Source organism: Vibrio agarilyticus, assembly GCF_012641465.1.
Taxonomy (GTDB): Bacteria; Pseudomonadota; Gammaproteobacteria; order Enterobacterales; family Vibrionaceae; genus Vibrio; species Vibrio agarilyticus.
Genome location: NZ_JABAIK010000001.1, coordinates 1 through 57671, shown reverse-complemented (window position 1 = coordinate 57671; position 57671 = coordinate 1). Strand labels below are relative to the sequence as shown.

Below are 57671 nucleotides of genomic sequence, written 5' to 3'. Positions count from 1 at the left end.
TATACCCGTCGCACTTGAAGTTGCCGCGTTGTTGGCTGACTCTCACAAACCTCATCACATAGTTAGTTTGGGTATAGGCCCAATGCAAAAAGCCTCATAGACATGAGGCTTTTATCGTTGAATACAAATAGTTTGTCAGAGACACTGCCATAATGCTCCGCTCCAAACGAAGGAAGCATCAAATAAAGAGCCTGACAAAGCTTATACAATATCAAAGCTCGCTAGTTCGGCCGAGAGAGGTTATTTTACTGCTTGGCTTTCAATGGGTACCACAGAGCTAGCGTGCGATCCCTTAGGTCCGCGTTCAATTTCATAAGAAACTTGTTGCCCTGCTTTCAATGTGCGATAACCGTCCATTTGAATCGTGGAGTAGTGTGCAAAAATGTCACCATCTTCCTCGTCTGAACAGATAAATCCAAACCCTTTGGCATTGTTAAACCATTTAACTGTACCTGTAGCCATGCTATACATCCCTCATGCATTGAGTTAACGTTTGACTCCGTTAACGTTACTGATGTTGTTACCCAACCTGTCGTTAGTAACAAGTTCCCATTCTGCTTCAATACTATTTGGTCGCAATGTTGTTGCCGAGGTGCATAGAAATTGAGCGTTACTCACGAAGTAGTAATGAGTTACAAGCCACTTCGTCGATGCTCCCTCTGTACACCAATTGTCAAAAGACAATGCAGGCTCACATCACAACCTCTAGCTATTTTGAGTTTAGCCGAACATTTGAAACTTGTTTGGTGAGAAAGTGATTTGGTTAAAATTATGTAGAATTAACCAGAATCAACTGGTTACAAAATCACCATCCACATATCCACTGTAGTCAAGGAATAGTTTCAGTCAATAGTTTACGTGAATAAATGTTAATAAAATGATGCTGGGTTTGTTATGCAAGGCGTTTCGAGAACGCACCGAAAGGGTCAATTTATCTATCTGATATTAGTTTTATACTCTAATGTTCTATTAATTCTAGAAAAAGCATAAGGTTAGGCTTGGAGGCTCGATTATTTTAGTTGCAGCGCCGAGAGAGCTGGATTAGGCTTTTAAAGAGGAAATTGATCGGTTTGTGGGGTGCGTCTACCCGCGAACTTATGCTTGTGGTAAATTGACTTCTTGATGCGCTTTTATCAATGTAACTTCGATGTAACATTTTTGATGTAATGCCTTTCGATACCTTGGCAATCGCGTTCAACTCCGTCCATAGATAGCTATCAAACACCATGAGTAAAAACTTCGAATGGGTGACTCCAGACTCAGATTTACTGGAGAAAGAGAAAACCAAGGTTCAGCCTCCAAAAAAGTATCACGTTGTGCTGAATAACGATGACTATACGCCAATGGATTTCGTCATCGATGTGCTAGAGCGCTTTTTCTCTCATGATCTCGAGAAAGCGACTCAGATTATGCTTAAAGTTCACTATGAGGGGCGCGCAATTTGTGGCACATACAGCGCCGAGATCGCTGAGACCAAAGTAGCTCAGGTGACGATGTACTCTAAAGAAAACGAGCACCCACTACTTTGTACTATGGAGCAAGCATGAGTTTGCTTGCTCGAGCAACCACGTTGTTCTTACGGGAGGTACATTATGCTAAATAAAGAATTAGAAACGAGCCTCAACGGGGCATTTTCTCGAGCGCGAGACCGTCGTCATGAGTTTATGACGGTTGAGCACCTCCTGTTAGCGTTACTTGAAAATGACGCTGCAAAAGAGGCTCTCTTGGCCTGTAAAGCGGATTTAGACGCACTTAAAAACGAGCTCGATATTTTTATCGATCAAACCACGCCATTGATTCCTGAAAGTGATGAAACACGTGAAACGCAACCAACACTCAGTTTTCAGCGGGTGCTTCAGCGAGCGGTTTTTCATGTTCAATCTTCAGGCCGTAGTGAGGTTACTGGCGCAAATGTGCTCGTAGCTATTTTTAGCGAGCAAGAATCTCACGCCGCCTATCTGCTCAAAAAGAACGACATATCACGTCTTGATATTGTCAATTTCATTTCTCACGGCATAACAAAAGCCTCTGGTAGCAGTAACGATGAGCCTGCATCAGATTCATTCAATGCTGAATCGAGTGAAGAGAGTAGTGGTGAAGAGCGCCTAGAAAGTTTTGCTACCAACCTTAATATCGTGGCACGTGATGGCAATATTGACCCACTCATTGGCCGCGATAAAGAGCTTGAACGTACGATTCAAGTGCTATGTCGCCGTCGTAAAAACAATCCGCTACTAGTCGGTGAGGCCGGCGTTGGTAAAACCGCGATTGCCGAAGGTTTAGCGTGGCGAATTGTTGAAGGTCAGGTACCGGATGTGATTAAAGACAGTGTGATTTATTCGCTTGATATCGGTTCGCTTTTGGCAGGAACTAAATACCGTGGTGATTTTGAAAAACGCTTTAAAACCATTCTCAAGCAGCTAGAGCGAGAAGAGGAGGCGATCCTTTTTATCGATGAAATTCACACGATTATCGGCGCAGGCGCGGCATCGGGTGGTCAGGTTGATGCGGCAAACTTAATTAAGCCGTTATTGAGTAGTGGTAAGTTGCGTTGCATTGGGTCTACTACGTATCAGGAATACGCCAATATTTTTGAGAAAGAACGTGCTCTCTCTCGCCGCTTCCAGAAGATTGATGTGGTCGAACCGTCACTTGATGACACCACAAAAATTTTAATTGGATTGAAACCTAAGTACGAGGCGCATCATGATGTTCGTTATACGAACAAAGCGCTGCGAGCTGCGGTTGAGTTATCAGCGAAATACATTAACGAACGTCATTTGCCCGATAAAGCGATCGATGTGATTGATGAAGCAGGCGCGCGCAGTCGTTTAGCACCTGCAAGTCGCCGGAAAAAGACAGTAGGTGTGGCCGACATCGAAGCTATGGTTGCGAAAATGGCGCGGATTCCAGAAAAGTCGGTATCTTCGTCAGATAAAGATATTTTGCGTCATCTTGACGACAAGATGAAGATGATGGTCTTTGGTCAAAATAACGCCATCGACGCACTGTGTGAAGCAATCAAGCTCACTCGTGCTGGCCTTGGGGCGGACAACAAACCGGTTGGTTCATTCTTGTTTGCAGGCCCTACTGGGGTTGGTAAAACCGAAGTCACGGTTCAGCTTGCTAAGCTGCTGGGTATTGAATTATTGCGGTTTGATATGTCTGAATATGGTGAGCGTCATTCTGTGAGTCGCTTGATTGGCGCGCCTCCTGGTTACGTGGGGTACGATCAAGGCGGTTTATTGACGGATGCCGTGATTAAACATCCGCATTCGGTTGTGCTTTTAGATGAAATCGAAAAAGCGCATTCAGATATATTCAATCTGTTATTGCAAGTGATGGATAACGGGACATTGACGGATAACAACGGCCGTAAAGCGGATTTTCGTAACGTGATATTAGTGATGACCACGAATGCGGGCGTGACTGAAACCGAGAAGAAATCCATCGGCCTCATTCAGCAAGATCACACTCATGATGCCATGGGCGAGATCAAGCGCGTCTTTACTCCAGAGTTTCGTAATCGCTTAGACAACATTATTTGGTTTAATAGTCTTGATGAAGCGGTGATTCAGCAAGTGGTAGATAAGTTTATTGTCGAGCTTCAGGCTCAGCTTGATGCGCGCGGTGTGTCGCTTGAAGTGTCGGAAGATGCGCGCCACTGGCTTGCTGACAAGGGGTACGACAAGGCGATGGGCGCTCGTCCAATGGGGCGCGTGATTCAAGAGCAACTTAAGAAGCCACTTGCTAATGAGCTCCTGTTTGGCTCGCTGATCGACGGAGGTACAGTTAAAGTAACTCTTGAAAACAGTGCGTTGCAGTTTGAGTATTTAAGTGAGAAAGAGGCGGCTGTTCATTGATATACCCAAACAACTTCAAGTAGGACGGGTATAGAGACTCGCGTACGGCATAAATAGAGGCCATGCGCGAGACTTGCTCTTTTGCCTTTCATCAGAAAACAAAAAACGGAGCTAATGCTCCGTTTTTTGTTGCAATCGAAAATCAAAGATTAACGAGCGCGGAAGACGATGCGGCCTTTAGTTAGGTCGTATGGAGTCATCTCTACAGTTACTTTGTCACCAGTAAGGATACGGATGTAGTTTTTACGCATCTTACCTGAAATGTGAGCTGTCACGACGTGACCATTTTCTAGCTCAACACGGAACATCGTGTTTGGTAGAGTATCAAGAACAGTGCCTTGCATCTCAATTACGTCTTCTTTAGCCATTTAATCCTCTTTAGAAATTTGGCAATTTTCTTCGATATAGCCATCGAGAAAATGGGAAACTATAAGTTGGTGCGTATTCTACCCTTGCCAACGATGATTTACTAGCCTTTGATGACGTTGAAACCGTACTTTGTAATTCATTGCTGGACAGTTATCGACCTGATATCCGAGGTAAAGCCACTGTTTGTTGTGAGTTTTCGCAAATTCCAGTTGAAAGAGTACCGCAAGCGTACCCAAAGACAGTGGATGGTCGGGCTTAAAGAAAGTGTAAAACGCACTGAGGCTTTCTGCCATCTCATCTGTAACCGCAACCGCAATTAATTCATCGTCCTGATAGAGGTGGATAAATTGAGTGGTTAGCCAACTATTTTGAGAAAACTGCGCAAATTCTTTTTTGTTGGCAGGGTACATTGCGCCATCTTTATGCCGAGCGTTGATGTACCGACGATAAAGATCAAACCAATTTTCATCCATTTGTGGCTTAGCGACCCAATGGATGTCATGCGCTTGTTTCAATAGTCTTTTTTGGCTACGGCTGATTTGAAACGCGTTGATCGGGATTCGCAACGCTTCACAAGCGGAGCAGTTGTCACACTGGGGTTTGTATATGGTATCGCCACTCCGGCGAAACCCATTTGCCATTAATGTTTCGTAGCCAGAATCGTTATAGAAGTGCGTATCGAGGGCAACAGCAACCCGCTCCTGTGCGTCGTTGAGATAGCTGCAAGGAAAGTTGTCTGTTAAGCCGATACGAATCGAAAAAATATCGTCACTCATAAGCGCGCTAATCGTTCTATTTGTATGGGTTGTGGCGTCATTGTGTTAACAGCCAGTGGCCGATTTTTAAGTGTGTTAAGTTGAGCTAAAAAATCATCTCGCTCAAGCGTTATCGCACCCAGGGAGGCAAGGTGAGGATTCATTACCTGGCAATCAATGAGTTTTCCACCCTGCTTGGCAAAATGATCGCAAAAATACCATAACGCGATTTTAGAGGCATTGCTTGCTAGTGAAAACATCGATTCGCCGCAAAAAAGCTGACCACTGAGTATGCCATAAAGCCCACCGATCAATTGATTACCATCCCACACTTCTACCGAGTGACAAGCGCCTAATGGTATGAGTTGTTTGTATGCATGACGCATCTCGGAATTTAGCCAGGTTTCTTCAGCAGAGCGTGTTGCTGCGCAGAGGTCGATAACCTTAGGCGTGGCAAAATTTAGCGTGACTTGGTAGCGTGCGCGGCGCTGAAATTTGCGCAAGCTGCGCGACGGCGCAAATTGATCCGGATAAAAGACTGCCCTTGGCGAAGGGCTCCACCACAAAATCGGTTCATTCGGGCCATACCAAGGAAAAATGCCGTTGGCATAGGCGTTGAGTAGGCGATGTGGTGTTAAATCTCCGCCATAGGCCAAAAGCCCATTTGGCTCTGCTAACGCAGCGGATGTCGGTGGGAAATCGACAGAGCCTGAAGCGAGTTCGTTTAAGATGATCGTCATACAAGTGGTGGGTTATCAGTAAACAGAGCAAATGTAGCAAACGTGGAGATTAAAGTCATTTTCATGGGCTCGCGTATCTTCAACTGGTTTGAGTATAGGCATGAATTAATTCAATAATTTGCACTGGTTTTATCACAACAATTTGGGTAGTCTGAGCTTACGATGAATTAAGAACCACATCAGGCACAGCGGAAAGTGCCATGTGCAAGGATCAATAGTTTAAATGGAAAGTCTTACTCTACAACCGATCAAGAAAATCAATGGTGAAGTGAATTTGCCAGGTTCAAAAAGTGTGTCGAACCGAGCGTTATTATTGGCCGCACTCGCAAGAGGCACCACATGTTTGACCAACTTACTTGATAGCGATGACATTCGCCATATGCTGAATGCGTTGACGAGTTTAGGAGTGCAATACCAATTATCTGCAGATAAAACGCAATGCGTTATCCATGGCGTCGGCGGTGCGTTTGAAACGAAAAATGTGACGGAACTGTTTCTCGGTAACGCAGGCACGGCAATGCGTCCTTTGGCAGCGGCTCTATGCCTTGGCACAGGAGAGTATGTGTTAACGGGCGAGCCACGAATGAAGGAACGTCCGATAGGTCATCTTGTCGATGCGTTAAAACAAGCAGGCGCTAAGATAGATTATCTTGAAGCTGAGGGTTACCCACCACTTCGTATTTTAGGTACTGGCTTGAATGGTGGCACGGTTACCATTGATGGTTCGATTTCGAGTCAATTTTTGACTGCATTTTTGATGGCAGCACCACTTGCAAAACAAGACGTTGTTATTCAAATAGAAGGTGATCTTGTTTCAAAGCCATACATTGATATTACGCTGCATATCATGGCGCAATTTGGTGTTGAAGTTGAAAACCAAAATTATCAAAAATTCGTAGTTCGCGCCGGTCAAATGTATCAATCTCCGGGTGAGTTTCTTGTAGAAGGCGATGCTTCATCTGCGTCATATTTTCTCGCGGCAGCGGCAATTAAGGGCGGCTGCGTGAAAGTGACTGGTATTGGCAAAAACAGTATTCAAGGTGACATTCATTTTGCTGACGCATTAGAGAAAATGGGGGCAAAAATTGAGTGGGGTGATGATTACATAAAAGCGTGTGGTGCGCCGCTGCACGGTATCGATATGGATTATAATCACATTCCTGATGCGGCAATGACGATTGCTACCACAGCCCTTTTTGCACAGGGGCCTACGGCAATTCGCAATGTGTATAATTGGCGTGTGAAAGAAACCGACCGACTCACCGCGATGGCAACGGAGCTACGCAAAGTCGGCGCAGTGGTGGAAGAAGGGGAAGATTATTTGATTGTTCACCCTGTGGCAGCACTGCAACACGCCGCGATTGATACTTACGATGACCACCGAATGGCAATGTGTTTTTCATTAGTGGCGCTAAGTGATACATCCGTCACCATCAATGATCCTAAGTGTACCTCAAAGACGTTCCCTGACTTTTTTGACAAATTAGCGAGTGTCAGCCAATACGCATAGCTCTTGCGCGATAAGTTTGGTTAATAATGTGGGTTGCTCCAATAGCAACCCACATTTTTACGCATTCAATGTACCCAAGTCATTCTCACTGAATCATGTATCTTGAGGTTACTCGGGAATAAGTGTGAACTTAGGCGAAAGTTGATGAGCAAGGTATTTAAACATGTTAAATGCCGCTGTTGAGTTGATGGTCGGCAATCCGCGTTCATCAAGAAAATACTCGCCTTTAAAAATCAGTACGCCATCACGTTCTTCTACCTCAGTTGCGCGCATACCCTCAAGATAAGCGTCGTGCTCTTGAATCAGTTGGTTGGCAATCATGAGTAGGTCGTTTTTGGCGATCACGGTTTTGTCGCTCATAGTGTTTTCACTTTGGTTCAAAATTAGAAGACGCGGCATTATATACTCAAATAAAGTCTCTGGGCATAGATCGACGATGTGATGAGGTTTGTGAGTGCGAGCCAACATCACGTGAAAAAGGGATATCAGTCTGATTTCGTGATGAGACGGTAATTTGCGCTGTCCTATAGCAATACATCTGCTACAGTTCAGGGAAACATTATGCCGATGAATGTGAAATATTCTTGTAACTCATAAGGTTAACTTGTGAGGTTTTCCCTACTTTACTATATCGTGTTTTGAGTCTCGTAAATCGCCGATTTGTCGAGCAAACGCAGGGTAAAACAAAAAAACCAGTTGACCTTCTTTTCATCTCGCACAATAGTAAAAAAAGAAATAATGTAACCGTATGTCGTTCTGGCTAGTCATTTGTGAGCTAACGCATACACATCGATAGGACGTTAGAGTCAATTATGGGTAAATCGCTCGTTATAGTGGAGTCTCCAGCTAAGGCGAAAACGATCAATAAGTATCTTGGTAAAGATTTTGTCGTTAAATCGAGTGTGGGTCATGTGCGTGACCTACCAACGGCTGGCCAAAGTACAGGTCAGAAAGCAGCTGCAGTATCGACGAAAGGCATGAGCGCCGACGAAAAGGCGCGTATTAAGAAAGAAAAAGATAAAAAAGCGCTGATCAAAAAAATGGGGATTAACCCTTATGCAGATTGGGAAGCGAATTATCAGATTCTGCCTGGTAAAGAAAAGGTCGTTAGCGAACTGCAAAAGTTAGCAAAAGATGCAGATTACGTTTATCTCGCAACCGATTTGGACCGCGAAGGGGAAGCTATTGCGTGGCATCTTCGTGAGATCATCGGTGGAGATGAGAAGCGCTATAAACGAGTGGTTTTCAATGAAATCACTAAGAATGCGATTCAGCAAGCTTTTGAGCACCCAGGCGATCTGAACATGGATGGTGTAAATGCTCAGCAAGCGCGTCGTTTCATGGATCGTGTGGTTGGATTTATGGTGTCGCCACTACTGTGGAAGAAAGTGGCACGCGGGTTGTCTGCTGGTCGAGTCCAATCGGTCGCGGTAAAGCTTCTTGTTGAGCGTGAACGTGAAATTAATGCGTTTACCCCAGAAGAGTTTTGGGACTTGCATGCAAACACGCTGACATCGAATGACGTTGGCTTCAAGTTGCAAGTGGCGCAAAAAGCGGGCGAAGCGTTTAAACCCGTTAATGAAGCTGAGACACAGGCGGCAGTCGCGGTGCTGCAAAAAGCGCGTTTTGAAGTCTGTAAGCGAGAAGATCGCCCGACAAAGAGTAAACCATCGGCGCCGTATATTACGTCAACGCTTCAACAAGCGGCCAGTACTCGTTTAGGCTATGGCGTTAAGAAAACCATGATGCTTGCCCAGCGTTTGTATGAAGCGGGTTATATTACCTATATGCGTACTGACTCGACAAACCTTAGCACTGAAGCGGTTGATGCGGCACGCGGCTACATCGCCGAGCAGTTTGGTGATGCTTATCTACCATCAGCACCTTTGGTCTATGGTAGCAAGCAGGGCGCTCAGGAAGCGCACGAAGCGATTCGACCTTCTGATGTTAATGTTAAGACCGATGATCTTCAGGGCGTGGATAACGACGCTCACAAGCTGTATTCATTGATCTGGAATCAATTTGTTGCGTGTCAGATGACGCCAGCGGAGTATGACTCGACGACTGTCAGCGTGAAGGCGGAAGACTTCACTCTAAAAGCGAAAGGTCGCATTCTAAAATTTGATGGTTGGACACGAGTCCAACGTCCGCTGGGTAAGAATGAAGATACGATTTTGCCCGCTGTCCAGTTGGGCGATGTGCTAACGCTTGAGTCTTTGGATCCAAAACAGCACTTTACTAAGCCACCTGCGCGCTACACAGAGGCTGCTCTTGTTAAAGAATTAGAGAAACGTGGGATTGGTCGCCCGTCAACGTATGCGTCGATTATTTCGACAATTCAAGATCGTGGCTATGTTAAAGTTGATCAGCGCCGTTTTTATGCAGAAAAAATGGGTGAGATCGTGACTGACCGATTGGATGACAGTTTCAACGATCTGATGAATTATGACTTCACGGCAAGAATGGAAGAGAAACTCGATCAGATTGCTGAAGGCAAAGTTCAGTGGAAAGACGTGTTAGACCATTTCTTCACGGATTTTACCCATGATCTTGATAAAGCGGATCTTGATGAAGACGAAGGTGGCATGAAGCTTAACCACATTGTCATGACTGACATCAAGTGTCCAACATGCGGAAGACCTATGGGGATCCGCACTGCATCAACGGGTGTATTCCTTGGTTGTTCGGGCTACGCGTTGCCGCCAAAAGAGCGTTGTAAAACCACAATTAACTTAGGCGATGAAGAGGGCGTTGTTAACGTACTTGAAGAAGATGTGGAAACGGCGGCACTGCGTGCCAAGAAACGCTGCCCTATCTGTGAAACAGCGATGGATGCCTATCTTATCGACGATAAGCGCAAATTGCATGTGTGTGGCAACAATCCAAACTGTGAAGGTTATATTGTAGAACACGGCGAGTTTAAGGTGCGTGGATACGATGGCCCCGTCGTTGAGTGTGATAAATGCGGATCCGATATGGTGCTTAAAAATGGCCGTTTTGGTAAGTATATGGGTTGCACGAACGAAAACTGTAAAAATACGCGGAAGATCCTAAAAAATGGGGAAGTCGCGCCACCGAAAGAAGAGCCGGTTCATTTCCCAGAGTTACCATGCTCAAATTCGGATGCGTATTTTGTATTGCGCGATGGTGCATCTGGTTTGTTTATGGCGGCAAGTAATTTCCCGAAATCTCGTGAAACGAGGGCGCCATTGGTGTCTGAGCTTGCCGAATATGTGGAGCGTTTGCCGGAGAAGTTTAAGTATCTTGCCACCGCACCGTTGGCTGACCCAGACGGTCGTCCTGCCGTGGTGCGTTTCAGTCGAAAATCAAAAGAGAATTACGTTCGCACTGAAGATGATGGGAAACCAACAGGATGGACAGCACTTTATAATGAAGGTCGGTGGGAGATAACCGACAAGCGTAAAAACGCTACCGCTTAACATTAAGAAAAAGCAGCGCAATGCTGCTTTTTCTATTTTCTCCTTCAACTCTGCGTTTTGGCCATCTTCGAATGGCCATTTTATTTTTAGCAGATTCATTGAGGTTACTTGGGTATAACTCAATAAAATGGTTGAATCCATACCGTAACCCCACGCATTTCAATAAGCAACTTGTTTCATTTTTGTTGCATCAAAAAGCTAAGTGTGACACAGCTAACGTCTTGTTAAAGTAACCCCTGTATTGGCCTCAGTTTACCTCGAAGAAAATTGTATTTTGTCGGATTTCGGATAACGTATAAAAAGAAATACAAGAATAATAAAAACAAGCGTTTGAACAAAATATCGCCATAGAGCGTTATTTTTACCATTTTTTAATGATTACAAACCCTAAATGCATGTCCAAATAAAGAATGCAACAAGGATGTGTATTTCATTCCAAGCAATTTTGATATGGAGAACAACGAATGCCTGGTGTTTTAGGAATGATACTTGCTGGTGGTGAAGGTTCTAGATTAAGACCGTTAACGGAATCACGCAGTAAACCCTCAGTGCCATTTGGCGGTAGCTACCGACTGATTGATTTTGCATTAAATAACTTCGTTAATGCAGATTTAATGCGAGTGTATGTTTTAACGCAGTTTAAATCTCAATCTTTGTTTCATCATCTCAAAAAGGGGTGGAACATTAATGGGATAACGGATCGTTTTATTGATCCGATCCCAGCGCAGATGCGCACTGGAAAACGGTGGTATGAAGGGACTGCAGACGCAATTTATCAAAACCTGCGTTTTATGGAACTTGCTGAACCTGACCAAGTTTGTATTTTTGGGTCTGATCATATTTATAAAATGGATTTGCGACAAATGCTTGATTTTCATCGTGAGAAGAAAGCGTCACTCACAGTGTCAGCGTTGCGTATGCCACTTGATCAAGCGTCAGAGTTTGGGGTTATTGAGGTCGATGATGAAGGTCGTATGATAGGCTTCAGTGAAAAACCGAAAAATCCCAAAGCCATTCCTGGCGATCCAGATCACGCTCTTATTTCGATGGGCAATTATGTTTTTGAAGCGCAAACACTCTTTTCAGAGCTGGTTGAAGACGCAGAAAAAGAAGACTCTTCGCACGATTTTGGCAAAGATATTATCCCCAATATGTTTCCACGGGGCGATGTGTTTGTTTACGATTTCAGCACCAATCGCATTACTGGTGAGAAAGAAGAAGTCTACTGGCGTGATGTGGGTACGATAGACGCTTACTGGCAAGCACACATGGATTTGTTAGCTAAAGATGCGCCTTTTTCGCTTTATAACCGTAAGTGGCCACTGCATACCTATTATCCACCACTGCCGCCAGCCACATTCAGTGATTCCGATAATGGCCGTGTTCAGATTATCGACAGTTTGGTTTGTAATGGAAGCTATGTTCGTGGCTCACGTATTGAGAAATCCGTTTTAGGGTTTCGAAGTAATATTGCGTCGGCTTGTGATATTAGTGAGTCTATTTTATTGGGCGATGTCAAAATTGGTGAGGGGTGTGTATTACGCCGCGTTATCATCGACAAAGATGCTGACATTGCTCCGGGCACACAAATTGGCGTGAATTTGCAAAAAGATAAACAGCTGTTTCACGTTTCTGATGAAGGGATTGTTGTGATCCCTAAAGGGGCTAAAGTTGGCTACTAACCCATTGTCCATCTTATTTGTTGCATCTGAGGTGGACGGTTTGATTAAAAGCGGTGGTTTGGCAGATGTTGCCAAGGCACTGCCTCAGGCCCTGCATAGTGCAGGGCAAGACATTCGAATTGCAATTCCTGGCTATTCAGGCATTGAGCATCTCAGCGATGCGCCCATTTTGCTTGAATCTCAATTAGAGTCATGGCCTCACACGCCTTATCGTGTGCGTCAATGTGCTGTGGGCGATGTGTCTGTATATGCCATTGAAAATGAATCCTATTTTGCGCGACCAGCGATGTATGCGGAAAATAATCAAGCGTACAGTGATAATGGCGAACGTTTCGCCTTTTTCAGTGCTGCAGCGCTTGACATGCTACCAAAACTTGGGTTTCAGCCGAACATTGTTCATGCGAATGATTGGCATACTGGTCTGGTTCCTTTTTTGCTCAAGTATCGTTATCAGCGTAATGATTTTTATCGTTTTATGCGCAGTATTATATCGGTGCACAACGCGGTATTTAAAGGTGTCTTTAGCTACGAAGACGTGCGCTGTTTGCCGGAATTTCATTCACACGATATATGGCCTGCAGCAATTAGTCACTCACATATCGCAATGCTCAAAGCCGGTGTGATGTGCGCAGACAAAATAAACGCAGTCAGCCCGTCATATGCTGAGGAGCTGAAGACGGAGCTAGGCAGCCATGGCATGGCGTGGGAATTCCAAACGCGCGCAAACGATCTAGTTGGTATTCTTAATGGTTGTGATTATCAGGCTTGGAACCCCGAAACAGATACCTATCTCCCTGTAAATTATAACGCCGAACGGGAAAGTTTGAGTGCCGGGAAGCGAGGCTGTAAGCAGGCGCTGCAGGAACAGATTGGTTTGCCAATACTTGATGTGCCTATGTTGGGTATGGTTTGTCGTCTTACGCAGCAAAAAGGGATTTATTATTTGCTGCCAATACTCAAGGACCTACTAAAGCATCAAGTGCAGCTTGTGATTGTTGGGACTGGAGAGCCTATTCTGGCGGAAAACTTGCGAGAAATGGCAGGGCGATATTCGGATAAATTGGTCTTTATCGAAGCCTATAACAATCAATTGGCGCATTTGGTTGAAGCTGCATCGGACTTTTTCTTAATGCCTTCTGAGTTTGAGCCTTGCGGTTTGAACCAAATCTATAGCATGGCCTATGGTACATTACCGATTGTGCGTTCCGTTGGCGGCTTGAAAGACAGCGTAATCGATTACGATGATGATGCCCATTCAGCGACCGGATTTGCGTTTTCAGAACCAACGTCTCAAGCGCTGCTTTTGGTTATTCAGCGAGCACTATTGCTATATTGCCAATCGCCTAATGAATTTGTGCGTATTCAGCAAAATGCGATGGCACAAGATTTTTGTTGGACGGATGCTGCTCAGCAATATATCGCATTATATCACCAAGCGCTTGAAGGATAAGACCGTAAGATAAACCCCAGAACAATTTGAAGATACAGTTTGGTGGCAAACGAGCACAGCCTCAGAATACTTGGTGAACATAGATGAACTGGGTTATGAGATTTGTGAGCGAGACGGCCTACAGCGTTGTAGTCTCAAATTGCCAGGGTATAAAGATAAAACCTGCTTTCACAGTATTGTTTCTTGTGCAAAGCAGGTTTTTTTCATTCTTAAATTACACTCTTGCCGCGCAGATGAGCTGTGGTAGTATCACGGGCCAATGAACCTTCCTTTGCAGGTGTAATCTCTCCGTTATGGGTCAGACTTTACTATTTCATAAAGCGTATTTTCACTCTAGTAGCTCAGAGTGGGTAGTGTTTGTGCATGGCGCTGGAGGAAGCTCTTCAATTTGGTTTAAACAGCTCAAAGCATACCGGCGCCATTTTAATGTGCTGTTGGTTGATTTGCGTGGCCATGGCCGCTCAAACCAGCTTTTTCGTGAAATTATGACTCAGCGCTATACGTTTGAAGCGGTCACTCAAGATATTTTACGTGTTCTCGATCATATGAAAATCCAAATGGCGCATTTTGTCGGCATGTCGTTGGGCACTATCATCGTGCGCACACTGGCTGAGCTTGCGCGTGAGCGGGTGACTTCAATGGTTTTAGGTGGCGCTGTTACTCGTTTGAACAGTCGCTCTCGCTGTTTAGTGACTCTTGGTAATCTATCCAAGCACATTATCCCTTATATGTGGCTTTACCGATTGTTTGCTTACATCGTGATGCCGCAAAAAAGCCAAACAGAATCGCGGCATCTTTTTGTTCGAGAAGCGAAAAAGCTGTGTCAAAATGAATTTAAACGCTGGTTCAAGCTTGCTGCGGATGTCAATCCATTGATGCGGTATTTCAAAGAGCGTGAGCTTGAAATTCCCACTTTGTATTTGATGGGAGACCGGGATTACATGTTCATTAAACCAGTAAAAGAGATGGTGGCAAAACATCGTCACAGCCAACTGCATGAAATCAAAAATTGTGGCCACGTCTGTAATGTTGAACAACCAGACGTGTTCAACCAGCAATCCATTGACTTCATTTTGTCGCGCTCAGCCTATCGTTGAGCCGCAGTGCCAGCAAAGGGCGAATTGGCGCTCGTTCTCCTCACCGCAAGAGGCGCATCGCCAATTTTTTTGTTGTTCCGAACTTTCGCTCGCCCACTGAGCCAGCAGATTATGCGCCTTTATCGCCTGCTCTGGCTTTAGCAGCCAAACGTAGGGGGCGCTAACATCGCCAAAAGGTAATTCACCTTGTAGGCTAAAAATACCCTCTCCACGCACTTCACAATCAATCTGTTCCGCTTTTAACCAGTCACATAATATATGCGCTTCTGGTGGCGTGCTAGCGATGTACAATTTCATTGTAAGGCCTTATTTTGACTCGGGGGCTGAAGTGTTATTCAACGTTTGAGTGCCCTGGGGACGAAGCTTATTCATTACCCATTTTAGCACGAGAGGAAAGAGCCCAAGCAGCGCAAAAGAGGCGAGTACCGCTGGTGAGACAATCCCTGCCAAACTGTCAATGTGGGCGAGCTGCGTACCAGCATTGAGATATACCGCAGTGCCTGGGAGCATTCCAAGTTGACTGGTGACATAGAATCGCATTGCGCTCATTGGCGTCAGCCCCATTAATAAATTAATGAGAAAAAATGGAAAAACGGGAATGAGACGAAGTGATAGTAAATAGAAGCTGCCTTCACGTTCGACGCCTTGGTTGATGGTGTGTAATTTATCTTGAAATCGACGTTGTACCCAATCGCGTAAAACATACCGACTGCTTAAAAAAGCGCAAGTTGCGCCTATTGTACTGGCAAACGAAACGAGTACTAAACTGGTCCAAAATCCAAATAACGCTGCTCCGAGCAAAGTGACGACGGCAGCGCCGGGAATTGAGAATGCTGTGATTGCGATATAAAGAAGAAAGTAGGCAAATGCCGCGAGCGCGAAATGATTATTGATGTAACTCGAAAGTGCTTGTTGCTGAGCTTTCGCAAATTCAAGGGTAAAAAGATGGCCAAACTGAATAATCAGAATTCCCATCAATGCAATAAAAAGCAGACCGAAAAGGGCTTTTTTATTCATCATATTGGCGTCCTTCCTCATGTTTTAACTAGAATACTTGAGTATAGAGACCTGCAAAAGACGTAAAATCTTTCACTCTTTATTGCCGTCAGCGAATCAAATGCGAAAACGTCATCATACAGAGCACTATATGATGACGTTTTTGTTGTAAGCGGTCTGTGAATAAGACACTAAAGCGAATGGTTAGAGATCGCGCATTAACTCCTGTTTACGCTCACTGGTAATAACGCTCCAATGTTTGCCACTTATTGCGCCTTCAAGTGCCCACAATAGCTCGAGGCTCACTGTGCTCGCATGAGTGTCGCGAACCGCTTTATAAGCATGTAAAGCACCACTGCGCTCAAGCTCCGCAACAGAGTCGATACCGGCCTTTTTAAGCATGCGCTCCGTGCCTAAGCGAAGGTTTGGTAAATCTTTCAAACGAGTTGGTTTGGCGGTTGCTTGAATTTCTTTCTCCACATTCGCAAAATGCAGTGCTTGAGTTGCCAGTTCCAACAAAGTAGACGGCTCTTGCTCCACAGAATCAGCAACGGCGAAATATTTGGTAACGACTGGAAATCCGCGTTTGCGATAGACGTAAGGTTCAAAACCTTTTGCTTGATAGAGTGCGGCAGTGTCTTTTGCTGCGCGAAGGTGAAGCTTGTTGTTGACAACCAGAGCGAACATGGTTTCATCGGCGAAAAGGCCAAATCCGCCAAACATAGAACGCGATTTGATCGAGCCTAACGGCTCAAAAAGCGTCATTGAGTCTTTAAGAATTGGTTTATCCATAGATGTGATCTCGGTGTAATTAACAATTACGTCACCAAATTCAGGTCCGAGAAATTAGCAAGCAGTAAGTCGTAAAAAAGAAGAGGATCTTACTTTGCCATCGGCAACCCCGCTACCTGTTTTTCGTTAAGAAAACTGAAGGCCGGAAGCTTTGCGTCCCACTCTTTCGAATGGTTTGCCCTGTGCGTGACCTTTCAATAATACACCGTAACTAGAAGCAAGATCACGGTTTAACTGTGCTAATGTGATCTTTATTCCATGATTTGTTTTTTGTAAATAACAAAATTCAGAATTAATTTTTGATCTTAGAGAGTTATGTGGAGAACGATAAAAATCATACTTCTGAGTCATTGATTTTTTGTATTTAGTTGATTTGTTTTTTGAATGAGGATGTTACATATATACTTTTTTTCTTACGCTGTAGAGTTGTTGGCTGGCACTCACAAACCTCATCACACAATTCACTAAGTGCGCGGAGGTTATGTTCGTTTGCCGCCTACCTGTAACTCTAAGTTGTTTGGAGATAAATCAGCTTAATAATTCATAAGGATTTCGATTAAGCTGCGTGTTTTGAGTTGTAAAAAAGCGCCTTTGCGAAGTGACAAAGGCGCTATGATGGTAAAATTAGCCTAGCTTCAGAGCTTAACTACTGCTTAATTCATTTTTTTGACGGTATCGCGAACCACAATCTCGGGATGCATTTCAAAGACACGCTTCTCATGCTCTTTGTCTTTGATGCGTTCAAGTAAGATTTCGAACGCGTTTTTACCTACACGACGTTTTGGTTGGTGAATTGTCGTGAGAGGTGGTGAGAAATATTCAGCAAGTTCAATGTTGTCATAGCCGATAACTGAAATTTCATCGGGAATCCGAATGCCATTTTGCTGCAGGCGGCTCATCAAACCGAGTGCCATGTTGTCATTAAAGCAGAACACTGCGCTTGGGCGTTTTGCCATCGCTGTGATCTTTTCAGCCGTTAATACAGCAGTATCACACTCAAAGTTGCCTTCAAGTAGCCACTCTTGATTAATTGGAAGATTGGCTTCATTCATTGCACGCTTGAATCCAGAAATACGCTCTTGGCAAATCGCCTTCTCAAATTGACCGCTAAGGCAAGCAATGTCTTTATGCCCATTGTCAATAAGGAATTTAGTCGCAAGATAACCGCCTTCTTCTGAGTTATCGATGATTTTATCTGCTTTAGAGCTTTCCGGCCCCCAGTCCATCACTACTTTAGGGATGTCAACTTGACGGTCTAGCATCTCTTTTAGCTCTTCGGTCAAATCAGAACACATGACCAAAATACCATCAACGCGCTTTTCTGCTAGCATGCGAATATAATCACGTTGTTTTTCATAGATACCACCCGTATTACATAGAATAAGGGTGTAACCTTGGCGGTAACAGTAACTTTCAACACCATCGATCACTTCAGAAAAAAACTGATTGGTAGATTGAGTAACCAGCATACCAATGGTACGAGTGGTGTTGCACTTTAGACTACGCGCGACCGCGCTAGGCGCATAGTTAAGTTCATTAACCGCCTGCATTACCTTCTCTTGAGTTGCTTCAGCAACAAAACGTGTCTTGTTGATCACGTGAGAGACAGTGGTCGTTGAGACACCCGCAAGGCGAGCGACATCTTTAATAGTGGCCATATGGTAATAATCCTATTTCTGCCAAACTGCTTAGCGCGGTTATGGTGGCGACATGTGCAAAAGCCAAAACCAATCAGCTTATTGAATTGGCAGTTTCACTTTCTATGAGTGAAAAATGTGAGACTCATTAAAAGCAAAAACCGCTACTAGAATAGCGGTTTTCATTGTATGCATATTTTATCGATTGCTGTCGCAATTTTAGACTGTGACGGATGAAGAGGCAACTGTTGATGGCATTTCCAATGTCGGATTACTCACATTTACCACCTTAATCCAGTGTAACGAGCCCTGGTTTTTAGCTCGCTTGGCCATTCTCATTAGCAAGATAATCACGATCAAGGTAGCAGAATGCGAGTAGCAATGCGGAGGCGGCAGCATAAAAACCGAAACGGTCGGTCGCTTGACATGCTTGATTAAATTTCGGTAACCAAGTTAGCAGCACGTGATTAATAAAATCAAACTGCTGCGAAAACGCCTCTTCCATATGGCGCTCTTGTTCGAGTTCATTTGAACGAATGATCATATTACCCAGCAAATCGAGCTCGATGGATAGGTGATCTGCCGGCTCATTGAGCTCACGGGTCACTTCAACGCCAAATTCGCTGAGGTAGGTTTCCATTTCGCGGGCCGGTTGGCCATTGAGTAGCCCAGACTCAGTGGCATAGATTGAAGCATAAGGCAGCGCACCATCTTTTGCTGTCTTTAAGAACAAATCACAGAAATCTGCTGCAAGCTCGAGCTGCGCATCGGAACGGTCTTGCAATCGGTTCAGCGCGTCAATCATAGCGTCTATCGCTGTTTTTAGCTGCTCATTGTTACCAAGACCACTGAGAAAGGTGCGAATTTCGACACTCTGATAGCGCGCAATGTCCTCTTCGCTCAGTTCTTTGACAAACAGGCTTGATAACCACCAATAAATTTCGGCTCGCTGTTCATTAAACGCTTTGAGTTCTTGCATCAAAATGCACTCCTTGTTTTGAGGAAATGAAAAGGGTTATATACCCAAGTGACTTCAAGATGCTGGATTCAGAGCCGGCTCACTGAGCTGAGAGCAAGGCAAACAACGCAGCGAAATAGCGAGCCTATTTTCAAGTTGTTTAACGCCGCTATCGGTTCAGTGATTGGCTCCCAAAGGGCGAGCTGTCTTGGCTCATCAGCTTTGTTGACGATTTTCGATTGAGAGCCACTCAATCTTCAAATCCTCGCCTTACTGACAAACCAAGTCATTCTCGCTGAACCATGCATTTTGAAGTTACTTGGGTATACACCTAGTTTACGTTAAAAAGATGAATAGCTATCGCTATGATTATGTGATGATTTTATTTTATATGAAGCATTGTGAATCGTCATAAATTGGCTTGCCATAAATCAATTAATAGTAAATTTCTTGAATTTTATCGAATCTATCACTAGAAATGTTACGAGTTATGAATAGAATACGCCCTGCGAATAATGTAAAGAGAATCCGATTGAATGAGCTATCACGTATTGGTTGTAGAAGATGATGTAGTAACTCGCAGTAAGTTAGCAGGCTACTTCCAAAATGAAGGTTACACGGTAAGCGAAGCAGAAACTGGCGCTCAAATGCGCGCGGTCTTGGATCTAACTGATGTGGATTTGGTCATGCTCGATATTAACTTGCCGGGCGAAGACGGGCTGATGTTAACCCGAGAACTTCGTAGTCAATCTGATATAGGGATCATATTAGTTACAGGCCGCACGGATAGCATTGATAAAATTGTGGGTTTGGAAATGGGCGCGGATGACTACGTTACCAAACCTTTTGAATTGCGTGAACTTCTTGTACGCGTTAAAAACTTGTTGTGGCGTATTGCTGCCGCACGTAGAAGTCAATCGACTCGAGGTAGCGCTGTTGAAGACAGCCAAGTGGTTCGTTTTGGCGAGTGGACATTTGACATTCAGCGCCGGGCACTCAGTCGCAATGGTGAGCCAGTGAAACTCACCAAAGCGGAGTACGAGCTGCTGGTCGCACTCTCGTCTCACCCGAATCAGGTGTTAAGCCGTGAACGGATTTTGAACATGATAAGCCACCGTGTTGATGCGCCAAATGACCGGACGATTGATGTGTTGATTCGACGGATGCGCGCTAAGATGGAATTTGACCCGAAAAATCCACAGATTTTTGTTACCGTTCATGGCGAAGGGTACATGTTTGCAGGTGATTGAGAACTGTTCTGTTTATTGTTAAAAATGCGGACCTTATCGTCCGCGTTTTGATTGCTTTGAGATGAGTCGGCCTTATAGCGCGCTCCAACTCACTAAGGTGCAATATTTTCGGCCATCATTGATTTTTGGTCGTCGTTAACTAATGTTGGCGACGGCGCGGCTTCAAGAGACTGCGTGCTCACTTTATCGCGTAATTTCTGCCAAATTCGACCTAGGGTCTCGTGCCAAAAACGCTCTGTCTGTTCTAAATAAATGGCTTTGGGTGCATACGCTGACCAAGGCTGAGAAATTTCACGTTGAGTGAGGTAATTGGTAGGCGCGGGATACGGATTCAACCCAGCAAGATTAAAATCTATCATCGCTCGCGGCATGTGGCTTGCGGATGTGACTAACACCAAATTGGCTTCTCTGACAAAAGCGGCAGCGTGGCGCGCTTCTTCCCATGTGTCAGTGGCATCTTCAAGTAAAACAATGTCGGATTTTGCCACACCAAGCGCCAACGCGACATTGGCCATCATTCGAGCATGACTTATCTCAGTACCTCCTCCATAGCCGGATAAAATGAGCTTGGCACCAGGATAGATACGCAAAATACGAATGCCTTCTGCTAAGCGCATTAATGCTGCTCGGCTGAGCTCCGAAGTGGGAGGCAGTTCATCATCGACAATATGTGAATTGCCTAAAACCATCACATAATCAATCTTCTCTTCAACCGGAAGAAACGCGGTGTATTGCCGCTCAATCGGCAGCAATAAACGACTTGATACCGGATGAAACGAGACCAAGAATAGGCCAATAAAACTGAATAGGATAATGATACAGCCCGATTTACGCTTGGTGGTGAACATTATCAGTATCAAACCAAAAAGCCCGATCAACAGAAAGCCAGGTAGTGGCATTAGCAGGGCAGAGACAACTTTTTTCAGCTCAAACATAACCAAATAGTCCGAAAAAACACCAATTGAGAGAAAAACAGGGAGATTTCCTCTTTATTCCTGCTTTCCTTGTGCCAAAATAGCGGCACTAACTCTCATGATACCTCAATCTGCCGTGACACAAGACCGCAATTTCGACGATATCGCCCACAAATTCGCAAAAAATATTTATGGTTCTGACAAAGGCGAAATACGCCAAGTCATTGTCTGGGAGGACCTGTTGCGCATAGTGGATGCCCTTAATGGCCAAAATAGACCTTTATCCATCCTTGATGCCGGAGGTGGCTTGGCACAGATGTCACAAAAATTAGCAGAAAGTGGTCATTGTGTATCTTTATGTGATCTATCTTCTGAAATGCTGCAATTGGCAAAGCAAGAGATTGCAAAGAAAGGTTTGCTTGCGCAGTATCGTTTCATTCATTCGCCAGTACAGGAAATTGACCAGCATCTTAACGAGCCTGTTGATTTGGTTTTATTTCACGCCGTTATGGAATGGTTGGGTGAGCCGAGACCCGCACTGGAGAATGTGTTAGCGCAGGTAAAACCCGGTGGCATTGCGTCAGTCATGTTTTATAACCATCATGGTTTAGTTATGAAAAATGTGGTCTGCGGCAATATTCCGCATGTTTTAGATGGCATGCCTCACCGCAAACGCTTTAAATTGCAGCCACAAAAAGGCTTAGTTCCAGAACATGTCTACGAATGGATTGAGCAAGCTGGCTTTGAGATTTGCGGTAAATCTGGAATTCGCTGCTTTAGTGACTATATCGGCAATATGAAAAATATGGGCGATTACCACTACGATGATTTGTTGGCGCTAGAACAGCGACTTTGTCGACAAGAGCCCTACCTCTCACTAGGCCGATACATCCATGTATGGGCAAAAAAACGATAAGCAGGAATAACAATGAGTGAGATGACTCTCAACCTTGCTGAGCAGCCAATTGACGAATTAGTTGGTTGGGTAAAGCAGCATGATTTCTCATTGAACCTGAGCAATGAGCGACTGGCATTTTTAATCGCCATTGCCGTGCTAAGTAACGAAAGGTTTGATGAAGAGCTTGGTGAAGGGGAATTGCATGATGCATTTTCCATTGTCACTAAGCGATTTAGTGATACTGGTGATGCTTCGGCATTTCGCGCCAATAATGCAATTAATGATCTCGTTCAGCAACGGCTGATCAGCCGATTTACCAGTGAAATCACCGATGGTGCAAGTATTTATCGATTATCGCCATTGGCAATCGGTATCACGGATTACTACGTCCGCCATCGAGAGTTTTCCAAACTCAAATTGTCGATTCAATTGTCTATGGTAGCCGACGAAATGGCCAAGGCTATTGACGCGGCGCAAAAAGGTGGAACGGCCGCGCATTGGCGTAAAAATGTTTATGGCGTGCTGAAATACTCCGTAGGTGAAATTTTTGACCAAATTGACCTCAACCAAAGGGTCATGGATGAACAGCAGCAGACGGTGAAACAGCAGATCGCGAGCCTATTGAATCAGGATTGGCGCGAAGCGATCAATAGTTGTGAAGCGTTGTTATCTGAAACGTCAAACACGCTGAAAGAGTTACAAGATACACTGCAAGCTGCGGGTGACGAGCTGCAAACCCAGCTATTGGACATTCAAGAAATTGTCTATGGTGACTCAGAGCTTGAGATTGTCGAAGAGACGCTCTACTCATTGCAAATGAAGCTGGATCGCATTGTCTCTTGGGGCCAACAAGCCATTGATTTGTGGATTGGCTACGATCGCCATGTCCACAAGTTCATTCGAACTGCGATTGATATGGACAAAAATCGTGCCTTTAGTTCACGTTTGCGCCAGTCAATTAAAGAGTATTTTGATGCTCCTTGGTATTTGGTTCACGCCGATGCTGAGCGATTGTCAGACTTGCGTGATGAAGCGTTAGTCCTACGTGACGATGAGGTCACAGGCACCGTTCCACTTGCAGTGGAATATGAAGAATTTGAACAAGTGAATGATGCACTCGCCGAACGTGTTGGAGAAATGTTGCAACAGCATAAAGCGCACGGGCACGGTATCGATTTAGGTTCTGTCTTGCGAGATTATTTGGCTGAACATCCGCAGACACATCATTTTGATTTAGCGCGTTTGGTCATTGATCAAGCGGTGCGATTGGGCTATTCCGAAGCGGATTACCAAGCCGTTCAGCCCGATTGGCAAGCCATTAACGATTTTGGGGCAAAGGTACAAGCGAATGTCATTGACCGATACTAACGAATATATGCCAGAAAAACTGGTTAAAGCCATTGCTAACCCACTGTTTCCTGCACTGGATAGTCAGTTGCGTGCTGGACGTCATGTCTCCAGCGATGATTTAGATAATCACGCCCTGTTGTCAGATTATGAAACCGAATTGGCGCTGTTTTATCAGCGCTATCATGTTGAATTAGTCAAAGCGCCAGAAGGCTTTTTCTACCTACGCCCACGTTCGACGGCGCTTATTGGCCGCAGCGTGTTGTCCGAACTTGATATGCTGGTCGGTAAAGTACTGTGCTTTTTGTATTTGAGCCCAGAGCGTCTGGCACATGAAGGAATATTTTCTAATCAAGAGCTTTATGACGAGCTTTTAGCGCTTACCGATGAGAAGAAGCTGATGAAGCTTGTGACTCACCGTGCGAGCGGCTCTGATTTGGATAAAGAAAAGTTACTGGAGAAAGTGCGCACTTCGCTACGCCGTCTGCGCCGTCTTGGCATGGTCGTAACCATAGGTGAAACCGGCAAGTTTCGCATTAGTGAAGCAGTGTTTCGCTTTGGTGCTGATGTGCGTGTCGGGGATGATATGCGAGAAGCCCAGCTGCGTTTGATTCGCGATGGTGAAGCGGTGGTGCATACACAAGAACCAAGCCAAGGCAGTTTACTTGGCGATGACGAAGAAATGCCACTTGACGCGCAATCGCAGCAAGGTGATGAACAAACAGAATTGGCGGGTGAAGCATGATTGCACGCGGTAAATATCAATCGTTGACTATGGTCAACTGGAATGGTTTTTTTGCACGTACCTTTGATATTGATGGGTTGGTCACAACGTTATCAGGGGGTAATGGTGCGGGTAAATCCACTACGATGGCTGCGTTTATTACGGCGCTGATCCCAGATCAATCTCTGCTTCATTTTCGCAATACCACAGAAGCGGGAAGCAGCCAAGCATCACGCGATAAGGGCCTTTACGGAAAATTGCAGCCTGGCGCGTGTTATGCCGCGCTGGATGTGGTTAACTCACGTCATCAGCGACTTCTATTTGCGGTAAAACTGCAGCAAGTGGCCGGTCGTGATAAAAAAGTCGACATCAAACCGTTCGTGATCCAAGGCCTGCCAAGCCATGTAAAGCCAACCGATGTTTTGATTGAAACCGTGTCAAATACTCAAGCACGTGTACGTCAAATCAATGAGGTAAAACAATCTATTGCACAATTTGAAGGTGTGCAGTTTAAAGCCTTTTCATCGGTCGTTGATTATCATGCTCAAATGTTTGAATTTGGCGTGATCCCGAAAAAATTGCGTAATTCAAGTGACCGTTCGAAATTTTACCGCTTGATTGAAGCTTCACTGTATGGCGGTATTTCGAGCGCCATTACTCGTTCGCTGCGCGATTATCTTCTGCCGCAAAATGGCGGTGTGAAAAAAGCATTCCAAGATATGGAATCGGCGCTACGCGAAAACCGCATGACGCTTGAAGCGATAAAAACCACACAAGCGGACCGCGATCTGTTTAAACATCTGATCACCGAATCGACCCAATACGTTGCGGCCGACTATATGCGCCACGCGAACGATCGCCGTAATAAACTGGAACAGACCATCGCGCTGCGCAGTGAACTGCTAGGCTCTCGCGAAACCTTGATCTCTCAAAACGCATTATTAGGTCGTGTTCAAGAAGAACTCGATGCGTTGGTGGAGAATGAATCGGCACTTGAGCAAGATCATCAAGCGGCGTCGGATCACCTACAGCTGGTTCAGACTGCGCTACGACAGCAAGAAAAAATAGAACGTTATCAAGATGATCTAGAAGAACTTAATGAGCGCTTAGAAGAGCAGCTCATGGTAGTGGAAGAGGCCAGTGAGCGCACTTTGTTTGTTGAAGAGCAGGCCACTGCCGCAGAAGACGAAGTTGATAGCTTAAAAACCCAGTTGGCAGATTATCAACAAGCACTGGATGTGCAGCAAACTCGAGCGCTTCAATACCAACAAGCTCAGCAAGCACTTGCTCACGCCCGCAACTTACTTGGTGATGAAGCGCTAAATTCAGATAACGCTCACGAAGCTGTGGCGGCGCTTAAAAATCAGCAACAAACGCAAACGCAACATTTGCTGGCGTTGAAACACAAACTGGATATTGCCTCAGCGGCCGCCGCGCAGTTTGATCAAGCGCTTTCGCTGGTACGAAGTATTGTCGGTGAGGTAGAGCGGGGCGATGCTGCAAGCCAAGCCAAGCAAGCACTGGCGCGAGCCCGTGACGCGCAAAACCAAGCTCACAATGAAAGCCAATGGCGTGCACAGCACCGTGATATTGAACGTAGTTTGACTCAGCAGCGTCAAGCTCAAGAGATGGTGCATGAGTATCAAAAACAGCAACAAGTCACGCTTCATGATGAAGCGCAATTCGACCTTGAGCGTGAACGGCATGAGCTGCAAATTGAATCGCTGGATGCACAGTTGGAGTCATTGCGTGATAGCCGTGGTGAGCAGCGCCATATTGAGCAAGAGTTGGAACTGAAAGTTCAGCAACTGTCCGAGATTGCGCCGCGCTGGATTGCGGCAAATGAAGCGCTTGATGCTTTGCGCCTGCAAAGCGATGCTTCCCTCGAAAACGCAGCGGCGGTTATGACGCAAATGCAGCGCGTGCTTGAAGATGAAAAAGCGCAGTCGATAGCGAAAGATAAGTTAGCAGAGCGTCGAGCGGATCTCGAAACAGAGATTGAGCGTCTTGCCTCCCCTGGCGGCTCAAACGATCCTCGCTTAAAGGGTCTTGCAGATACACTAGGTGGCGTGCTTTTAGCAGAAATCTACGACGATATCACGATTGATGATGCGCCTTATTTTAGTGCGATGTACGGACCTGCGCGCCACGCGATTGTGGTGTCTGATCTTGCGGATATCGAAGAGAAATTGATCGAGCTGGATGATTGCCCAGAAGATTTGTACATCATTGAAGGCGACATCGATGCGTTTGATGATAGCTCCTTTAATGCAGAAGAGCTCAGTGGCGCAGTATGTGTACGTTTGAACGAACGTCAAATGCGCTATTCACGCTTCCCTACTATTCCACTGTTTGGTCGAGCGGCTCGCGAGCAGCGCTTAGAGTTACTACGTGAAGAGCGAGAACAGGTTGTCGAAGCTCACGCGAAAGCCGCGTTTGATGCACAAAAGCTGCAACGTCTGTTTGGTGCATATAATGAGTTTGTCGCAAATCACATTCAGGTTGCTTTTGACGCCGATCCGGAAGTGGCGCTTGAGCAAGCACGAGATAAACGAAATCAAGCGCTTCGAGTATTGACAGAACTCGACGGTCAAGAGCAGCAGCAACGCTCACAATTGCAAGCCAGTAAGCAAGCACTTGCACTGCTTGATAAATTGGCGCCAATGATCGCTTTGGTCGAAAATACCGAGTTGAGTGACCGCTTTGAACAACTCGAAGTTCAGTTGGCAGAGTTGGCGACGGCAAAACAATTTTTGCACCAACATGGGCAAGCACTCACGCAGTTAGAGAGTGTGGTTACTGCGCTGGAAGCAGATCCTGAACAATTTGATGCGTTGAGCCATGAACACCAAGACGCTGATAGCGCACTACAATCACTCAAAGCCACATTGTTTGCGGTGGAAGATGTGGTTGAGCGTCGTCGCTATTTTGGGTATGCCGATGCAGTGGATTTGCTCAGTAAGAGTAATGAACTGAGTGAACAACTGAAACAGAAATTGGAACGCGCTGAGCAGGTACGAGCGCAATCTCGTGAACAGCTCAAACAGGCGCAAAGTCAATCGAATCAGTACCAACAAGTCTTGGCGTCACTGAAAAGTGCTCATCAAGCGAAATTGGAAACCGTCCAAGAGTTTCGTCAAGAGTTGCAAGAATTTGGTGTGACGGCAGATGAAGGTGCCGAAGAGCGCGCCAGACGCCGCCGTGACGAGCTGAATGAGCGACTACACGCCTCTCGCGCACGCAAGAGCGAATACGAACGCACCTTGACCTCAACGGATCTTGAAATGAAGGCGCTAGCCAAGCGTCTGAAAAAAGTGCAAAAAGAGTACGTTGAGATGCGTACCTTTGTGGTTGCCGCCAAAGCCGGCTGGTGCTCGGTATTGCGTTTGGCTCGAGAAAATGACGTTGAACGCCGTTTGCACCGCCGCGAGCTTGCGTACATGAGCGCGGAAGAGTTACGCTCGATGTCGGATAAATCGTTAGGCGCCTTGCGTCTTGCGGTGGCGGACAATGATGATTTGCGTGATGCGTTGCGATTATCGGAAGACAACTCGCGTCCAGAGCGCAAGGTACTTTTCTATATCGCGGTCTACCAGCATTTACGTGAACGCATCCGCCAAGATATCATTCACACCGACGATCCGGTCGAAGCGATTGAAGAGATGGAAGTGGAGTTGGCGCGTCTTACTGAAGAGTTGACTCAACGTGAAAATCGTTTAGCAATAAGTTCTGACTCTGTTGCAGCGATCATCAAAAAGACCATTCAGCGTGAGCAAAACCGCATTCGTATGCTTAACCAAGGCTTGTCTAATATTGCCTTTGGTCAAGTGAAAGGGGTACGCCTGAATGTTAAAATCCGCGAAAGCCATGAGGTGCTGCTTGCCGGATTAGCAGCTCAACAAGAACAACATAAAGATCTGTTTGAATCGCAGCGCTATACCTTTTCTGAGGCGATGGCAAAACTATTCCAACGCGTGAATCCGCATATCGATATGGGACAACGCTCGCCACAAGTTTTGGGTGAAGAGCTACTTGATTATCGTAACTACCTTGAGCTAAGCGTCGAAGTTAACCGAGGCTCAGATGGCTGGCTGCAGGCCGAGTCAGGCGCACTCTCGACAGGTGAAGCGATTGGTACTGGTCAATCAATTTTGCTTATGGTCGTTCAAAGCTGGGAAGAAGAGTCTCGCCGTTTGCGAAGCAAAGATATTGTGCCTTGTCGTTTGCTGTTCTTGGATGAGGCGGCGCGTTTAGACGCCAAGTCGATTTCAACTCTGTTTGAGCTTTGCGAACGTCTTGATATGCAGTTGCTTATCGCAGCGCCGGAGAATATCAGTCCTGAACGCGGAACCACCTATAAACTGGTGCGTAAAGTGTTTAAAGACCATGAACATGTTCATGTTGTTGGTCTACGTGGTTTTGGTCAAATAGAGAAAGCCAAACCGGATTGGCAAGACTTGATTGAGCACGCTGAAGCATAATTAAGCCACCAAAATGTCACAAGCCCGCGAATCATGCGGGCTTTTTTTGTTCTTATGGCTGATTGGAAGTGAATCGCGTTGGTATTGTACTTATTGTCTGTCAGGGCTAATCAGACTGCGATAGCTGTAGCTCACGTTCATGATTGGTTGATACACAATATCGCCGTTGCGTTTTAGATATTCATCAACAAACACTGTCGCGTCTTCAATCGACACGGATGATCTGTCGGCTTCGTCTGTTTGGCTGGTTAAAAAGCGGCTCAGCTGGCGACTATCGAGATTTTCAAAGTACATAATCATATTGAGCCCTTCGCGGTAGGCAGCCGCTTTACTTGAGACCACATGACCTTCAATGGTTTTTTCATCAGTCGTCCACTGGTAGCCGCCGGCAAAAGCCATCGAAGAAAGGGATGCAGCGGTGATAGTCAGAAGGGTTTTTAGATTTAAAAGACGTTTCATGAATTGCTCCTCAGTGCTTCAGTTACCGAATTGTGCTATTCGATAAGTTGGAAGTGACAATAAAGACCTAAAAGGGCAGTTTTTTATTTCACAAAATTTTCATCAATTGGTGACATTTGCCCATTAAGGCGGGATGCATGAAACGTGGCAAAGTTGGAGTGAAGAGATTACTTACTGATTAGTCAGTACGTTACAGTGAAACATTGTAAGAGAAAGAGTTAAGTGATATGCCTTATGGTTATACTTGGCTGTTAATACTGACTAAATCGTTATAGGGAAAGAGTAAAAAGAATTCGCTCGCACGATGAATTGACGGTTTGTTTAAGCCACATCCATATGGCTTATCCTTTGTCCACTTGAAGCTGCAACGCCAAGTTGTTTGGGTATATATAATCAAAAGCGCGCGTTCACCGCGAAATGTTCGCGTGAGTAAGCAACGCGTTCAGCGGGTGTAAGCGGGTAGAGTGGGGTACCTAACGCCTCAATGTGACGTAGCCGAGGTAGCAGCCCCATTCCATTGGCAATTTGAATCGCAAGACCAGGTCGTGCATTGAGTTCAAGTACCATTGGGCCTAGGTTTTTGTCGAGCACCATATCGGTCCCAAGGTAACCCAGCCCGGTCATTTCCCAAGCACTGGCTGCTAGCGTCAATAAGCGCTCCCAATGAGGCACTTGCAATGTGGAGAGATCTTTACCTGTGTCCGGGTGATGAGTGACGGGCTTATCAAATTGAACCGCTCGAATCGCTTTACCGCTGGCGATATCAAGCCCGACACCAACCGCGCCTTGATGTAAATTTGCTTTACCGTCTGATGCCGCGGTTGAACAACGCATCATTGCCATCACTGGATAGCCTTTAAACACAATAATGCGAACGTCGGGCACACCCTCAAAGCTAAACCCATCAAAGCAGTCGTCAAATTGGATCAAATTCTCAACCATGGCGACATCGTTTTTGCCGCCAAGTGAAAACAGCCCAGCTAACGCGTTGCTGATGTGACGTTCGACCTCTTCTCGAGTGATGCTCGCGCCAGAGGGCTTAGTGTAAGAGACATCATCATGGGAGGTAATGACTAAAATACCTTTACCGCCACTGCCTTGTGCAGGCTTAATCACAAATCCAGGGTAATGCTTGACCATCTCATGCACTTTGCTCACATCGGCTTGATTGCGAATGACGCCAATCAACTCGGGTACCGTTGCGCCTGCGCGCTGTGCGATGATTTTGGTCTTCAGCTTATCATCCACGAGCGGGTATTGCTTACGGTCGTTATAGCGCCCAATGTAGCTATGATTGCGCTGGTTCATGCCCATAATGCCTTTACGGCGCAATTTAAGTGGTGATGTATAACGGGAAAGCACGTTATCAATCTTCAGCCAATGGCTTAAAGCGTTTAAGTTCACTTAAGCGATACCCCGTATACGTGCCTAGGAGCAAAATAGTCGCAAGAACCACCAGCTGTAGACCAAAAAAGTTAAAAGTCAGGTGTTGAATGTAGCTATTGGTCATACCTAGATAGACCAGCACTGAGGTAAAGAGCGAACCGCCCCCTTGAACGAAGACCTGTTTCGCGCCTTCTTCTTCCCAGATGATTGACATGCGCTCGATGGTCCAAGATAAGATGATCATCGGGAAGTAGGTAATAGTCAGCCCTTGAGTTAAACCAATCTTAAACGCAACAACGGTAAACGCGGAAATGATCATGATGACAGTGATGATCACCGCTGAGATCCGTGCGACGAGCAATAAGTTTAGTTTGGACAAATAGCTGCGGATCACAAGACCGGTGCCAACAATGAGTAAGAAACCAACCACCCCCGGAATCAGCTGCGTTTGAACGAAGGCCACAGCAATCAACACCGGCATGAAGGTTCCCGATGTTTTAAGGCCAATGATAACCCGCAAGAAAACCACAATCAGTGCGCCAATTGGGATCAGCATGATGGTTTTAAACATCGCCTGCTCTTGCAGTGGCAAACTGTGAATCGATAAATTGAGTAGGCCATCGGCGTTAATCTTGTTACTGGTGGCTTGCTGCGGCGTGATGTCTTGCTCAATCATTGAGAAATAGACTTGGCCGTTTTGACCTCCCATGAGATCGAGCAAAGAGACATTACTCGCATCCCATATCAGTAAATTATGGTTCCGATTGGTTTGAGCAGAGTTTGCCGAGAACAGCTGCCAATGGCTACCGTCCCACACTTGAACCATTTGCTGTAACGTTTGACGTCTGCGGCCATCTTCAAGCTCAATCACGCCAACAAGACGGCTTGGAATTTGGCTGGTGGCGAGTAGCTCGTATAGCAAGGTTGCGCGCGACTTATTGTTGAGTAATAGCGCGGTACTTTGACTGTCCGGATCGTTTAACGTTTTGATCAACTCGCGCGCAAACGTGATGTCATCTGATGAACGCGCAAGCGCGGTCTCAATCAGCTCTGTCGCAGCCGCTTGCTCTGGGCCACTAAAGGCAGGAAGATCTTCGGTTTCTGCCGGAGGAACAGGCACCACTTGAGCATTGGGATCGACGAGAAATTGCGTCTTGTAGTAAATCTTTTGTGGGCCACTGGCTTGACGGATAGACCACTCAGCGCGATGACCTGAATCGGTATCGATAATGGCGTTACCATAACCCGATGATGAAGATGATTGGCTGATCAGCGTAAAACCACTTTGCGTTTCAGGCGCGGCGAGTGACACTTTCACCTCGCTGCCGTTAGCGGTAAATTCAATCGTGGCCTCGACATCCCAAACTTGGCGGGTCTCGCCGGGCGTCCAAGGTACGCCATAGGTATCATGGCGAATAATACTCAGAGCCAATCCAACAACAATCAGCAGTGCAACCGAGAGGTAAAAAGGTAAGCGAGAAGTCATAGTAATACTGTATTAGTGTGAACTTTTATTAGTGTGAATGTACTCTTTGCTAACATCGACAACCGCGATGTCACGGATGAATTCACGTCCCAGCAGGATCGGGAAGGTCATTTGTGAGCGGTCTGCAAGCGTAAATTGAGCCTTTTCGCGAATGCTGCCAAGCTGCACCCAAAGTTCCACCACAGGGCGACGTTCAACCTCATCGCTGGTGGACTGGCGAATTTTTACGTAACGCACCACTGGGGCTTCAATCCAGTGTTGTTCATTCGCGGGAGTGTCTGCATCGGCAAGATGAAAGCGAACCCAGTCTTTGCCGTCGCGTTCAAACATCTCGAGATCAACGGCGTTGAGAGAAGAGGTTGTTGCGCCGGTATCCACGCGCGCCTTAAAGCTCTGCTTAATTGACTCTATCGTAACCCTTTCAACCGCACCGAGAATGATTGGCGAAGCGATGGTGGTCATTTCGGCCGTTGTTTGTCGTTCGGTGGTGGGTTCCACTTTTACTGGCGCTGGGGCAATCGCTGGAATTGCTTTGATCTGCGATGAGAGTTGCCCAAGCTGTTCTTTGTAACTCACCAATTCATTTTGCAACAAGACCACCTCGCTTTCGAGACGAAGAATATCGGCATTCTGATCTTGAGTGATATCTTGCAGTGCGACGAGTTGGTCTGAGAGGTGCGTTTCAGATTGATTGATCGCCGCGAGCGTTTGCTGATGATATTGCTCGCCGTTGAGCAGGGTGCAGCCAGAAAGTGTGAAAAGTGCTGCGATCGACGCCAATCGAATAAACATTGAGGACCTTATGTACGTAACTATTTGAATTAAAATTCTAGCGTATATCAAAGGATGCTGGAAGCATTCGAAATGCAGCGTAAATCACTTTATTGGCCACTGAGTCAACTCAGTGCAAATTCTGAGTTAGCGAATTGCTACAGCCATGTCATGACGATGAAAATTAACCGTGCTTCGAGAACGAATGTTGCTTATAGAACTTGCAAAAAGGTGTCGCTGGCAAACGGTGTGACTCAAGCTATTTTTACGTTGAGTCAGCCGCTTGCCATGAAGTTTCGCATTCAAAGGCAAAACATCGGTACTGGTGTCGTTAGGGTTTGTTCGCGATTAAAATGGCGCGACGTGGAGCGGGATAGCCTTCGATGGTTTTGGATGGGTCATTAGGGTCGAGATAATCGGGTAATGAATTGTGCGTCATCCAACTGGTTGTACGCTGCTCGCCAACGCTTGTCACGTTTTCGTCGGCAATTCGCACATTAATGAAGCCAACCTGTTCAAGCCACACTTTAAGTGCTTTTGCTGACGGGAAAAAGTACACATTGCGCATTTGTGCATAACGGTCAAATGGCACCAACACTGACGTTTCATCGCCTTCAATCACCAAGGTTTCAAGCACCAATTCGCCACCAGAAACAAGTTGATCTTTCAATTGAATCAAGTGGTCAAGTGGCGAGCGGCGGTGATAGAGCACGCCCATACTAAAAACAGTATCAAACGCATCAAGTTTTGGTAGTTGCTCAATGCCAAGTGGCAACAAATGAGCACGTTGATCCCCGCCCATTAGCTTACGCATCGCTTCGAACTGAATTAGGAAAAGATGCGATGGGTCGATACCAACACACAAACGTGCGCCTTCACCAAGCATGCGCCACATGTGATAACCGTTACCGCAACCCACATCTAGCACCGAGCGATTGTGCAAAGGCATAATGTGTGGCAACAAACGGTCCCACTTCCAATCGCTGCGCCACTCGGTATCGATGTGAATGCCGTGCACATGATAAGGGCCCTTGCGCCACGGGTGAAAGGTTCGCAACAGACTCTCCAGTTTTTTTTGTTCACCTGGATGAAATGGGGTGTCGTTACCAATGGTGACCGAATGCTTGAGATCAACTTGATCAGGGGCGCCACTAGGAAGCTTATTCAGTGCGCGCAGCCAACGGTCAAAATCGCCGTGCTCAGCGTTTTGCCAGTCGGTCAGCTGCTGAGGCAGTACATTCAGCCAAGGTTGGAGCCGCGTGTCTTGAGCAATTAACTGATAAAAGTGAGCAAAATTAAACATGGATAGGTATCACTGTGAGTCAAATAAAAAATGTATTCCCTTTGGACTTGAAGCGGCAGGGCCTTGCGTTACAAGTTAAGGGGCTGGCTCTCGCAAACCTTTTCACATAGTCCACCTATGCTCAGAGGCTCTGCTCGTTTGCCGTCTAGCTGCAACTTTAAGTTGTTTGGGGCTATACCGTCTGAAGCGTTACTTTATCGCAAACATCGAGCCAAAGTTAAAACATTGGAACCACACATCAAAGCTGCTAAAGCCAATTTTAGCAAAGCGTTCTTTGTGGATCTGTTTGGAATCTGGGCGCATCACATTTTCAATCGCACTGCGTTTTTGACTGATTTCAAGCTCACTGTAACCGTTAGCGCGTTTAAAATCGTGGTGTAAGTCAATCAGTAGCTCGCTGGCACTTGGGTCGTCAAAAACAAACTTCTCAGACAAAATTAAAATGCCGCCAGGGCGCAATCCACCGTAGATCTTTTCTAACAAGGTATAGCGGTCTTCCGGCGAGAGAAACTGCAAGGTAAAATTCAGCACCACCACAGAGGCATTTTCAATTGAGATATCACGAATATCGGCTTCAACAATCGAAACGGGTGTTGTGGAGCGATACGCGTTAAGGTGCAACTTACAACGTTCAATCATTGCGCTTGAGTTGTCTACGGCGATGATTTGACACCCTTCTTGGTCGATTCGACGGCGCATCGAAAGCGTCGCAGCGCCTAAAGAGCAGCCCAAGTCATAGACATTGCTGTGTGGTTTGGCAAAGCGCTCGGCAAGCATGCCGATGGCAGAAATGATGTTGCTGTAACCCGGAATTGAGCGTTGAATCATGTCGGGAAAGACTTCGGCAACACGCTCATCAAAGGTAAAGTCACCAATTTTATCGATTGGCGCCGAAAAAATAGTGTCAGGGTTGCTGTTTGGGTTCATCAAAGCCTCTGCGAGTAAACCGCACATCGAAATCGAAAAGGCGCGTATTTTAGGCGAAATCATTAGACGTGTCACCTGCGGCTTCGTTTCGCGCTATCTGGCGGAGTCGAAGCGTCTCGTATCTTGAAAAATTGAACGCTTTTCAGGCGATTGAGGCGCGATCAACCAGCTAAAGCAAACTTAAGGTCGATTTTATTTCGCTTAGCGCGTATAAAAGAGAGTTGATTAATTACATTGATAAAGAAATTGGGAATTTCATTATGCGTACCCATTACTGTGGTCACCTGAACAAGTCCCTTGCAGGACAAACTGTAGAACTGAGCGGCTGGGTTAACCGTCGTCGTGATTTGGGCGGTCTGATTTTTATCGACATGCGCGATCGTGAAGGCGTTGTGCAGGTCGTGGTGGACCCAGATATGGCTGAGGCTTACCAAGTCGCGGAGCAATTGCGTAATGAATTCTGCATTAAGCTGACAGGCGAAGTTCGTGCGCGTCCTGAGAGCCAAGTCAACGCCAATATGGCGACGGGCGAAGTGGAAGTGCTGGCCACGGGGCTTGAAATCATCAACCGTTCAGACGTGTTGCCACTTGATTTCAACCAAAAGAACTCTGAAGAGATGCGTTTAAAATACCGCTATCTTGACCTACGCCGTCCTGAAATGAGCGATCGCATCAAACTGCGCGCAAAAGCGTCAAGCTTCGTTCGTCGTTTTCTTGATGACAACGGTTTCCTCGACATTGAGACACCAGTGTTGACCAAAGCGACGCCTGAAGGGGCTCGTGACTACCTCGTACCAAGCCGTGTTCATAAAGGCAGCTTCTACGCGCTACCTCAGTCACCACAGCTGTTTAAACAGCTTCTTATGATGTCGGGTTTTGACCGTTACTATCAAATTGTAAAATGTTTCCGTGATGAAGATTTACGTGCTGACCGTCAACCTGAATTTACTCAAATCGATATCGAAACGTCGTTCATGACCGCAGATCAAGTGCGTGACGTTACCGAGAAAATGGTTCGCGATATGTGGCAAGAGCTGCTTAATGTGGATTTAGGTACGTTCCCTGTCATGCCGTTTAGCGAAGCGATTCGTCGTTTTGGTTCAGACAAGCCAGATCTTCGTAACCCACTTGAGCTGGTTGATGTTGCCGACTTAGTAAAAGATGTCGACTTTAAAGTGTTCTCAGGACCGGCAAATGATGCCAAAGGCCGTGTTGCGGTGATCCGCGTACCGGGTGGCGCAGAGCTTACTCGCAAACAAATCGACGAATACACCAACTTTGTTGGCATCTATGGTGCGAAAGGCCTAGCGTGGATGAAGGTCAACGACCGCGCCGCCGGTATCGAAGGTATTCAGTCTCCGGTAGCTAAATTCCTTAATGAAACTGTGATCAACGGTATTTTGGAGCGCACTCAAGCGGAATCTGGCGATATTATTTTCTTTGGCTCAGATCGCGCGCACGTGGTCGCAGAAGCGCTTGGTGCACTGCGTCTTAAACTAGGCAAAGATCTCGGCTTGACCAACGAAAATTCATGGGCACCATTGTGGGTAGTGGATTTCCCAATGTTTGAAGAGGATGACGAAGGGAATTTGCACGCAATGCATCACCCGTTTACGTCTCCGCTTGGCCTGACGGCAGAAGAGCTGAAAGCCAATCCAGCGAGTGCGAACTCAAATGCGTATGATATGGTATTGAACGGTTACGAAGTGGGCGGTGGCTCAGTGCGTATTCATAATGCAGAAATGCAATCTGCGGTGTTTGATATTTTGGGTATCGACGCTGATGAGCAGCGCTTGAAGTTTGGCTTCTTACTCGACGCGCTGAAATTTGGTACACCACCACACGCAGGTTTGGCATTTGGTCTCGACCGCTTGGTAATGCTGCTGTGTGGCACCGAAAACATTCGTGACGTTATCGCGTTCCCGAAAACAACAGCAGCGGCATGTTTGATGACAGACGCACCAAGCCCAGCTAACCCAGCGGCACTTGAAGAGCTGGCGATTGCTGTGACCGTGGCAAAAGAAAAAGCCGCCGAGTAACGTATTACTCTGACTTTAATGGTAAAAACGTCCGCCTTGGCGGACGTTTTTTTAATTTCACACGAGACAGTGCAATGTCGATTATTCTGGGGATTGATCCCGGCTCGCGAATCACGGGTTATGGTGTAATACGCCAGCAAGGGCGTCATCTCATTTACTTGGGCAGCGGTTGTATTCGAACTGATCAAAAAGAGTTACCTGGAAGGCTGAAGCAGATCTATGCTGGCGTCAGTGAGATCATTATGCAGTTTCAGCCTGATGTGTTTGCGATTGAGCAAGTCTTTATGGCAAAAAATGCTGATTCTGCACTGAAATTAGGTCAAGCGCGAGGCAGCGCTATCGTTGCTGCAGTTAATGCAGATCTGCCTGTGTATGAATATGCCGCCCGTTTAGTGAAACAAGCCGTTGTAGGAACAGGTGGCGCCGATAAGTCACAAGTTCAGCACATGGTGCAACATATGCTTAAGCTGCCGGGAAGGCCGCAAGCCGATGCCGCGGATGCGTTGGGCGTGGCAATTTGTCATGCGAACACCAATAAAACTCTGGTTGCATTAGCGGGTAGGGCGACAGGCGCAAAGCGTGGTCGCTACCGTTAAAGATATTGGGTATAAATAACTGGATGTCTATCCAGTTATTTATTATTCTTTGGACAAATTCATTTCATTAGAGAACTCCCCACGTGATTGGACGCCTTCGCGGAATTTTGCTCGAAAAACAGCCGCCAGAGTTATTGATTGAGGTCAACGGCATTGGCTATGAAGTACAGATGCCAATGAGCTGCTTTTATGAATTACCCAATGTTGGCGAAGAGGCCATCATTTATACACACTTTGTGGTTCGTGAAGACGCACAATTACTCTATGGGTTCAATACCGTAAAAGAACGTGCCTTGTTTCGTGAGGTGATTAAAGCAAATGGCGTTGGACCTAAATTGGGATTGGGCATTTTATCGGGAATGACCGCCAGTCAGTTTGTCGCCAGCGTTGAACGTGAAGACATTTCAACACTTGTGAAATTGCCGGGGGTTGGCAAAAAGACAGCGGAACGTTTGGTTGTTGAAATGAAAGACCGCCTCAAAGGATGGGGAATGGGCGATCTCTTTACCCCTCATACCGATGCTGCCCCACTTGATGCACCAGTGCAGTCTAACGCTGAAGAAGAGGCGATCAGTGCGCTATTGGCTCTGGGTTACAAGCCGACTCAAGCATCAAAAGTTATTGCTCAGTTGGCCAAGCCAGATATGACGGCAGAGCAATTGATCCGTGACGCACTGAAGTCCATGGTTTAGTGAAATAAGGTTTTTCGATGATTGAAGCAGATCGTTTAATCGCCGCAGACAATCGAACCTATCGTGATGAAGATGTGATTGATAGGGCGATTCGGCCCAAAAAATTAGCCGATTACCAAGGACAAGATCATGTGCGCGATCAAATGGAAATTTTTATTAAAGCGGCGCAGCTGCGTAGTGAAGCGTTAGATCATTTATTGATTTTCGGTCCGCCAGGACTAGGTAAAACGACACTGGCAAACATTGTGGCAAATGAAATGGGCGTCAATATTCGCACCACGTCTGGCCCCGTATTGGAAAAAGCAGGGGATCTTGCGGCGCTTTTGACCAACCTTGAAGAAAACGACGTGCTTTTCATTGATGAAATACACCGTTTAAGCCCTATGGTTGAAGAGGTACTCTATCCTGCGATGGAAGATTATCAGCTGGATATCATGATAGGTGAAGGCCCAGCGGCCCGTTCGATTAAGATTGATTTGCCACCCTTTACGCTCATTGGCGCGACGACACGTGCCGGTTCATTGACCTCACCACTGCGAGACCGTTTTGGGATCACGCAGCGCTTAGAGTATTACAAAATCGCCGATCTGCAGCATATTGTTCAGCGTAGCGCCGATTGCCTTGGGCTCTCGATGGAGGCGCAAGGGGCGCTTGAAATTGCGCGTCGTGCGCGCGGCACGCCCCGTATCGCTAATCGATTATTGCGCCGAGTTCGCGATTACGCGGAAGTGAAAGGAGATGGCCATATCGATGCTCTCACCGCGGATAACGCGCTTAATATGCTGGATGTCGATTCGCAAGGTTTTGACTATATGGACCGCAAATTATTGTTGGCGATTATGGAAAAATTTGGTGGTGGGCCGGTTGGGCTCGACAATATGGCCGCGGCAATTGGTGAAGAAAAAGACACCATTGAAGACGTGCTTGAACCCTATTTGATTCAGCAAGGGTATCTGCAACGAACGCCGCGCGGGCGCATCGCAACCGATCGCGCCTATCTGCACTTTGGTATTGATAAAAATTAGTCTCAAACTACCCCCTCTCTCAACACGCAGCGAGTGCGAAAGGTTGCTACAACCTGAAAACTCGCTGTGGTACCTACTCCTTGTCAATTTGTGACAAATTTCCCGATTTACGGCACTGATGTGGTGAAAATGACTCGCTATTGTTGTGTCTCTCTGCAAGAACGCAGGTATCTATTAACAAGCGTGTCGAGTTGCTTACATTTCAAATATGGTTTTATTGATGTTTATCAATCCATCGATGAATAGACGTGGATGTGGATAAAAAATTGACCCACATCAAGGCGCTTTCTGCTGATAAACCTTTTGAAACAACATTAAATTAACTGTAATATTAGCGATAGCTACATTAGCTATAACTTAACAAATAATCAACTTAATCAGTACATCTTTGCAACATACGTACGGGGTGATATCGCTGCGCTTACGCGGTAGGGATTGCCGTGTTGTGAAATGGATAAAGTGTCATTCAGCTGACACAAGAGGAGTTACCATGATTGATATAGTTGATCTATCGCGCTTACAGTTTGCACTTACCGCGATGTATCACTTCCTATTTGTACCTCTCACTCTCGGCATGGCGTTCTTACTCGCCATTATGGAGTCGATGTATGTAATGACGAATAAGCAGATCTATAAGGACATGACAAAGTTCTGGGGTAAGCTTTTTGGTATTAACTTTGCCCTAGGCGTTGCAACGGGTCTGACCATGGAATTCCAATTTGGAACTAACTGGTCGTATTACTCCCATTATGTCGGCGACATCTTTGGTGCCCCACTTGCCATTGAAGCACTGGTTGCTTTCTTCCTTGAGTCGACTTTCGTCGGTCTGTTCTTTTTCGGTTGGGATCGCCTCTCTAAACGTCAGCACCTTGCTGTGACTTGGTTGGTTGCTTTAGGTTCAAACTTCTCTGCATTGTGGATTTTGGTGGCAAACGGTTGGATGCAGCATCCTATTGGCGCTGAATTTAATTTTGAAACCATGCGTATGGAAATGGTCAGCTTTTCCGAGGTGGTGCTCAGCCCTGTTGCGCAAGTTAAGTTTGTTCACACTGTCGCCTCAGGCTACACCGCAGGCGCGATGTTCATTTTAAGCATCAGTGCTTACTATCTGCTAAAAGGGCGCGATATCGCCTTTGCTCGCCGCTCATTCGCCATTGCCGCCTCATTCGGTATGGCCGCAATTTTGTCGACCATCGTACTGGGCGACGAATCGGGCTATGAATTGGGTGAAGTGCAGAAAGTGAAGCTTGCTGCAATTGAGGCCGAGTGGCACACCGAGCCAGCACCTGCCGCGTTTACTTTGTTCGGTTTGCCGAATCAAGAAACGATGGAAACCGATTACGCGATTAAGATCCCATATCTGATGGGTATCATTGCGACGCGTTCGTTCGATGAGCAAGTGACGGGGTTGCGTGAGCTACGAGAAGAGCATGTCGAGCGCATTCGCACGGGTATGTACGCATACGAGTTGCTCGAAAAGCTGCGTGCAGGTGATAGAAGTGTTGAGAACCTTGCCTCGTTTGATGAAGTCAAAGGGGATCTTGGTTACGGCTTATTGCTCAAGCGTTATACCGACAATGTGGTAGATGCGAGCGAAGAGCAAATTCAGCTCGCTGCAGATGACTCGATTCCAACGGTTTGGCCTCTGTTTTGGTCATTCCGCATCATGGTAGCGTGTGGCTTCATCATGTTGTTTGTCTTTGGCGCGGCTTTCGTACAGACCTGTCGTCAAAAAATCGAGCAAAAGCCTTGGATTCTTAAAGTCGCGCTTTGGAGTCTGCCACTGCCTTGGATTGCGATTGAAGCGGGATGGTTTGTTGCAGAATATGGACGCCAACCATGGGCGGTTGGTGAAATCCTTCCGGTGCATGTTGCTGCTTCAGCGTTAACCAGAGCGGAACTTTGGACCTCACTGATTGCCATCATTGCGCTATACACTGTGTTCTTGATTGTTGAAGTGTATCTCATGGTTAAATTTGCTCGTAAAGGGCCAAGTAGTCTCAAAACCGGCCGTTATCACTTTGAACAAGACAGCGACTCTGTAGCCGACAGAGTAGGCCGCCAAGTCGAAGCGTAAGATAAGGAGAAAAACAATGTTTGATTACGAAATCTTGCGATTCATCTGGTGGGTCCTGATTGGTGTTCTATTAGTGGGCTTTGCCATTACGGATGGCTTTGACATGGGCGTGGGGGCATTAGTCCCTGTGATTGGTAAAACCGATACGCAGCGACGCGTGATGATTAACTCAATCGCGCCTCACTGGGACGGAAACCAAGTTTGGCTTATCACGGCCGGTGGCGCGCTCTTTGCTGCATGGCCTTTGGTCTATGCAACCTCATTTTCGGGTTTTTATCTGGCGATGATTGTGACGTTAGCAGCACTATGGCTTCGTCCAATTGGATTGGATTATCGTTCAAAAATTGAAGATCCAAAATGGCGTCAAACGTGGGACATCTGCATCTCAATCAGCGGGTTTGTACCCCCTATCATCTTTGGTGTTGCCTTTGGTAACTTGCTGCAAGGGGTACCATTCCAGTTAAGTGACTTCATGATGCCGACCTATCACGGGTCATTCTTTGGTCTTCTTAACCCATTTGCACTACTTTGTGGCTTGGTCAGTCTGTTTATGATCTTGATGCAAGGGGCCACTTGGTTACAGATGAAAACCACAGGTGACGTACATGCTCGAGCGCGTTTAGTGGCTCAGTTGATGGGGCTACTCACCGCAGCGGCATTTGTTGCAGCCGGTTTTTGGATTCAATCGATGGAAGGCTATGTTGTTGTCGGCACCTTGGACTACGCCGCAGCATCCAATCCGCTGAATAAAGAAGTGGTTCGTGAGGCGGGTGCGTGGATGAACAATTTTGAGCAATATCCACTGCTCTGGGCTGCACCTGTATTGGGTACGCTCATGCCGCTACTTGCTGTCGTTGCATCGCGTGTAGAAAAAGGCGCGATTGCATTTTTGACCTCAAGTCTGGGTAATGCTGGTGTGATTTTCACGGCAGGTTTCGCGATGTTCCCCTTCATCATGCCGTCGAACTTGGCACCAAGCCACAGTTTAACCATGTGGGATTCAACGTCATCGGAACTAACGTTAAATCTGATGACCGGAGTAGCCTTTGTTATGGTGCCTATTATTTTAGGTTACACCTCTTGGACCTACTATAAAATGTTCGGGCGTCTTGATGATAAGTTCATTGAAGACAACAAAAACTCACTTTACTAACTCATTAGACGAAGGAGCATTCATATGTGGTATTTCGCCTGGATTTTGGGTGTATTGCTGGCTTGCGCATTTGGTATCATCAATGCGCTGTGGCTTGAGCACTCAGAAATGATGGACCAAGACAGTGAGTAGCTTGTCTCAGCGAATGTCGGCATGGCACCGACCCATGGATAAGGTTGCACTGCGCATCTTAACCTTGGTGTTGGGACTGTGTCATGTTGGATTATTGATGTGGGAGCCGCAAGCGTACGCAGCCGCGATTGGTGGGTTTAATGCGTTTATCGCTCCGGCTCTTATTTGGGCGGTCTGTTCAGCGATGGTTTATGGTGTTGGTTTTAACCCCAAAGCTTGGTATTGGCAATTGCTCTTTAGTCCTTATATTTCGCTACCGATATTACTCTATTTAACGTTGCGTTATGTGATATAAACGCACGTCTGCGAGAAACGAAAGCCAGTGCCTGTGTCGCTGGCTTTTTTGTTTTTTTCGCTCATTGACTTTGGTAAATCGACCTCAAAAACAGAAAAAAGCATTTGAAGGAATTAGGGTCTGTTGACCTTTCGAGGTTAAATTTTGTTCGCGCAAAAATCGTTTTAGGCGCGACAAGGCGTTTGCCGCTTAGCCATTCTAAGTAAAGACGTCTTAACAAAGCATAAAACGATTTTAGCCGAACCCTTCGGGCAGCCGTTGTGCTTCATTTCTATTGCGTTGTCGGCTTTTCATGTAGGTTGACTACACATCAAAGACTCTGTCTTGTAGACATCTCCCACAAACGGCTGCAAAAATCAGCACGAAAGGTCAACAGACCCTAACCAATCGCGCTCAGTTAGGTTATAGTGGGCGTTGAGTTTAATTCGTTCATCGGAATTCCCGTGTCTAGCGTTTCTGCCAATCATATATGGCCCATCACTGTGTATTTTGAAGATACAGATGCAGGTGGTGTGGTTTATCATGCCAATTATTTGAAGTTTTTTGAGCGCGCTCGTACAGAAATGCTGCGTGACATTGGTGTAGGTCAATGCGAGCTATTGTCACGACAGATTGGGTTTGTTGTCCGTCATATGGATATTGATTTTATTCAAAGTGCGCGCCTTGACGATAAATTAACAGTGACAACGAAACTCATTGAACTAAAACGAGTCTCTATGGTCTTCTGTCAAGAGTTAGTCAATGATGCAGGCAAGCCGTTGTGTAAAGCACAAGTTCAGGTAGCATGTATTGATAATTCTCGAATGAAGCCTATTGCTATCCCGCCTTTTATTATTTCGGAGCTAACAAAGAGTGTCTGCTGATCTTTCGTTCATTGAACTGTTTTTGCAAGCCAGCTTACTGGTGAAAATCGTTATGCTTATTTTATTGGGAATGTCAGTTGCCTCATGGGCGATGATCATTCAGCGCAGCAGCGCGTTAAAACAAGCAGAGCGTGAGGCCGAAGTTTTTGAAGACAAATTTTGGTCCGGTGCCGATTTAGGTCAACTTTATCAGCAAGTGAAATCACGCAAAGACGATCTTATGGGGTCGGAAGAAATATTTTATGCCGGTTTTACCGAATTTGCCCGTTTGCGTAAACATCACGCTAATTCACCCGACTACGTGATGGAAGGCACAGGCCGAGCTATGCGAGTCGCAGTCTCTCGAGAAGTGGAAGATCTAGAAACCAGTTTGCCATTTTTGGCGACGGTTGGCTCTATCACGCCCTACATCGGTCTATTTGGTACTGTCTGGGGGATTATGCACGCCTTTACAGCGCTTGGTGAGGTGAAACAAGCCACACTTTCCATGGTTGCGCCGGGGATTGCCGAAGCTTTGATTGCCACTGCAATGGGCCTATTTGCGGCGATTCCTGCGGTAATGGCGTACAACCGACTCAGCACGAAAGTGAGTCGTCTTGAAAGCAACTACGCGACATTTTCAGAAGAGTTTCACAGTATTTTGCACCGCCAAGCAATGGCCGGCAAGGACTAAACCATGTCAGGGTATCAACTTAAAAAGCGCAAACTAACGGCCGAGATCAACGTTGTCCCTTATATCGATGTGATGCTGGTGCTGTTGATTATTTTCATGGCGACCGCACCGTTTGTATCGCAAGGTGTTGATGTTGAATTGCCAACAGCCAGTACCGCGGAGCCAACAGGCGGCGAGAGCAGCGCCTTTGTGGTGGTTGAAGTCGATAAAAATGGTGGTTTAGGGCTTAGCGCCAATGGCGAAGAGGTTCAGCGCGGTTTAAGTTTGCAAGATATTATTGTTCGAGTGCGCGCAGAACGCTCATTAAAGCCGGACGTTCAAGTTGCTGTTGGTGGTGATGCAGCGACACCATACGCAGAAATTGTGTTGGTCTTAGATGGGTTAAGCCAAGCAGGGATTGCCCAAGTGGGGCTTCTCACGGACGTTGAGTAGTGGTCATGAAAGAGAGAAGAGAGCGGCAAAACCATTTTGGTGGCCCGATATTCGTATCGATATTGTTGCACGCCGCGTTGGCAGCAGCCCTGCTTTGGGGCGTAGAATTTACCATGTCTGATCCTAAACCAAGTGGTCCGATTGTTCAGGCCGTGGTGATAGACCCACAGATTGTCGAACAACAAGCAAGGCAAATTCGCGAGCAGCGTGAGCGAGCGGCGAAACTTGAACAGCAGCGGTTAGATAAGCTTCGTCGTGAAGCGGATCAGCTTGAAAAAAATCGCCGAGCAGAAGAAGAGCGGATTCGTAAGTTAAAAGAGCAGCAGGCTCGTGACGCCAAAGCGGCGCGTGAAGCTGAGGCTGCCTTGAAGAAGCAGCAACAAGAGCAAAAAGCGGCAGAAGCACGAGCGGCAAAAGAGCAGCAGCGAATTGCCGAGCTAGAAGCGCAGCGTAAAGCCCAAGAAGATGCATTACGTAAGGCAGAAGCCGCACGTAAAGCGAAAGAGGCCGAGGCCGCTAAGGCAGAGCAAGCCCGTATAGCCAAACAAGCGGCGGCCGAAAAGGCTGAGAAAGAACGCATTGCGCGCGAGAAAGCGGCGGCAGAAGCCAAAGAGAAAGCACGCAAAGAACGCGAAGCGGCAGAAAAGGCAGAGCAAGAACGTATCGCCAAAGAAAAAGCGGCAAAAGCGGCGGCGGAAAAAGCGCGTAAAGAGAAAGCACGCTTAGAGCAGCTAGAGCGAGAGCGTAAAGAACAAGAAGCGGCGCTTGATGATATTTTCTCCGGCTTGGAAACAGAAAGCAGTCAAAATAGTGCAGCGCAGCAGCGCTATATTGATGACGAAATTGGTCGTTTCAGTGCAATTTATACTCAAATGATCCAAAGTAAATTATTGAAAGACGAATATCTGCTTGGAAAGTCGTGTGTTGTTAATATTCAATTACTGCCCACGGGCTCAGATATGATGTTAAAAAATGTCGCCGTGGTGAGCGGCGACGCGCGTGTTTGCGCAGCAACAAAAAGTGCAGTGACGCAAGTGGGAAGCTTTCCCATGTCTAAAGAGGCCTCTGTCAACGACAAGCTGCGCAACATTAACCTGACGGTTCAATTAGATTAATAGGGAATAGCGAACGAATGACACGTTTTTTTATCGCCATATTGCTGGCTGTAACTAGCGTTTGCCAAACGGCAAATGCCGCGCTCGAACTCATCATTACTGACGGCATCGACAGTGCTCGTCCAATCGCTATCGTGCCATTTCAGTGGCAGGGCGAAGGCTCACTGCCAGTCGATATTTCTGCGGTGATTGCATCGGATCTACAGCGCAGCGGCAAATTCAGCCCCGTTGCGACCAGTAAAATGCCGCAGACTCCTTACAATGACAGTGAAATTGATTTCGATGCGTGGACCGCACTTGGCGTTGACGCACTGCTGACCGGAACCATTACTCAAGATGCCGCCGGAAATTACAAAGTTGATTATCAATTGGTGGACGTGGTTCGTGGACAATTGACTGGCGGTGAAAGTCGCGCGTTGTCTGATGGCGAACTTGTCTTGTCAAAAGATCACGTGTTATTTCGCAAAGTGGCAACCTACCCATCGAATCGCCTGCGTGAATACGCTCACCGAATCTCAGATTTAGTTTATGAGCAGCTTACTGGGGAGCGCGGCGCATTTTTAACTCGTATCGCTTATGTGGTTGTGAACGATAAAGACCAATACCCCTATCAGCTGCGCGTTGCAGATTATGACGGCTTTAATGAGCGCCTTGTTTTACGTTCAAAACAGCCGTTGATGTCGCCATCATGGTCGCCAGACGGAAAAAAATTGGCTTATGTCAGCTTTCAAAATGGCCAAGCTGAAATCTTTGTAATGAATATTTACACGGGAGAGCGCGAAAAATTGACCTCTTTCCCTCGGCATAACGGCGCGCCTGTCTTCTCGCCCGATGGCAATACACTTGCCTTGGTTTTATCGAAGACGGGCAGTTTGCATGTTTATACATTGGATCTGAATACACGAAAGCTGACCCAAATAACGCGGGGTAGATCAAATAATACGGAGCCTTTTTGGCATCCTGACAGTAATTCCCTCATATTTACTTCGGATCGGGGTGGTAAACCTCAGATTTATAGAGTAAATTTGAGCGATGGTGCGACCAGTCGTCTTACTTGGCAAGGGAGCCAAAATCTTGGAGGTCAAATTACCCCAGATGGCCGTTTCCTTGTCATGGTGAATCAAAGTGGCTCGGGATTCAATCTAGCGAAACAAGATTTGGAAACGGGCGCGGTCCAAGTATTGACCAAAACTTTGCTGGATGAATCACCAAGCATTGCACCCAATGGGGGAATGGTTATTTACAGCTCCATTTACAATAAGAAAAACGTGCTTTCCATGGTATCGATAGATGGCCGATTCAAGGCAAGATTACCGGAAACAAATGGGCGAGTTCGCGCTCCAGCATGGTCGCCGTTTTTATAGCAACTCTCTCAGTTTGATAATGAAAGGAAAACTAAGATGCAACTTAACAAAGTTCTTAAAGGGCTACTGATCGCACTTCCTGTTATGGCTGTAACAGCGTGTAGTTCTAGTGATGATGCAGCGTCAAACGCAGGCGCTTCTGAAACCACTAACCAATCAACTGCAGGTTCAGCAAACACAACTGACACTACCGTTGTTACCCCAATGGATCAAAATGCTCAGTTGACTGAACAAGAGTTAAAAGAGCAAGCGCTTCGCGAATCTCAAACTATTTTCTTCGCGTTTGACAATGCATCAATCTCTTCAGATTACGAAGAAATGCTAGCTGCACATGCAAAATATCTAAGCCAAAATCCGGCACTGAATGTGACGGTAGAAGGCCATGCGGATGAGCGCGGTACGCCAGAGTACAACATCGCACTAGGCGAGCGTCGTGCACAAGCAGTTGCAAAATATCTAGAAGCTTTGGGTGTTCAAGCTGATCAAATCTCTATTGTGAGCTTTGGTGAAGAAAAACCACTGATGCTTGGTCAGTCAGAGAATGTTTACGCGAAAAACCGTCGTGCGGTTCTAGTATACTAATTAAGGCCATTCCTTATGTTCAGTAACATTACGCGTATCGCTACTGCAATGTTACTGGCCAGTGCAGCAAGCCCAGTGTTTGCTGCACCAGCTCCAGTATCTGATCTTAGTGAAGCCGCACTTCCCGTAAGCACCGCTGTTGCGAGTGTCGCCTCGAGCGTTCCAGAAAGCGATGTTCAACGTCTTGAGCGTTTACTGCAAAATCGTAATCGAGTTCAGTTGCAAATGCAGCAACAGATCGATCAAATGTCACTTGAAATTAGTGAACTTCGTGGTGAACTCGAACGCAATAGTTATGAAATGAAACAAATGCTTGAGCGTCAGCGAGAATTGTTCGTTGAACTTGACAGAGTGCGTGGGGAAGTCAAATCGGCTGCGTCAACACCAGCTGCGAGTGTTAGCGAGCCAAGCGAGCAAGCGTCGACGGAAACTGGCACATTCAGCAGTAATGTGGATGAACAGCAGGCGTATCAAAATGCGGTTGATTTGATCTTGAAAAAACGTGATTACACCGGCGCAATCACAGCATTTAAGCAATTTCAAACCAACTTCCCTGATTCAACCTACTCAGCGAATGCGCACTATTGGCTCGGCCAGCTCTATTTTGCTAAGAAGCAAGATAAAGATGCAGTCAGCAGTTTTGCCGCTGTTGTCGCGTATCCTGAATCGAATAAACGGGCGGATGCCTTATTAAAACTGGGTGATATTGCTGCGCGTAATAATAACGCTGCGCAAGCACAAAAATATTATCAGCAGGTTGTTGCTGAATATCCTGGTAGCGCTTCAGCCAATCTGGCGCAGTCAAAACTGGCGCAATAGAGCAATGTACGCAATAAAAAGGAAGCAAGTGCTTCCTTTTTTTATGCGGCAATAACAGAGCGCTATCACTGTTTCTGAATGCTTACTTTGCATACGTTTATACCCAAGTAACCTCAAGATGCGAGGTTCAGCGAGAATGACTTGGTTTGTCAGTGAGGCGAGGATTTGAAGATTGAGTGGTTCTCAATCAAAAATCGTCAACAAAGCTGATTAGCCAAGACAGCTAGCCCCTTGGGAGCCAATCACTGAACCGCTTTTTGTTGTAACGAAAGTGCGTTAAACAACTTGAAAATAGACTGGCTATTTCGCTGCGTTGTTTGCCTTGTTCTCTGCTCAGTGAGCCGGCTCTGAATCCAGCATCTTGAAGTCACTTGGGTATATACCCGCGTTACCGCGCTTTAAAGGTCGTGGCGATTGGATTTCAACGGCATCGGCGTTACAATACTCGGATTCATCACTGTCGCGTTAACTTCGAGTCATGAGCCATATTCTAGATAAGATTGATACCGTATACCCATTTCCTCCTAAACCTATTCCGCTAAGCGCTGACGAAAAGCAGCACGCTATTGCGCGAATCAAGCAGTTACTTATTGAAAAAGATGCGGTCCTCATCGCTCACTATTATACCGATCCGGAGATTCAAGCGCTGGCGGAAGCGACGGGCGGTTTTGTCGGTGACTCGTTAGAAATGGCGAAGTTTGGTAACCGCCATGTGGCAAGCACGTTACTGATTGCCGGCGTGCGTTTTATGGGCGAGTCGGCTAAGATCCTAACGCCAGAAAAACGCATTCTGATGCCAACGCTTGAGGCTGAGTGTTCATTGGATTTGGGTTGCCCTGTGGATGAGTTCACCCGATTTTGTGACGCTCACCCAGATCATACTGTGGTCGTGTACGCCAATACGTCGGCCGCTGTGAAAGCGCGCGCAGATTGGGTTGTCACCTCCAGTATTGCGCTAGAAATTGTTGAACATCTTGATGCCCAAGACACTCCAATCATTTGGGGGCCTGATCGTCATTTAGGCTCTTACATCGCCAATAAGACCGGTGCAGATATGCTACTTTGGCAAGGTGAATGTGTGGTGCATGACGAGTTCTCTGCTGATGCGCTACGTAAGATGAAGTCGGTTTACCCAGATGCCGCTATTTTGGTTCACCCTGAGTCACCCGCAAGTGTTGTTGCGCTTGCCGATGCTGTCGGTTCAACAAGTCAGTTGATCAAAGCGGCCAAAGCGCTGCCTCACTCCCAAATGATTGTTGCCACCGATCGCGGCATTTTTTACAAAATGCAGCAATTGGTGCCAGAAAAAGAGTTAATTGAAGCGCCAACTGCGGGTGCAGGCGCGACGTGTCGCAGCTGCGCGCATTGTCCCTGGATGGCGATGAACGGACTCAAAGCGATTGAAGCTGCGCTTGAAACTGGTGGCGAACAGCACGAAATTTTTGTAGATGAAGCCGTGCGCGTTAAATCATTAGTGCCGTTAAATCGCATGTTGGATTTTGCTGAACAATTAAATTTACAGGTAAAAGGCAACGCTTGATCTGCTCTTAGCTCTAATGCATTTAATAACAAAACCAGTCTTTAGGCTGGTTTTGTTATTTTGAGCAAAAATCGGTAAGCTCTTTGATGAGGAGAAAAAAGGAGTAATCAATTTCATGGCATTGTGGGGTTATATTAAGCGATGGGTAAAAGCTCATTTGTTTCAGTTAACCGGACGCGCATTATTCGTTGCCGTGTTAGCGTATTTTATGCTGTCTTGGTTGCTATTGCGCTGGGCTGGCGAAACCGCGCTGACTGACAATTTTTCAACGTTTGTTTATTTTTTAATGGTGACCGCGTCAACGGTGGGATATGGTGATATGTCACCAACCAGTGCTGCAGGCCGTTGGGTTGCGGTATTATTTGTGATTCCGGGTGGTTTGAGCTTATTTGCGGCGTTGCTTGGACAAATCGCCAGTGCCGCGATGGACTACTGGCGAGCGGGTATTTTGGGAAAAAGGAGAGTCAACGTGGACAACCATATTATTTTGCTCGGTTGGAATGAAGGCCGAACCTTACACCTAATTCGAATGTTGCAGCATGAAGAGGCCGGAAAACGTCCTATCGTACTCTGCACGCGGGCTGAGATTGAAAACCCGTTTCCCGGTGAAATTGGTTTTGTACGCGTAACAAGTTACACCGATTCAGAGTCAATGGCGCAAGCTGGTATCGAACGTGCCAGTTGCATTATCGTTGATAATTTATCGGATGATATTACTTTGTCTGCCGCGCTTTATTGCGCTTTTGTGAACAGCTCTGCGCACCTTTTGGCTTATTTTCAAGATGAGGCATTGGGCCAACTGCTAAAACAGCACTGCCCGAAAGCGGAATGCATTCCTGCTGTTGGCGCGGAAATGTTGGCGAAAGCGGCGGTCGATCCGGGCTCTAGCGCGCTGCACCAAGAGCTTTTGGCATCGACAAAAGGTATGACTCAATATTCTGTGGTTTATCCTGATCAAACTCCAAATACCACTATCGCGAAGTTATTTCATCTTTTCAAAGCGCACCACCACGCCACATTGATTGCAGTAAAGCGAGGAGAGCATATTGAGCTCAACCCTGAGCTTGATATCGAAGTGAGTGCAGGAATGAAGTTATTCTATATTGCCGATGAGCGTGTCGAGCCGATTGATTGGCAAAAACTTGAGACGATTGATTAGCACTTAGCGACTTGATAGCTAATTTATATCCAAATAACTCGCGCTGCAATTTTAAGAGGGAAGGGTATAGAGCGTGTCGATTTAATAGCAACCAACACGCTTAGGAGGCGAAATTATGACTGAGCTATGTTTTGGGTTTACATTGCTTCTGCAAGCGTGACGCCGCGCTGTGTTAGGCCACACAGCATCATTGGCATCGCATTGAAAATCTCTTCAAATTGCTCTAAGCCCTCAAACCCTTGCTCTGCGAGCGTCGTGATGGTGGTTTCAGGATCATACAGCATGCTTACAGAAAGAAGCACGCCACCAAGTAGCGCATTTTCTTGACTCTCTTCGGGCATAAGCGTTTCCCAATCATCGCGCGCGAGCTGCCACCCTTGCAATAACCCTTCACAGAAATCACGAGTGGCTTGATTAACAATCTCTTGCTCATCCATTTGGCACATTTCGGGCCATTCCCACACGCCATCCAATAACGCCGCACGACCCTCGTTCCACACGTTTACAATCACGTCCAAATATTGTTCGAGTTGCTCGCCATCGAGAAATGGCGCCACTTCATCACCACCCCAGAGGTAGGGGAGCCATTCATTTGGCGGTAAGACGGTAGGTGCCGCCGCCATTGAAGTCACAAAACCTAAGGTTTGTGCGTGATTTAATAGTTTATTTTCCAGCTCAGGTAAGCCTAAGATTTCTTGCAAGGTCACGATAAAATCCATCAAATGCAGAGCGCCGGAATGCGAGCGGGCGCAGTAAATCAAAACACCAGTTTAACAAGCAATATGCCTCTGTAAAAGTGTTGCCTTACCCTCATTTATCGGCAGCAAGCGCTATCATGGTTTTGAACGTGTGAAATAACAAACTATCTGCGTGGAAACCCAACAAATTAGCCAAATAGTAGCCAGTTGACTGCGTTAAAAGGGATTTTTAATGATTTAGGGTTGACCCTGCGGCGCTTTAACATTAAATTAGCGCCTCGTTGAGAGGGGAAACCCACAACGCTTCGGTGAGTTGTCCGAGTGGCTGAAGGAGCACGCCTGGAAAGTGTGTATACGGCAACGTATCGAGAGTTCGAATCTCTCACTCACCGCCACATTCATAAAAAAAGACGTCCTAGGACGTCTTTTTTTATGCCTATTATACTTCTAAATCAATAAGTTATCGTCCGATAACGTCCAAAGATGTCCTAGTTCGTTCGCCATTTTGGGGTATGACAAAGTGTATGTTTTAATCTTTCCCGACTTCGGGAATATACCATTTGAACCTGATTTGCTTAGCTCCTATTCAAGTGATTAGGAACTTAGGAATTACATGAGTTACAGCTTTGATTCTCGATAAATCAATAGCTTAGGGTTAAGTGGTATGACGCGAAAAACTTAACTTTTTCTGAGTGTAGCTTAGTCATACCAGGGGGCAATATGTCGCACTTAATACATCGTCTGAAAGACAAGGAAATCGAACAAGCACAGGGCCGAGATCGAATCTATCGTTTACCTGATGGCGGTGGTCTCTATCTACTGGTGAAACCCAACAACCTCAAATACTGGGAGTTTCGTTACACAAAGCCAGGTACAAAAAACAGAACCTTCTTGGGATTGGGTAGCCTAGACATGCTCAATGTTGATGGTGCTCGTGACAAAGCGTTTGAGATGCGCAAACTTCTGAAGGAAGGTATTGACCCTAAATTAGACAGGATCGAGAAGAGGACCCAGATTCAACAAGAGCAAGCTTGTACATTCAAGTCAGTCGCTGATGAATGGGTTAAGACCAAGACGAAACTAAAACCTAAGACCGTCCAAGGTAACTGGAGAAAGCTCGAGCTTTATGCTTTTCCTAAGTTCGGTGAGATCCCGGTTAACTCACTGACGCCAATAATAGTTCAGGAAGCGTTTAGGCCCATTGCTCGTAGAGGCAAGTTGGAGACAGTAAAACGCACCATCCAGTTGGTAAATGAAATCATGCGCTTTGCCATCAATAGCGGATTGATCCAACACAACGTTTTATCTGGAGTTGGAGAAACTTTTGCTTCTCCTGATGTGAAACACATGGCGGCACTTAAACCTGATGAACTAACAGAGTTACTACAGACAGTTGCAACTGCAAATATGCAGCTGGCTACCAAATGTTTAATTGAGTGGCAGCTGCACACCATGACTAGACCAAGTGAAGCAGCTGGTGCTCGCTGGGATGAGATTGACATAGAAAATCGACTCTGGATTATTCCAGACACACGGATGAAAATGAAACGTGAACATCGCATTCCATTGACCGATCAGACTATCGCCATACTGGAGCGCATACATCCAATTAGTGGGCATAGGGTACATGTCTTCCCCTCTATGCGCTTCCCCAAGCGGTCTATTGACTCTGAGACTATAAACAAGGCGTTGGGGCGTATTGGATTCAAAGATCGCACTACCGCGCATGGTATGCGCTCTCTCGCCAGTACGACGTTGAATGAAAGAGGTTTTGACCCGGATATCATTGAGGCTGTTTGGCTCACCAGGATCGAAATGCTATTCGTGCCGCTTACAATCGGACAGATTATCTGGAACGTCGACGAAAAATGATGGAGTGGTGGAGTAGTTATATTGATGATGCAGCAGTAGGTTCATTGTCAGTAACAGGTGCTGTACATTTAAGAGCGATCGGTTGAATTGAATTCATGGTAAATGGCAATTTAGGGCTTAGCTGTAAAGCCCTAAACTGTTTCCATTTTTACTTCTGCTAACTACACGCAGATTTCAGTAATACGATTTTCACCAGTGGGAAGGCTTTCTAGTTTGACGTAGCCTTTTTGCTCCATGTGATTGATGAAATTCATGAAGGTTTTGAATTCCGTATTATTCACTTGAAAACTTGGGTCTAGAGCTTTCATCCTGTCATTAGCAATGGAAACGTTGCTTGGAAGTTTGCTCTGGTTCATATTCCTGACGGCGCTGATAAAAAGCTTATCAAGGTTGCCCACTACAGAAATATCTTTCTTTGGAAGGAAATCTTCGACGAACAATAAGTTGTCGAATGACTTAGCGATAATCGCTCTATCTTTGTCGGATTTTTTGCAGACTAACCATACTTCTCTACCGAACTTTCTCAGTTTATCTGCGATTACAGTAAAGTCAGAATCTGTGGTCATAAAGCAATATCTATCAACTCTCGGGTTATCAAGGTGCAGACTTTCAAAGGCATCCAAGCTGAGTAACAAATCCGCTCTGTTCTTCTCTTTACCAATTTTTGGCGTGTCAATAATATTGAAATTATGCTCTAAGATTTGAGTTTTCAGTGATTTCTTTGCTGTCGCTTGGTTCCCATAAGCCGACTTAATTGTGAATATACAGTTGTACTCGTCGTCAGCGCTGAGGAAAGAATTCATTACTTCTTCAAGCTGAAAGTCGCTAGCAGCTATGTTTTCCATATCAATGTAAACAGCGATATTAAAGTTTTTCTTTTTCATCAAGTTGTGTCCCGGAAATAAATTCATGAAGGGGTTAACTAGGCAGCGACTTACCCACTGCCTTAACTGTTAGTGTTTTTTCAGCTCGTAACAGAGCCTGAAGCCTGTCTTCATGCCTTTGTATTTTCCGGTTGAATCTTGAGGTCCACTTGCCCTCAACACGTAATCGCCCATATAGAACGAAGTGAGGCTAGCTGAGCGGATCTGAACCCCTTCTAGTAGCCACTCACAAAAGAAATTTGAATCAATAAATCGCAATCCGTTCTCTTCGATATTGTGAAGAGGTTTTGGAAAGCGAAGGTGCAAGTTGTCAAAGTCATTTTGAGCCATGTAGGGTGGGTGAGAATCATACTTCTCACCTGATGTGCTGATGAATGTCATGTCACTGTCTTGACCACGTTTTGGTTCTGACCAGTTTTCTCCTCTCAATGACTTGTATTCTGAGTAGCTAAGAATACGAAGAGGAACCCCCGTTTGTTTCTCCAACCAGTTAATGTAGGCTAGGACGTCAAAAAATGTACATGATGCTGGCAGAGTGATATCACTCTCGCTATTGATTGGGGCAAGTGAATCACCTTGACGGTTTTTGCTGTATTCTGCGTTTTCTTTTAGGAAGTTGATCAGGTCACCAATCGTTATGAGTTCGGAGACCATCATTTCTTTTTCATCGATGGATACTTGTTTGAAGCCATCTAGACGAACGTTAGAACTTCTATGCTCTGGGTGATAAACCCCTTTATATTGATAGTACTCACGTAATATGGTCTGAATGCCGGGGTAGTTGGACACCGTGCCACCATTAAGATAGTAGTGCTTTTCTGAGTTATGTCCGTCTAGTTCTCTATTACCTTCATATTCGAAGTAGTACCAACGCTCAAAGCGGTAATCTTCGATGAAGCTTGGAATATCAGCTCGTTTCAAATTGTTCCCAAATAGCTGATGGTTGAACACTTTGCCACGTTGATTTTTGATGACAAAATCATAGTTACCGCGATCATCTGACAAGAAAATCAAATTCTCATTGTAAGGCAGAACATTGACCCAGCCGGCGTTGCCTTCGCCTATGCGTTTAGTTAGTAACAGTTGCAGGTATTTGTCCGAATTTAAATCTCTTTCAACATTTTCAGTTGGAACTGTATTTGGGGCATAAAGCTTTATGTATTCTGACGGTGAAGGAATATCTGTTAAAGAGTTTCCGAGAAGATGGTAAATACTACTAGACCCGTTTCGGTTTTTTAGAAGGATGAGATCTAAAATCTTCACAGAGACCTGTTGGTATCGTTTTTCCCTTTTCTTTGGTTCTGTCTCTTTGTTGTTTAGAAAATCCAAGAAGTTAGGGAGGCCCGTTTGATCCAATAAACGCACTGTAATTTCTGTTGTTACATCGAGTTTAAGCAAATACTGTTGACGGTCAGATAGGTGAGAAATATCAAAATTATCGTCTATTGCTCGCTTGATATGATAATTGCCTAATATAATATCAGACCAGTCACTATCTTCATTGAGAGCGTCGTATAAGTCTTGACTGTGCCAACTAATTGGACCAGAAAAGTCAAAATCATGCCCGGTGAACAGCTTCTTAGGAGTGGGTCCTTCAAAGAAGAATAGTCGTTCAGAAACCTGCTGGTGGCTGAAAGGGAAATACAAATTGTAATCACCGTCTTTCGTGTGCTTGAGAAGATTTTTGCGTTTTCTAAGGTTATGTTTGGCCATAAACGGAAGTAAGCTTCCGTTGTACTCTTTCTCGTAAGCGGCAAATCCACCAGTTATTCCAAGACGTTTAGCAATGGCGTTTAGTTTTGTTGTATGAGTGATTTTTTCACGGTCACGCGATGTTCTTTTCGCAGAGATTTTGAGTTCTGCTGGAGACAGCCCTGTTAAGGGAACAATATGGAATTTCTCTAACGGGATGTATGTAGTTGGGATTGAGTTATTAGTCATTCTAAAACCTTTAAAAATAAGCAAGCCCCATCACAGTTTAGTGACGGCGTACTTCCGGCTATAAGGTCCGAGAATGATGGTTTGATCGTGAGTGGTAGTGTCTTTTTCTTCAACGATGTGAGTGCTTTGTTTTGTAAGAAGTACATTACAAACCGCAGGTAAGCCTCAGCCCTTTGCATATAACCTAAATTGAAATATTGGCTAAGTCAATAGATTGTTCGTGTTAATCTCCATCACTTATTTGTTTTCCAAACTACTCTCCGGAATTGTCACTGTTAGTCGAGTTAGTGCTTTTTATGACTTATAAAACATTAAGTTGCTGCTATTTCTGCTACTAATAGCAACAAATAGCTATAGTTTTTAAGGGCAGAGAGCTACATGATGAAAAGACTTCATCGACTTGATGAAGTAGATTGTAACCCTCCCCATTTTAGTGGCAGTCTAAATTAGAGTTTTTCCTACTTTCATGCTTAGCCAGATATTCC

The 57671-nt window shown here is 45.9% G+C and carries 49 protein-coding genes, 1 tRNA gene, 1 pseudogene and 1 riboswitch; of the genes and pseudogenes, 31 read left to right on the top strand and 20 right to left on the bottom strand.

What is annotated here, in order from left to right:
- Window positions 1–240 precede the first annotated feature (240 nt).
- A complete protein-coding gene (gene cspD / locus HGP28_RS00255; RefSeq protein ID WP_168834429.1) occupies window positions 241–462 on the bottom strand; it encodes a cold shock domain-containing protein CspD in 222 nt (73 codons plus the stop codon).
- A gap of 764 nt (window positions 463–1226) precedes the next feature.
- Between cspD and clpS the strand changes: the two genes are divergently transcribed.
- Together clpS and clpA are read left to right on the top strand one after the other, a co-directional pair.
- Window positions 1227–1547 carry an ATP-dependent Clp protease adapter ClpS gene (gene clpS / locus HGP28_RS00250; RefSeq protein ID WP_168834428.1) on the top strand — a complete coding sequence of 107 codons (321 nt, stop codon included), beginning with the start codon at window positions 1227–1229 and terminating at the stop codon, window positions 1545–1547.
- Window positions 1548–1592: 45 nt separating this feature from the next.
- A complete protein-coding gene (gene clpA, locus HGP28_RS00245) occupies window positions 1593–3863 on the top strand; it encodes an ATP-dependent Clp protease ATP-binding subunit ClpA (protein WP_168834427.1) in 2271 nt (756 codons plus the stop codon).
- 149 nt (window positions 3864–4012) lie between these two features.
- On the opposite strand, the gene infA is transcribed toward clpA, so the two are convergent.
- From infA to aat, 3 genes are all read right to left on the bottom strand, one after another.
- The gene (gene infA, locus HGP28_RS00240; protein ID WP_006075347.1) at window positions 4013–4231 is read right to left on the bottom strand and encodes a translation initiation factor IF-1; all 219 of its coding nucleotides are present in this window, start codon (window positions 4229–4231) and stop codon (window positions 4013–4015) included.
- A gap of 78 nt (window positions 4232–4309) precedes the next feature.
- On the bottom strand, window positions 4310–5008 hold the full coding sequence (locus HGP28_RS00235; protein ID WP_168834426.1) for an arginyltransferase: 699 nt from the start codon (window positions 5006–5008) through the stop codon (window positions 4310–4312).
- Complete coding sequence (gene aat / locus HGP28_RS00230; protein ID WP_168834425.1) at window positions 5005–5727, bottom strand: leucyl/phenylalanyl-tRNA--protein transferase; 723 nt, start codon at window positions 5725–5727, stop codon at window positions 5005–5007. Before aat ends, HGP28_RS00235 begins: the two co-directional genes overlap by 4 nt.
- A 223-nt stretch (window positions 5728–5950) precedes the next feature.
- Between aat and aroA the strand changes: the two genes are divergently transcribed.
- The gene (gene aroA / locus HGP28_RS00225; protein ID WP_168834424.1) at window positions 5951–7237 is read left to right on the top strand and encodes a 3-phosphoshikimate 1-carboxyvinyltransferase; all 1287 of its coding nucleotides are present in this window, start codon (window positions 5951–5953) and stop codon (window positions 7235–7237) included.
- Window positions 7238–7345: 108 nt separating this feature from the next.
- Here aroA and HGP28_RS00220 read toward each other — a convergent pair whose 3' ends face one another.
- Window positions 7346–7597: a YciN family protein gene (locus tag HGP28_RS00220; RefSeq protein WP_168834423.1), complete on the bottom strand. Its 252-nt coding sequence runs from the start codon at window positions 7595–7597 to the stop codon at window positions 7346–7348.
- 452 nt (window positions 7598–8049) lie between these two features.
- Here HGP28_RS00220 and topA point away from each other — a divergent pair, with 452 nt between their 5' ends.
- From topA to HGP28_RS00200, 4 genes are all read left to right on the top strand, one after another.
- Window positions 8050–10677 carry a type I DNA topoisomerase gene (gene topA, locus HGP28_RS00215; protein ID WP_168834422.1) on the top strand — a complete coding sequence of 876 codons (2628 nt, stop codon included), beginning with the start codon at window positions 8050–8052 and terminating at the stop codon, window positions 10675–10677.
- 464 nt (window positions 10678–11141) lie between these two features.
- Entirely contained in the window at window positions 11142–12359 is a 1218-nt protein-coding gene (gene glgC / locus HGP28_RS00210; RefSeq protein ID WP_168834421.1) for a glucose-1-phosphate adenylyltransferase, read from the top strand.
- The gene (gene glgA, locus HGP28_RS00205) at window positions 12349–13809 is read left to right on the top strand and encodes a glycogen synthase GlgA (protein WP_168834420.1); all 1461 of its coding nucleotides are present in this window, start codon (window positions 12349–12351) and stop codon (window positions 13807–13809) included. The genes glgC and glgA overlap by 11 nt, the downstream gene beginning before the upstream one ends.
- A gap of 293 nt (window positions 13810–14102) precedes the next feature.
- Complete coding sequence (locus HGP28_RS00200; RefSeq protein WP_168834419.1) at window positions 14103–14906, top strand: alpha/beta fold hydrolase; 804 nt, start codon at window positions 14103–14105, stop codon at window positions 14904–14906.
- Here HGP28_RS00200 and HGP28_RS00195 read toward each other — a convergent pair.
- From HGP28_RS00195 to torD, 5 genes are all read right to left on the bottom strand, one after another.
- Window positions 14892–15203, bottom strand: coding sequence for a DUF7577 domain-containing protein (locus HGP28_RS00195; protein WP_168834418.1), 312 nt, complete (start codon window positions 15201–15203; stop codon window positions 14892–14894). The genes HGP28_RS00200 and HGP28_RS00195 overlap by 15 nt on opposite strands.
- A 9-nt stretch (window positions 15204–15212) precedes the next feature.
- Window positions 15213–15923, bottom strand: a complete 711-nt coding sequence (locus tag HGP28_RS00190) for a TVP38/TMEM64 family protein (RefSeq protein WP_168834749.1) — start codon at window positions 15921–15923, stop codon at window positions 15213–15215.
- Window positions 15924–16106: 183 nt separating this feature from the next.
- Window positions 16107–16694, bottom strand: a complete 588-nt coding sequence (locus HGP28_RS00185) for a TfoX/Sxy family DNA transformation protein (RefSeq protein WP_168834417.1) — start codon at window positions 16692–16694, stop codon at window positions 16107–16109.
- Window positions 16695–16793: 99 nt separating this feature from the next.
- Window positions 16794–16884, bottom strand: a riboswitch (cyclic di-GMP riboswitch).
- 463 nt (window positions 16885–17347) lie between these two features.
- Window positions 17348–18352 carry an HTH-type transcriptional repressor PurR gene (gene purR / locus HGP28_RS00180; protein WP_168834416.1) on the bottom strand — a complete coding sequence of 335 codons (1005 nt, stop codon included), beginning with the start codon at window positions 18350–18352 and terminating at the stop codon, window positions 17348–17350.
- 295 nt (window positions 18353–18647) lie between these two features.
- A complete protein-coding gene (gene torD / locus HGP28_RS00175) occupies window positions 18648–19310 on the bottom strand; it encodes a molecular chaperone TorD (RefSeq protein WP_168834415.1) in 663 nt (220 codons plus the stop codon).
- Window positions 19311–19825: 515 nt separating this feature from the next.
- On the opposite strand from torD, the gene torR reads away from it, so the two are divergent.
- Window positions 19826–20539 carry a two-component system response regulator TorR gene (torR, locus tag HGP28_RS00170; RefSeq protein ID WP_168834414.1) on the top strand — a complete coding sequence of 238 codons (714 nt, stop codon included), beginning with the start codon at window positions 19826–19828 and terminating at the stop codon, window positions 20537–20539.
- A gap of 92 nt (window positions 20540–20631) precedes the next feature.
- On the opposite strand, the gene elyC is transcribed toward torR, so the two are convergent.
- Complete coding sequence (elyC, locus tag HGP28_RS00165; protein WP_168834413.1) at window positions 20632–21474, bottom strand: envelope biogenesis factor ElyC; 843 nt, start codon at window positions 21472–21474, stop codon at window positions 20632–20634.
- 115 nt (window positions 21475–21589) lie between these two features.
- On the opposite strand from elyC, the gene cmoM reads away from it, so the two are divergent.
- Genes cmoM through mukB form a run of 4 tightly spaced genes read left to right on the top strand, consistent with a single transcriptional unit; the run spans window position 21590 to window position 28903 of the window.
- Window positions 21590–22369, top strand: a complete 780-nt coding sequence (cmoM, locus tag HGP28_RS00160) for a tRNA uridine 5-oxyacetic acid(34) methyltransferase CmoM (RefSeq protein ID WP_168834748.1) — start codon at window positions 21590–21592, stop codon at window positions 22367–22369.
- Between the two features lie 12 nt (window positions 22370–22381).
- Window positions 22382–23719 carry a chromosome partition protein MukF gene (gene mukF, locus HGP28_RS00155; protein WP_168834412.1) on the top strand — a complete coding sequence of 446 codons (1338 nt, stop codon included), beginning with the start codon at window positions 22382–22384 and terminating at the stop codon, window positions 23717–23719.
- Window positions 23700–24443 (top strand): chromosome partition protein MukE, encoded by a 744-nt coding sequence (gene mukE, locus HGP28_RS00150; RefSeq protein WP_168834411.1) that lies wholly within the window; start codon window positions 23700–23702, stop codon window positions 24441–24443. The genes mukF and mukE overlap by 20 nt, the downstream gene beginning before the upstream one ends.
- Window positions 24440–28903, top strand: a complete 4464-nt coding sequence (mukB, locus tag HGP28_RS00145; protein WP_168834410.1) for a chromosome partition protein MukB — start codon at window positions 24440–24442, stop codon at window positions 28901–28903. The genes mukE and mukB overlap by 4 nt, the downstream gene beginning before the upstream one ends.
- Before the next feature lie 90 nt (window positions 28904–28993).
- Here mukB and HGP28_RS00140 read toward each other — a convergent pair whose 3' ends face one another.
- The 6 genes from HGP28_RS00140 to cmoA all read right to left on the bottom strand — a co-directional run bounded on the left by HGP28_RS00140 (window position 28994) and on the right by cmoA (window position 35235).
- Entirely contained in the window at window positions 28994–29362 is a 369-nt protein-coding gene (locus HGP28_RS00140) for a DUF3316 domain-containing protein (RefSeq protein WP_168834409.1), read from the bottom strand.
- A 393-nt stretch (window positions 29363–29755) separates the two neighbouring features.
- Complete coding sequence (locus tag HGP28_RS00135; RefSeq protein ID WP_343033775.1) at window positions 29756–30724, bottom strand: alpha-L-glutamate ligase-like protein; 969 nt, start codon at window positions 30722–30724, stop codon at window positions 29756–29758.
- A gap of 4 nt (window positions 30725–30728) precedes the next feature.
- Window positions 30729–32234: an inactive transglutaminase family protein gene (locus HGP28_RS00130; RefSeq protein WP_168834408.1), complete on the bottom strand. Its 1506-nt coding sequence runs from the start codon at window positions 32232–32234 to the stop codon at window positions 30729–30731.
- A gap of 12 nt (window positions 32235–32246) precedes the next feature.
- Entirely contained in the window at window positions 32247–33026 is a 780-nt protein-coding gene (locus tag HGP28_RS00125; protein WP_168834407.1) for an ATP-dependent zinc protease family protein, read from the bottom strand.
- A 310-nt stretch (window positions 33027–33336) separates the two neighbouring features.
- Entirely contained in the window at window positions 33337–34308 is a 972-nt protein-coding gene (cmoB, locus tag HGP28_RS00120; RefSeq protein ID WP_168834406.1) for a tRNA 5-methoxyuridine(34)/uridine 5-oxyacetic acid(34) synthase CmoB, read from the bottom strand.
- A 189-nt stretch (window positions 34309–34497) separates the two neighbouring features.
- A complete protein-coding gene (cmoA, locus tag HGP28_RS00115; protein WP_168834746.1) occupies window positions 34498–35235 on the bottom strand; it encodes a carboxy-S-adenosyl-L-methionine synthase CmoA in 738 nt (245 codons plus the stop codon).
- 260 nt (window positions 35236–35495) lie between these two features.
- Here cmoA and aspS point away from each other — a divergent pair, with 260 nt between their 5' ends.
- The 17 genes from aspS (at window position 35496) to HGP28_RS00030 (ending at window position 51791) form a co-directional block, all read left to right on the top strand.
- Window positions 35496–37274: an aspartate--tRNA ligase gene (gene aspS, locus HGP28_RS00110; protein WP_168834405.1), complete on the top strand. Its 1779-nt coding sequence runs from the start codon at window positions 35496–35498 to the stop codon at window positions 37272–37274.
- A gap of 74 nt (window positions 37275–37348) precedes the next feature.
- The gene (gene ruvC / locus HGP28_RS00105) at window positions 37349–37870 is read left to right on the top strand and encodes a crossover junction endodeoxyribonuclease RuvC (protein WP_168834404.1); all 522 of its coding nucleotides are present in this window, start codon (window positions 37349–37351) and stop codon (window positions 37868–37870) included.
- 83 nt (window positions 37871–37953) lie between these two features.
- Complete coding sequence (ruvA, locus tag HGP28_RS00100; RefSeq protein WP_168834403.1) at window positions 37954–38562, top strand: Holliday junction branch migration protein RuvA; 609 nt, start codon at window positions 37954–37956, stop codon at window positions 38560–38562.
- A gap of 17 nt (window positions 38563–38579) precedes the next feature.
- On the top strand, window positions 38580–39587 hold the full coding sequence (gene ruvB / locus HGP28_RS00095) for a Holliday junction branch migration DNA helicase RuvB (protein ID WP_168834402.1): 1008 nt from the start codon (window positions 38580–38582) through the stop codon (window positions 39585–39587).
- Window positions 39588–40077: 490 nt separating this feature from the next.
- Window positions 40078–41664, top strand: coding sequence for a cytochrome ubiquinol oxidase subunit I (gene cydA, locus HGP28_RS00090; RefSeq protein ID WP_168834401.1), 1587 nt, complete (start codon window positions 40078–40080; stop codon window positions 41662–41664).
- A 16-nt stretch (window positions 41665–41680) separates the two neighbouring features.
- Window positions 41681–42817 (top strand): cytochrome d ubiquinol oxidase subunit II, encoded by a 1137-nt coding sequence (cydB, locus tag HGP28_RS00085; protein WP_168834400.1) that lies wholly within the window; start codon window positions 41681–41683, stop codon window positions 42815–42817.
- 24 nt (window positions 42818–42841) lie between these two features.
- Complete coding sequence (cydX, locus tag HGP28_RS00080; protein ID WP_061781641.1) at window positions 42842–42949, top strand: cytochrome bd-I oxidase subunit CydX; 108 nt, start codon at window positions 42842–42844, stop codon at window positions 42947–42949.
- 13 nt (window positions 42950–42962) lie between these two features.
- Entirely contained in the window at window positions 42963–43244 is a 282-nt protein-coding gene (ybgE, locus tag HGP28_RS00075) for a cyd operon protein YbgE (protein WP_211091841.1), read from the top strand.
- Window positions 43245–43687: 443 nt separating this feature from the next.
- Complete coding sequence (gene ybgC / locus HGP28_RS00070; protein ID WP_168834398.1) at window positions 43688–44107, top strand: tol-pal system-associated acyl-CoA thioesterase; 420 nt, start codon at window positions 43688–43690, stop codon at window positions 44105–44107.
- Window positions 44097–44780 carry a protein TolQ gene (gene tolQ, locus HGP28_RS00065; RefSeq protein WP_168834397.1) on the top strand — a complete coding sequence of 228 codons (684 nt, stop codon included), beginning with the start codon at window positions 44097–44099 and terminating at the stop codon, window positions 44778–44780. The genes ybgC and tolQ overlap by 11 nt, the downstream gene beginning before the upstream one ends.
- 3 nt (window positions 44781–44783) lie before the next feature.
- Window positions 44784–45212, top strand: coding sequence for an ExbD/TolR family protein (locus HGP28_RS00060; protein ID WP_168834396.1), 429 nt, complete (start codon window positions 44784–44786; stop codon window positions 45210–45212).
- A 5-nt stretch (window positions 45213–45217) separates the two neighbouring features.
- Window positions 45218–46327, top strand: a complete 1110-nt coding sequence (gene tolA, locus HGP28_RS00055; RefSeq protein ID WP_168834395.1) for a cell envelope integrity protein TolA — start codon at window positions 45218–45220, stop codon at window positions 46325–46327.
- A 17-nt stretch (window positions 46328–46344) separates the two neighbouring features.
- The gene (gene tolB, locus HGP28_RS00050; RefSeq protein WP_168834394.1) at window positions 46345–47691 is read left to right on the top strand and encodes a Tol-Pal system beta propeller repeat protein TolB; all 1347 of its coding nucleotides are present in this window, start codon (window positions 46345–46347) and stop codon (window positions 47689–47691) included.
- A 36-nt stretch (window positions 47692–47727) separates the two neighbouring features.
- Entirely contained in the window at window positions 47728–48273 is a 546-nt protein-coding gene (gene pal / locus HGP28_RS00045) for a peptidoglycan-associated lipoprotein Pal (RefSeq protein WP_168834393.1), read from the top strand.
- Between the two features lie 15 nt (window positions 48274–48288).
- Window positions 48289–49092: a tol-pal system protein YbgF gene (gene ybgF, locus HGP28_RS00040; RefSeq protein ID WP_168834392.1), complete on the top strand. Its 804-nt coding sequence runs from the start codon at window positions 48289–48291 to the stop codon at window positions 49090–49092.
- 478 nt (window positions 49093–49570) lie between these two features.
- Window positions 49571–50632 carry a quinolinate synthase NadA gene (gene nadA / locus HGP28_RS00035; protein WP_168834391.1) on the top strand — a complete coding sequence of 354 codons (1062 nt, stop codon included), beginning with the start codon at window positions 49571–49573 and terminating at the stop codon, window positions 50630–50632.
- A 115-nt stretch (window positions 50633–50747) separates the two neighbouring features.
- Window positions 50748–51791, top strand: coding sequence for an ion channel (locus tag HGP28_RS00030; protein ID WP_168834390.1), 1044 nt, complete (start codon window positions 50748–50750; stop codon window positions 51789–51791).
- 137 nt (window positions 51792–51928) lie between these two features.
- On the opposite strand, the gene HGP28_RS00025 is transcribed toward HGP28_RS00030, so the two are convergent.
- Window positions 51929–52498, bottom strand: a complete 570-nt coding sequence (locus tag HGP28_RS00025; RefSeq protein ID WP_168834389.1) for a UPF0149 family protein — start codon at window positions 52496–52498, stop codon at window positions 51929–51931.
- A gap of 298 nt (window positions 52499–52796) precedes the next feature.
- Between HGP28_RS00025 and HGP28_RS00020 the strand changes: the two genes are divergently transcribed.
- Together HGP28_RS00020 and HGP28_RS00015 are read left to right on the top strand one after the other, a co-directional pair.
- Window positions 52797–52884, top strand: a tRNA-Ser gene (locus tag HGP28_RS00020).
- Between the two features lie 325 nt (window positions 52885–53209).
- A pseudogene (locus HGP28_RS00015) lies at window positions 53210–54447 on the top strand (tyrosine-type recombinase/integrase).
- 75 nt (window positions 54448–54522) lie between these two features.
- Here HGP28_RS00015 and HGP28_RS00010 read toward each other — a convergent pair.
- The gene (locus HGP28_RS00010) at window positions 54523–55245 is read right to left on the bottom strand and encodes an NYN domain-containing protein (RefSeq protein ID WP_005483631.1); all 723 of its coding nucleotides are present in this window, start codon (window positions 55243–55245) and stop codon (window positions 54523–54525) included.
- A 69-nt stretch (window positions 55246–55314) separates the two neighbouring features.
- Window positions 55315–57186, bottom strand: a complete 1872-nt coding sequence (locus tag HGP28_RS00005) for a hypothetical protein (protein WP_168834388.1) — start codon at window positions 57184–57186, stop codon at window positions 55315–55317.
- Between the last annotated feature and the right edge of the window lie 485 nt (window positions 57187–57671).

What these genes read in the sequence shown, in the direction of transcription:
- cspD (WP_168834429.1), bottom strand. Translation starts at nt 462, where the DNA reads ATGGCTACAGGTACAGTTAAATGGTTTAACAATGCCAAAGGGTTTGGA.
- clpS (WP_168834428.1), top strand. Translation starts at nt 1,227, where the DNA reads ATGAGTAAAAACTTCGAATGGGTGACTCCAGACTCAGATTTACTGGAG.
- clpA (WP_168834427.1), top strand. Translation starts at nt 1,593, where the DNA reads ATGCTAAATAAAGAATTAGAAACGAGCCTCAACGGGGCATTTTCTCGA.
- infA (WP_006075347.1), bottom strand. Translation starts at nt 4,231, where the DNA reads ATGGCTAAAGAAGACGTAATTGAGATGCAAGGCACTGTTCTTGATACT.
- HGP28_RS00235 (WP_168834426.1), bottom strand. Translation starts at nt 5,008, where the DNA reads ATGAGTGACGATATTTTTTCGATTCGTATCGGCTTAACAGACAACTTT.
- aat (WP_168834425.1), bottom strand. Translation starts at nt 5,727, where the DNA reads ATGACGATCATCTTAAACGAACTCGCTTCAGGCTCTGTCGATTTCCCA.
- aroA (WP_168834424.1), top strand. Translation starts at nt 5,951, where the DNA reads ATGGAAAGTCTTACTCTACAACCGATCAAGAAAATCAATGGTGAAGTG.
- HGP28_RS00220 (WP_168834423.1), bottom strand. Translation starts at nt 7,597, where the DNA reads ATGAGCGACAAAACCGTGATCGCCAAAAACGACCTACTCATGATTGCC.
- topA (WP_168834422.1), top strand. Translation starts at nt 8,050, where the DNA reads ATGGGTAAATCGCTCGTTATAGTGGAGTCTCCAGCTAAGGCGAAAACG.
- glgC (WP_168834421.1), top strand. Translation starts at nt 11,142, where the DNA reads ATGCCTGGTGTTTTAGGAATGATACTTGCTGGTGGTGAAGGTTCTAGA.
- HGP28_RS00200 (WP_168834419.1), top strand. Translation starts at nt 14,103, where the DNA reads ATGGGTCAGACTTTACTATTTCATAAAGCGTATTTTCACTCTAGTAGC.
- HGP28_RS00195 (WP_168834418.1), bottom strand. Translation starts at nt 15,203, where the DNA reads ATGAAATTGTACATCGCTAGCACGCCACCAGAAGCGCATATATTATGT.
- HGP28_RS00190 (WP_168834749.1), bottom strand. Translation starts at nt 15,923, where the DNA reads ATGAATAAAAAAGCCCTTTTCGGTCTGCTTTTTATTGCATTGATGGGA.
- HGP28_RS00185 (WP_168834417.1), bottom strand. Translation starts at nt 16,694, where the DNA reads ATGGATAAACCAATTCTTAAAGACTCAATGACGCTTTTTGAGCCGTTA.
- purR (WP_168834416.1), bottom strand. Translation starts at nt 18,352, where the DNA reads ATGGCCACTATTAAAGATGTCGCTCGCCTTGCGGGTGTCTCAACGACC.
- torD (WP_168834415.1), bottom strand. Translation starts at nt 19,310, where the DNA reads ATGCAAGAACTCAAAGCGTTTAATGAACAGCGAGCCGAAATTTATTGG.
- torR (WP_168834414.1), top strand. Translation starts at nt 19,826, where the DNA reads ATGAGCTATCACGTATTGGTTGTAGAAGATGATGTAGTAACTCGCAGT.
- elyC (WP_168834413.1), bottom strand. Translation starts at nt 21,474, where the DNA reads ATGTTTGAGCTGAAAAAAGTTGTCTCTGCCCTGCTAATGCCACTACCT.
- mukF (WP_168834412.1), top strand. Translation starts at nt 22,382, where the DNA reads ATGAGTGAGATGACTCTCAACCTTGCTGAGCAGCCAATTGACGAATTA.
- mukE (WP_168834411.1), top strand. Translation starts at nt 23,700, where the DNA reads ATGTCATTGACCGATACTAACGAATATATGCCAGAAAAACTGGTTAAA.
- mukB (WP_168834410.1), top strand. Translation starts at nt 24,440, where the DNA reads ATGATTGCACGCGGTAAATATCAATCGTTGACTATGGTCAACTGGAAT.
- HGP28_RS00140 (WP_168834409.1), bottom strand. Translation starts at nt 29,362, where the DNA reads ATGAAACGTCTTTTAAATCTAAAAACCCTTCTGACTATCACCGCTGCA.
- HGP28_RS00130 (WP_168834408.1), bottom strand. Translation starts at nt 32,234, where the DNA reads ATGACTTCTCGCTTACCTTTTTACCTCTCGGTTGCACTGCTGATTGTT.
- HGP28_RS00125 (WP_168834407.1), bottom strand. Translation starts at nt 33,026, where the DNA reads ATGTTTATTCGATTGGCGTCGATCGCAGCACTTTTCACACTTTCTGGC.
- cmoB (WP_168834406.1), bottom strand. Translation starts at nt 34,308, where the DNA reads ATGTTTAATTTTGCTCACTTTTATCAGTTAATTGCTCAAGACACGCGG.
- cmoA (WP_168834746.1), bottom strand. Translation starts at nt 35,235, where the DNA reads ATGAACCCAAACAGCAACCCTGACACTATTTTTTCGGCGCCAATCGAT.
- aspS (WP_168834405.1), top strand. Translation starts at nt 35,496, where the DNA reads ATGCGTACCCATTACTGTGGTCACCTGAACAAGTCCCTTGCAGGACAA.
- ruvC (WP_168834404.1), top strand. Translation starts at nt 37,349, where the DNA reads ATGTCGATTATTCTGGGGATTGATCCCGGCTCGCGAATCACGGGTTAT.
- ruvB (WP_168834402.1), top strand. Translation starts at nt 38,580, where the DNA reads ATGATTGAAGCAGATCGTTTAATCGCCGCAGACAATCGAACCTATCGT.
- cydA (WP_168834401.1), top strand. Translation starts at nt 40,078, where the DNA reads ATGATTGATATAGTTGATCTATCGCGCTTACAGTTTGCACTTACCGCG.
- cydB (WP_168834400.1), top strand. Translation starts at nt 41,681, where the DNA reads ATGTTTGATTACGAAATCTTGCGATTCATCTGGTGGGTCCTGATTGGT.
- cydX (WP_061781641.1), top strand. Translation starts at nt 42,842, where the DNA reads ATGTGGTATTTCGCCTGGATTTTGGGTGTATTGCTGGCTTGCGCATTT.
- ybgE (WP_211091841.1), top strand. Translation starts at nt 42,963, where the DNA reads ATGTCGGCATGGCACCGACCCATGGATAAGGTTGCACTGCGCATCTTA.
- HGP28_RS00060 (WP_168834396.1), top strand. Translation starts at nt 44,784, where the DNA reads ATGTCAGGGTATCAACTTAAAAAGCGCAAACTAACGGCCGAGATCAAC.
- tolA (WP_168834395.1), top strand. Translation starts at nt 45,218, where the DNA reads ATGAAAGAGAGAAGAGAGCGGCAAAACCATTTTGGTGGCCCGATATTC.
- tolB (WP_168834394.1), top strand. Translation starts at nt 46,345, where the DNA reads ATGACACGTTTTTTTATCGCCATATTGCTGGCTGTAACTAGCGTTTGC.
- pal (WP_168834393.1), top strand. Translation starts at nt 47,728, where the DNA reads ATGCAACTTAACAAAGTTCTTAAAGGGCTACTGATCGCACTTCCTGTT.
- ybgF (WP_168834392.1), top strand. Translation starts at nt 48,289, where the DNA reads ATGTTCAGTAACATTACGCGTATCGCTACTGCAATGTTACTGGCCAGT.
- nadA (WP_168834391.1), top strand. Translation starts at nt 49,571, where the DNA reads ATGAGCCATATTCTAGATAAGATTGATACCGTATACCCATTTCCTCCT.
- HGP28_RS00030 (WP_168834390.1), top strand. Translation starts at nt 50,748, where the DNA reads ATGGCATTGTGGGGTTATATTAAGCGATGGGTAAAAGCTCATTTGTTT.
- HGP28_RS00010 (WP_005483631.1), bottom strand. Translation starts at nt 55,245, where the DNA reads ATGAAAAAGAAAAACTTTAATATCGCTGTTTACATTGATATGGAAAAC.
- HGP28_RS00005 (WP_168834388.1), bottom strand. Translation starts at nt 57,186, where the DNA reads ATGACTAATAACTCAATCCCAACTACATACATCCCGTTAGAGAAATTC.